This window comes from Peribacillus sp. Bi134 (assembly GCF_918698065.1).
Classification (GTDB): Bacteria; Bacillota; Bacilli; order Bacillales; family DSM-1321; genus Peribacillus.
On record NZ_CAKKLN010000015.1, the window covers coordinates 1 to 56775 of the forward strand.

A 56775-nucleotide genomic window follows, 5' to 3' on the forward strand; every position below is an offset into this window, starting at 1 on the left:
TCAAGATGAGATTTCCCATGGCGCAAGCTAGTAAGATCCCTGAAAGATGATCAGGTTGATAGGTCAGAGGTGGAAGCGTGGCGACATGTGGAGCTGACTGATACTAATAGATCGAGGACTTAACCAACGCTTTTTAAAAAATGAAATACCTTCTTATTATCTAGTTTTGAAGGAACAACGTTCCTTTTATGTTTGGTGGCGATAGCGAAGAGGTCACACCCGTTCCCATTCCGAACACGGCAGTTAAGCTCTTCAGCGCCGATGGTAGTTGGGGGTTTCCCCCTGTGAGAGTAGGACGCCGCCAAGCCATTTATTAAGATCAGCCATCCGGCTGGTCTTTTTTGATGTTCATAATTAAAAAAAGTTCTTTATTTATGGGACAGCAGGGGCTGGCCGTATTTTTGGTAAGCTGAGAATGGGGCGTATTAAAATTGTGAAACCTTAAGGAGAAGAAAAAATAGCAGGTTTTGCTTTTGTCTTTTTAGGGTATTTATGTAAGATATTTTAACTTTAATGTTCAATGGGGTATGTAACTACATATAATTTGGAGAAAATGGATATTACAGAAAGAAAGTGCGTTTAAGTTGCAAAATGCATTATTCCTTGTATAATAATAGTCAAATATAGTCAAAGTCAGAATGGAGGAGGCTGAGTGAGAAACATATCTGATGTTATCGAAACTTATTTGAAGCAAGTACTTGAAATAAGTCAAAAAGATATCTTGGAGATTAAAAGAAGTGAAATAGCAGATAAATTTCAGTGTGTTCCTTCTCAAATCAATTACGTAATCAATACCAGGTTTACCATCGAGAGAGGTTATGTTGTAGAGAGTAAGCGTGGGGGCGGAGGTTATATACGCATCATGAAGGTGGAATCACAGGATTCCGTGCAACTTATCAATCAATTATTATCGCTTATTGGTTCCAGGGTATCTCAATCGATGGCTGAAGGAGTAATTTCACGGCTGATGAATGAAGACGTCATTAATGAAAGAGAAGCAAAGATTATGATGAGCGTCATAGATAGATCGGTGATTTATATCGACCTACCTGACCGCGATGAACTTAGGGCAAGAATTTTAACTGCGATGCTTACGACTTTAAAATATAAATGAAACTGGCAGAGGTGATGAACGTTGATTTGCCAAGAATGTCATCAAAGGCCTGCTACCCTGCACTTCACCAAAATCATCAATGGAAAAAAGACTGAAGTCATGATTTGTGAGATATGTGCTCAGGAAAAAGGCGAAATATTCATGGATGCAGGTGGACCTGGTTTTTCAATAAATAATTTATTAGCAGGATTGTTGAATATCGAGTCGAATATTCAACAGACGAAGGCAAATGCATTTCCTAAAACGGAAGAGAGGCGTTGCCCGCATTGTCATCGATCTTATAAAGAATTTGTCCATATTGGTAAGTTTGGCTGTGCCGAATGTTATAAAACGTTCAATGAACAGTTAAATCCCATTTTAAAGAGGGTTCATAGCGGCAATACAGCACATATAGGGAAAATTCCAAAAAGGATCGGTGGCACCATCTATCTTCGAAAGCAAATTTCAGATTTGAAAGAAGTTTTAAAGGCCCACATTGATCAAGAGGAATTCGAGAAAGCGGCAGAGGTAAGAGATAAGGTACGTTCCCTTGAAAAAAGGTATGAAGCCCAAGAGGGAGGCGAGGAATTATGAGCTTGGAAAAGTTTGTAGAAAACGCTTTGAGTTCCTGGATGAGTGCCGAAGGGCCGGAAATCGATATTGTATTGAGTTCGCGGATTCGGCTGGCCAGGAATTTCAAAGACTTTACCTTCCCAACCTCCTTTTCTAACGAAGAAGCTAAAAAAATCATTGAATTGGTCAAAAAAAGAATTGAAGAGGAAGTGACTCCAGAGATTGGGAAACTGGAACTTTTAGAGATTGACCAATTGCAGCCACTGGAAAAGCGCGTTCTCGTTGAAAAACATTTAATCAGTCCTCATTTAGTTGAAGATTCAGCGAAAAGCGCATGTCTCCTTTCGGAAAATGAAGAAATAAGTATCATGATAAATGAAGAGGATCACCTCCGTATTCAATGTTTAATGTCGGGATTGCAGCTGAAGGAAACCTTAAAGATTGCAAATGTTCTTGACGATTGGATTGAAGAATCCATAGACTATGCATATGATGAAGAAAGAGGATACCTAACAAGTTGTCCGACTAATGTGGGAACAGGATTAAGGGCTTCAGTCATGATGCATCTTCCCGGCCTGGTCCTTACACAGCAGATGAATAATATCATACCGGCTATCAACCAATTGGGGTTGGTGGTTCGAGGGATTTATGGAGAGGGCAGTCAAGCGTTAGGGAATATTTTTCAAATCTCAAATCAAATTACTCTTGGAAAGTCGGAAAGGGATATCGTTGAAGATCTAACAAGTGTAGTGCAACAAATCATAGCCCAGGAACGGTCAGCGAGGGATGCATTAGCGAGGACTTCCCACATACAATTAGAAGATAGAATTTTCCGTTCATATGGGATTTTGTCCAATGCTCGAATCATCGAGACCAAGGAAGCAGCTACCTGTATCTCCGATGTTAGGTTAGGGATAGATCTTGGGTATATAAAAAATATTTCCAAAAGCATTCTAAATGAGTTGATGATTTTGACGCAGTCGGGATTTTTACAAAAGTACGCAGGCGGCCCTTTAAGACCCCATGAAAGGGATATTCGAAGAGCAGCACTCATCCGGGAACGCTTGAATTTCACTGAATCTTCCTCCTCATAGAGGTCATAGACCTCTTTAGGGAGTATCAAATTTCATGTAATAGATATGGAGCAAGAATAAGCTTCTGCCATTACTTAGAGAATTGCCAGCAACTTTATTCAAAACGAAAATTCTAAGGAGGAATTCCCTATGATGTTTGGTCGTTTTACTGAAAGAGCCCAGAAAGTATTAGCATTAGCCCAAGAAGAGGCAATCCGTTTAGGTCATAATAATATTGGCACGGAACATATTTTACTGGGTCTTGTCCGAGAAGGCGATGGTATTGCAGCCAAGGCGTTATTTGCTCTTGGATTGGGTCCGGATAAGATTCAGAAAGAAGTGGAAAATTTAATTGGCCGTGGACAGGATACGGCTCAAACGATACATTATACCCCAAGAGCCAAGAAAGTCATTGAACTTTCCATGGATGAGGCAAGAAAATTAGGTCACTCATATGTTGGGACAGAGCATGTTCTTCTAGGTCTTATACGAGAAGGGGAAGGTGTAGCTGCCCGCGTATTGAATAATCTTGGAGTAAGTTTAAATAAAGCCAGACAACAAGTATTACAGCTTTTGGGCAGCAATGAATCAGGTGGTCATCAAGGTTCTGCCGCTTCAAATGCGAGTACACCGACACTGGATGGCCTAGCCCGTGATTTAACGGCGATTGCCAGGGAAGGAAGCCTGGATCCCGTTATCGGAAGAAGTAAGGAAATACAGCGTGTCATTGAGGTATTAAGCCGCCGTACAAAAAATAACCCAGTATTGATCGGTGAACCTGGGGTAGGTAAAACAGCCATTGCTGAAGGGCTTGCCCAACAGATCATCAATAATGAGGTACCTGAAATTTTACGCGATAAACGCGTAATGACACTTGATATGGGTACCGTTGTGGCTGGTACTAAATACCGTGGTGAATTTGAGGACCGGTTGAAGAAAGTTATGGATGAAATACGTCAGGCGGGTAATATAATCCTATTCATCGATGAATTGCATACATTGATTGGTGCAGGTGGTGCAGAAGGTGCCATCGATGCCTCCAATATCCTTAAACCATCATTGGCACGTGGTGAATTACAATGTATCGGTGCTACAACATTGGATGAATACCGTAAGTATATTGAAAAGGATGCTGCGCTTGAACGTCGTTTCCAGCCAATCCAAGTCGATGAGCCAACTATTGAGGAATCCATCCAAATTCTCAAGGGGCTGCGTGACCGTTATGAGGCACATCACCGCGTATCGATTACTGACGAAGCGATTGATGCCGCAGTCAAATTATCCGACCGTTATATTTCCGATCGCTTTTTACCGGATAAAGCGATTGACTTGATTGATGAAGCTGGCTCCAAGGTCAGGCTGCGCTCATACACAACGCCACCTAACTTAAAGGAACTTGAAGTGAAGCTAGACGATGTTCGCAAGGAAAAGGATGCTTCCGTTCAGAGTCAGGAATTTGAAAAAGCAGCTTCGCTTCGCGATACGGAACAACGCTTAAGAGAACAATTGGAAGAAACGAAAAAAACTTGGAAAGAAAAACAAGGGCAGGAGAACAGTGAAGTCACTGTGGATGACATTGCACATGTCGTGTCCAGCTGGACGGGAGTGCCAGTCACTAAACTGGCGCAAACAGAGTCAGACAAACTGCTTAATATGGAGTCGATCCTCCATGATCGTGTAATTGGGCAGGAAGAGGCCGTCATTGCGGTTTCTAAAGCAGTACGACGTGCCAGGGCAGGTTTGAAAGATCCTAAACGTCCAATTGGTTCATTCATCTTCTTGGGACCTACAGGGGTCGGTAAAACCGAGCTTGCACGTGCTTTGGCTGAATCAATTTTTGGTGATGAAGATGCCATGATCCGCATCGATATGTCCGAATATATGGAGAAACATTCAACTTCACGTCTTGTTGGATCCCCTCCAGGATATGTTGGATACGAAGAAGGCGGTCAGTTAACGGAAAAAGTGCGGAGGAAACCATACTCTGTCGTTCTGCTTGATGAAATAGAAAAGGCGCATCCGGATGTCTTCAATATCCTTCTTCAAGTATTGGAAGACGGAAGGCTGACAGATTCCAAGGGTCGTACTGTCGATTTCAGGAATACCATTCTGATCATGACATCGAATGTAGGTGCGTCGGCATTGAAAATCGATAAGTATGTCGGCTTTAACATCCAGGATACTGGCCAGGACTATAAAAATATGAAAGGGAAAGTGATGGAAGAACTCAAACGTGCATTCCGTCCGGAATTCCTGAATCGTATTGATGAAACCATCGTGTTCCACTCATTAGAGAAGGATCATTTGAAACAAATCGTTACATTAATGTCAAATCAGCTTACTACCCGTTTGAAAGAACAGGAGATATACTTGGAGCTGACAGATGCGGCTAGAGAAAAAATTGCAACCGAAGGTTTTGATCCGGAATATGGTGCACGTCCAATCCGCAGGGCACTTCAGAAGCATGTAGAAGATTATCTATCCGAAGAGTTGCTTAAAGGCAACGTGAAAAAAGGGCAAACGGTCGTAATGGATGTCGTGAATAATGAGTTTGCAATCCGGCAAGGCGAGCCTGTAAATGTAAGTGAATAACCTGATCCTAAACTTCGAGGTACACGCAGATTCTTTTGCAGTGTACCTCTGTTTTTTATCTATAGGTAGATATGAGTATAAACGGGACAAGCAGAGTGAATATTTTTTTAAAAAAACTTAGCCTTAAGAAGGTTTAAATAAAACAGAGATATAATATCCTTAATATAGATATTTTTTCCAAAGGAAGAGGAGTAATTTATGGCTGTAAAAAAGAAAACAAAATTTATGTGTCAGTCTTGTGGATATGAATCCGCGAAATGGATGGGGAAATGCCCAGGCTGCGGTGAATGGAACAAAATGGTCGAGGAAACCGAAATCGTTAAGCCTGCTAGAAAGGGCGCGTTTACCCATTCGGAGGTTAGAGGTTCCGGGGAACGGGAGAAGGCAGCACCCATAACGACTATTCAATCAGAAAAAGAACCACGGATTAAGACGGATTTAATGGAATTGAATCGTGCTCTTGGGGGCGGGATCGTACAGGGGTCACTTGTATTGATCGGAGGGGACCCGGGTATCGGCAAGTCCACCCTGCTTTTACAGGTATCATCCCAATTGGCGCATAAACAGAAAAAAGTGCTATATATATCAGGTGAGGAATCAGTCAAGCAGACCAAATTGAGAGCAGACCGGCTTGGGACCATGTCGGAACATCTATTCGTTTATGCTGAAACCGATATGGACTATATCCAACAGGCCATTACAGAGGTAAAACCGGATTTGGTCATTATTGACTCCATTCAAACGGTATATCATTCGGAGGTTACATCTGCCCCGGGAAGCGTTTCACAAGTGAGGGAATGCACAGCTTCACTCATGCGAATAGCTAAAACGAACGGGATCGCAATTTTTATCGTCGGTCACGTTACAAAGGAAGGGGCCATTGCGGGACCGCGGCTGCTTGAGCACATGGTTGACACCGTTTTATATTTTGAAGGAGAAAGACACCATACATATCGAATTATACGTGCGGTCAAAAACCGCTTTGGTTCGACAAATGAGATGGGTATTTTTGAAATGAAAGAACATGGATTGGAAGAGGTAGCGAATCCATCGGAAATTTTCCTTGAAGAACGGTCGCAAGGAGCTTCGGGTTCCACAGTCGTCGCATCCATGGAGGGCACAAGGCCGGTGCTTGTCGAAATTCAAGCATTGATTTCACCTACGAGTTTTGGAAACCCAAGGCGAATGGCCACGGGAATTGACCACAATCGAGTTTCGCTTTTAATGGCTGTTTTGGAAAAGAGAGTGGGCTTGCTGCTCCAAAACCAGGATGCGTATTTAAAGGTTGCTGGTGGGGTCAAGCTTGATGAACCGGCAATTGACCTCGCTGTTGCAATAAGCATTGCATCAAGCTTCCGAGATAAACCAACAAACCCTGCCGATTGCATCATTGGTGAAGTGGGGCTGACTGGGGAAGTGAGAAGGGTGTCACGGATAGAACAAAGGGTGCAGGAAGCGGCGAAATTAGGGTTTGAGCGGGTTATCATACCGGCTAATAATATAGGGGGATGGACTGCGCCAAAAGGTATTAAGATCGTTGGTGTTTCATCGGTTTCGGAGGCTCTTAAACAATCGTTAGGGGGTTAAGTATGACAGATAAAAAAGGGTATGAGAAAACTAAATTGGAAATTCTGCAAATTGTAGCACCGGGTACCCCGCTTCGTGAGGGTATTGAAAATGTCCTGAGGGCAAATACAGGTGGTTTGATAGTGGTCGGATATAACGAGAAGGTGCGAACGATCGTGGATGGCGGCTTCGAAATCAACTGCAGCTGTACCCCCAGCACATTATATGAGTTGGCGAAGATGGACGGGGCCATCATTTTAAATGAAACGGCCGATAAGATCATTTTCGCAAATGCCCAATTAGTGCCGGACAATAGCACACCTTCCACTGAAACGGGAATGCGGCATAGGACAGCGGAACGTGTGGCAAGGGAGACCAAGTCGTTGGTCATCGCAATCTCACAACGTCGGAATGTCATCACTTTATATCAGGGCAATTTCCGGTATGCCCTTAAAGATATAGGAGTCATACTTGCTAAGGCTAATTTGGCCATCCAGACCCTGGAAAAATACAAGGTGGTCCTGCAGCAGAGCATATCGGTTTTAGGAGCGCTCGAGTTTGAGGAAATCGTGACCTATGCCGACCTTTTGCAGGTATTTCACCGTTATGTAATGGTGCTCAGAATCAAGGCCGAGCTACTAACGTACCTTAATGAGCTTGGTACGGAAGGAAGATTGATCCGTTTGCAAATGAATGAAATCCTGGCAGATATTGAAACGGAAGGAAAATGGCTTATCAAGGATTATACCTCCAGTAATGATGAAAATCCCGAGGAAATCATTTTTAGGCTTCAAGAGTTGGCCATGCAGGAAAAGCTGGATGAAAGCATTCTTCTGAAGGTGCTGGGCTATCATGGATACATACATCTTGATGAGTCAGTACATCCCCGTGGTTACCGTATTCTTCATAAAATCCCACGCCTGCCGGGTTTGATCATCGAAAATTTAGTGAAACAGTTCGGAAGCTTTAGTGAAGTCAATAAAGCTACGGTTGAAAACCTTGACGATGTGGAGGGTATAGGCGAAGTCCGCGCCAATAAAATCAAAGAAGGACTCCGCATTTTAAAAAATCAGCTGGTCACAAATAGAAGGATGTAAGGAGCAGCTGGCCTTTTAACATTCACCTGAACCAGCTTGAAATTGGTTGGTGTTTATTTTTGACACTCAAAACTCAGGGTGCTAGGCTAATATTACGAAAAAGAGAAGAAGTCGTATTTGTAAATCCACTAATTCCTTAAGTGAATTTAACGTATATAATGAAAACGAATTTTCGAAGGTTTCATTTTATTTTATTGGTCAATAATGAGTAGAGGGAGGTGAAAGGGATGTTAAAACGCATTATACAAGCATGCTTCTTAATAGTCGGCGGAACACTTGGTATGTTACTAATTCCTGAATTATTAATTGTTTTACATGCAGACGATATTGCTTTATTAAACAATCCTTATGTAAGTGTACTGTTGGGTGCCATTATCTTTTATCTTATAACTTTTTGGGCAGTAGATCATGTGATCTATTTTATGAAGTGGCTGGAGGAACAGCTTGTTAAGATACCGATTACGGATATAATCTTTGGCAGCGTCGGCCTTTTAGTGGGACTGCTTGCGGCGTTCTTGGTTGGCTCCGCCTTCAGTGCCATCAAGGTTCCTATTTTAAATACAGTGGTACCTATCATCCTTACGCTTTTATTTGGTTATCTTGGTTTTCAGGTGGGCTTTAAAAAACGTGATGAGCTATTGAGTTTATTCATGAAAAGCAATAAGAAAAAGAATACTGATGGTGAAGCGAACGAAGAGGATGAAGAGGGGTATAGCAAGCGGCTTAAGATTCTCGATACTAGCGTCATCATTGATGGTAGAATTGCGGATATCTGTCAGACGGGCTTTCTGGAGGGTACCATAGTCATTCCTCAATTCGTTTTAAACGAGCTGCAGCACATTGCCGATTCATCTGATGCATTGAAAAGGAATCGCGGAAGACGCGGTTTGGATATCTTGAATCGAATTCAAAAAGACCTGCCGATTAAAGTGGAGATGTACGAGGGTGATTTTGAAGACATTCAGGAAGTGGACAGTAAACTGGTGAAGCTTGCCAAAATATCGGGCGGAATGGTCGTTACCAATGATTTCAATTTAAACAAAGTATGCGAGTTTCAAAACGTGGCGGTCCTTAATATCAATGATCTGGCCAATGCCGTTAAACCTGTTGTACTTCCTGGGGAAGAGATGAATGTTCAAGTCATCAAGGATGGGAAAGAGCAGAACCAGGGCATCGCTTATTTGGATGACGGTACCATGATCGTAGTCGAGGGTGGCCGTGATCATATCGGGAAACGAATCGATGTACTTGTCACAAGTGTATTGCAGACCTCTGCAGGCCGGATGATATTCGCTAAACCGAAACTATTAGAAAAAGCATTATAAAGAAGAGTAGGAGAAACCGTTATGTTTTATGAAGTAGTGATACCTGCAGCTGGACAAGGCAAAAGAATGAAGGCGGGCAAGAATAAACTTTTTATTGAACTATCGGGTATCCCGATCATTGTTTATACACTGCGTGTCTTCGAAGAAGATCCTGACTGTCGGGGGATTATCCTTTCGATAAACCCGGCAGAAAAGGATTATTTCAATCAATTGATAGCAGCGTATGGGCTTAAAAAGGTCAAGAAACTGGTCATGGGTGGCAAGGAGCGCCAACAAAGCGTGTATAATGGACTGCAACATGCAGAAGAAGACATCATCTTGGTCCATGACGGTGCCCGCCCTTTTATCAATCTTGGGCAAATCAGTGAATTGACTGCTGCTGCCTCCCTGCATGGAGGTGCCGTAATTGCAGTGCCCGTTAAGGATACGATTAAAAAAGCGGCAAACAAAGAGGTAGTGGAAACAGTGGAACGATCAAGCTTGTGGGCGGTGCAAACTCCACAAGCTTTTCGTGTATCCATATTAAAAAGTGCGTATGAACAGGCAGAAGCTGAAGCGTTTTTAGGGACGGATGATGCAAGTTTGCTAGAGCGGATCAATGAACAGGTAGTTATTATTGAGGGCAATTATGATAATATTAAAATTACGACTCAGGAAGACCTTTATTTTGCAGAAGCGATTTTACATAAACAACAACATGGAAAAAGATGATTGGGGAGAATGATATGTTTAGAATAGGACAAGGATATGACGTTCATCAGCTTGTAGAGGGCAGACCTTTGATTATTGGCGGGATTACGATTCCGTATGAGAAAGGTTTGCTAGGGCATTCTGATGCGGATGTCCTTCTGCATACTGTTGCTGATGCCTGCTTGGGTGCAATTGGTGCAGGGGATATCGGTAAGCATTTTCCGGATACCGATCCTGAATTTAAAGATGCCGATTCGGCAAAACTGCTGCAGTATATTTGGGCAATTGTAAAAAAAGAAGGATATTCCCTGGGCAATGCGGACTGTACAATCATTGCACAAAGCCCGAAAATGGCACCGTATATTGAGGAGATGCGAGGCAGGATTGCTGAACTTTTAGATACGTCGATAGACAGAATTAATGTAAAGGCGACCACTACCGAGAAACTTGGATTTACAGGCAGGAGCGAAGGAATCGCGGCACAGGCTGTAGTCTTATTGGTTAAATCAAACTAAATTCATTTTTAGGGTGGATGCCTTTATCCCAATGTATTTAAATGATAATATATACAATAGAATAGAACGACTGGGAGGTCTATATATATCATGAGCAGTGATATTCGAGTTCGCTATGCACCGAGTCCGACTGGACATTTACATATTGGTAATGCACGGACTGCTTTATTTAATTATTTATATGCACGAAATAAAGGCGGGAAATTCATCATTCGTATTGAAGATACCGACCAAAAGAGAAATATTGAAGGCGGAGAGGATAGTCAGCTTAAATATTTAAAATGGCTTGGTATGGATTGGGATGAAGGTGTTGATGTTGGCGGTGAATACGGGCCATATCGTCAATCCGAAAGGAACGACCTTTATCAGGAATTGTATCAAGAGCTTTTAGATAAGGGTTTGGCATATAAATGCTATTGTACGGAAGAAGAGCTTGAAGCAGAGCGTGAAGGACAGGTCGAACGCAATGAAACGCCAAAATATTCAGGGAAGTGCAAGCATTTAACTGAGGAAGAGCAAGCGGAACTATTGGCTCAAGGAAGAAAACCGAGCATTCGCTTTGCCGTTCCGGCTGGGAAGGTCCTTACTTTCAAAGATATGGTCAAGGATGAGGTTTCGTTTGAAACAGATGGCTTTGGTGATTTTGTTATCGTTAAAAAAGATGGCATTCCAACCTATAACTTTGCAGTGGCCGTCGATGATCATTTGATGAAGATTTCCCATGTCCTTCGCGGTGATGATCATATCTCCAATACTCCAAAACAATTGATGATTTATGAAGCTTTCGGCTGGGAACCGCCGGTATTCGGACATATGACGCTGATTGTAAACGAAAGCAGGAAGAAACTGAGTAAACGTGATGAGTCGATCATTCAATTCATTGAGCAATATGAAGAGCTTGGTTATGTACCTGAAGCGTTATTCAATTTCATTACATTACTAGGGTGGTCTCCGGTCGGGGAGGAAGAGATTTTCACGAAGGAAGAATTCATTAATATTTTCGATGCTGACCGTCTTTCTAAGTCACCTGCACTTTTCGATAAACAAAAGCTTACATGGATGAATAACCAATATGTTAAGCAATTGGACCTCAATCGTGCAGTGGAATTGTCAATGCCTCACTTAATTAAAGCCGGGAAGGTTTCAGAGACACTGACCGCCGAAGAAGAAGAGTGGGTACATGGGCTAGTTTCCCTTTTTCAAGAGCAGATGAGCTATGGAGCGGAAATAGTCGAGCTATCTGAACTGTTCTTCAAGGATGAGGTCGTGTTCGAGGAAGAAGCTAAGGAAGTGCTGGCTGAAGAACAGGTACCGGAAGTCATGAAAGCTTTCCTTCAGGAGATTGAAGGGCTTGAAGAATTTAACGCGGATGAAATCAAGAAGTCGATTAAAGCCGTACAAAAAGGCACAGGTCATAAAGGGAAAAAATTATTCATGCCGATAAGGGCTGCCGTCACGGGTCAAACACATGGTCCTGACTTGCCTAAGGCGATTTCATTACTGGGCAAGGAAAAAATTAAACAGCGTATTCAGAGTATTTTATATTAACAATTTGTCGAAAATGTAATATAGTATTTAATAATCTTACAAAAGAACGCGTAGATGGGGAGAAGTAAGTAAACGAAGCTTTTTAGAGAGAACCATAACCTGCTGAAAGTGGTTCAAGCCTCTCGTTTTCTGAAATGCACCCTTGAGTCCTTTGCTGAACTAACTTATAGTAGGCACAGGCGGAATTTCCTCCGTTACAGGGATTAAAGTTGGGGATGAAAAAACAGGAAAAAGCTTTATCTGGTTTTTACATTCCAAACAGAGTGGAACCGCGCTTCAAGCGTCTCTGTCTATTTGGACAGAGACGCTTTTTTATATGCTTTAAAAGCTTCAAAAGGGGATGTTGGAAAAGGACGGAACATAGGGGGGAATCATTTTGTTAAAGATGTTTAAAGAGGATATCGAAGTGGTTTTTGATCAAGATCCTGCTGCGCGCAGCTATTTGGAAGTCATATTGACGTATGCGGGTTTACATGCAATTTGGAGTCATAGGATGGCTCACGCACTATTCAAGAAGAAATTCTTTTTCCTGGCAAGAAGTATATCTCAAATCAGTCGGTTTTTTACCGGAATTGAAATTCATCCAGGGGCTACGATTGGCCGTCGTTTCTTCATTGACCATGGAATGGGGATCGTCATTGGCGAAACTTGTGAAATTGGCGACAATGTATCTGTCTTTCAAGGTGTAACCCTTGGGGGAACAGGAAAGGAAAAGGGAAAACGTCATCCTACGATAAAGGATAATGTCCTGATTGCTACAGGAGCAAAAGTGCTTGGTTCCATCACTGTTGGGGAAAACTCAAAAATCGGTGCAGGATCGGTTGTTTTAAAGGAAGTGCCACCTAATTCTACAGTGGTGGGCATTCCAGGTAAAGTGGTCATTCAAGATGGTATCAAAATCAACAAAGACCTAAATCATTGTGATCTTCCTGATCCAATCGCTGATCGCTTTAAGGAATTGGATAGTGAACTCAGGGCCTTAAGAGAGAAGCTGGCTGAACAGAAGCAGGAAGAAAGGAGTCTATAATATGGCGATTAAAATATATAACACAGCAACAAGAAAAAAGGAAACCTTCGTCCCGATTGAAGAGGGAAAGGTGAAGATGTATGTATGCGGGCCCACTGTCTATAATTACATTCATATAGGTAATGCAAGACCGGCAATCGTATTTGATACCGTTCGTAGGTATTTGGATTACCGTGGATATGATGTGCAATTCGTTTCGAACTTTACGGATGTGGATGATAAGCTGATTCGCGCGGCAAAAGAATTGGGTGAAGATGTCCCGACCATCTCAGAGCGTTTCATCAAGGCTTATTTTGAAGACGTATCGGCATTGGGCTGCAAAAAAGCGGATGCTCACCCAACCGTAATGGAGAACATGGATGCAATCATTGAATTCATTTCGGCATTAATTGAGAAAGGATTCGCTTATGAATCTGAAGGGGATGTGTATTACCGCACTCGTAAGTTTGAGGGATATGGAAAGCTTTCACATCAGTCCATCGATGAGCTGCGAGTAGGAGCCCGTATTGAAATAGGGGAGAAAAAACAAGATGCCCTTGATTTTGCCCTTTGGAAAACGGCCAAGGATGATGAAATATCTTGGGAGAGCCCATGGGGTAAGGGGCGTCCTGGCTGGCATATCGAATGCTCCGCAATGGTCAAAAAGTATTTGGGCGATACGATCGATATTCATGCAGGGGGTCAAGATCTGGCTTTTCCGCATCATGAAAATGAAATTGCACAATCCGAAGCATTGACGGGTAAGACCTTTGCGAATTATTGGATGCATAATGGGTATATAAATATTGAGAATGAAAAAATGTCTAAGTCCTTAGGCAATTTCGTCCTTGTGCATGACATCATACAGAAGCATGATCCACAAGTGTTACGCTTCTTCATGTTATCTGTACATTACCGTCATCCCATCAATTATAGCGAAGAAGTGCTTGAAAATGTAAAAGCGTCCCTAGAACGCTTAAGGACATCTTATCAAAACTTAAAGCATCGCCTTCAAGTAAGTGATGGATTGACTGAGAATAATGATGTTTGGTTGGAGAAGCTTAATGAATTACATGAACAATTCATTAAGGAAATGGACGATGATTTCAACACAGCTAATGCAATATCCATGCTCTTTGAACTATCCAAACAGGCGAATTATTACTTGATGGAGAAAAACACAGACAAGGAAGTGATTAATGCTTTCCTTGATAAATTCAACATCTTATTTTCTGTCCTCGGTTTATCCCTTGAAGAAGAGGGGCTTTTGGATGAAGAAATTGAAGGGTTGATACAGCAGAGAATTCAAGCGCGGAAAGACCGCAATTTTGGGTTATCTGATGAAATTCGTGATCGCTTGAAAAACATGAATATCATATTAGAGGATACCCCTCAAGGTACAAGATGGAAAAGAGGGTAATTAATGCTTCATTACGATAGTAAGGTAGATGCAAAAATGCTGAACAGTCTTGCTTTAGCATATATAGGTGATGCCGTATACGAAACGTATATACGGCATCACCTCATTCAAAAAGGATCGGTCAAGCCAAATCTACTTCACAAAAAGGCTACATCTTTTGTAGCGGCTAAAGCACAAAATAAAGTCATCCACTTTTTCCTGGAGTCAGGTTGGTTATCGGAAGAGGAATCCGCAGTCGTTAGGCGCGGCCGAAATGCAAAATCCGGTACGGTACCGAAGAATACAGATGTGCAAACGTATCGCTACAGTACAGCCTTCGAGGCACTTATGGGATTTTTGTATTTATCCGGCCGAATAGAAAGAATGGAAGAACTCATCAAAAAATCCATTGAATACATTGAAGAAGAAAAGGGGAGTAACCCATGAGCGAAGAATATATCATTGGCAGAAACCCCGTATTGGAAGCTCTTCGCTCCGAACGGGATATTAATAAAATTTGGATAGCCGAAGGCTCGCAAAAAGGCTCGATGCAGCCACTCATCGGTCTGGCGAAGGAAAAGAAGGTATTCGTGCAAATCGTACCGAAGAAAAAAATTGACCAAATGGCTGAAGGCATCCATCAAGGCGTTATCGCACAAGTGGCTGCATATGAATATGTGGAGCTGGATGATTTATTCGCAAAAGCGGCTGAACGGGACGAAGCACCTTTTTTCATGATTCTTGATGAAGTTGAAGATCCGCATAATTTAGGGTCGATCATGAGGACGGCTGATGCTGTCGGTGCCCATGGAATCATCATTCCAAAAAGGAGAGCTGTGGGCTTGACGGCAACAGTGGCAAAAGCCTCGACGGGTGCAATTGAATATATTCCGGTAGCCCGCGTTACAAATTTGGCGAGAGCGGTGGAAGAGTTGAAAGAGCGCGGGGTATGGATAGTCGGTACCGATGCGAAAGGCAGCGATGATTACCGTAACATGGATGGAAAGATGCCTATCGGACTTGTTATCGGCAGCGAAGGAAAAGGCATGGCACGATTAATGAAGGATAAATGTGATTTTCTCATCCGTCTCCCTATGGCAGGTCAAGTAACTTCGTTAAATGCATCGGTAGCAGCCGGTTTATTGATGTATGAGGTTTATAGAAAAAGAAATCCCCTAGGGCAATGATGAAATGAATATTCTGTTGGTGGACGGTTATAACATTATTGGAGCTTGGCCGGAACTGAGAGAATTAAAGGAACGGGATCTTGCTGCTGCAAGGGACCGGTTGATAGAAATGATGGCGGAATATCAAGCATTTACCGGATACCGTGTAATTGTCGTATTTGACGCTCAATATGTTCAGGGAATTGCCCGCATATTCAAAAATCACAAAGTTGACGTAATTTTTACAAAAGAAAATGAAACTGCGGATGAAAGAATTGAAAAGATGGCCATTGAACTGAATAATGTCAAAACACAAATTCAAGTGGCAACCTCGGACTTCACGGAACAGTGGGTGATCTTCGGCCAAGGGGCCCTAAGGAAATCCGCTCGTGAACTGCTTATTGAAATGGAAGAAATTCAAGGCGAAATCAAGAAAGATGTAAGAAAAACAACGACGATAAGACCCGTGGCTAAAATTCCTTTAAGTGAAGAAGTGGCAGAAATTTTCGAAAAATGGCGCCGGGGTAAAATATGAACCATTGACGGGTAAATTTTACCTGCTGTATAATATTTCTATCTGAGTCAGGTCAGGGGGATATAATGTGGGTCTCAAATTCGGAATGAAGCTGAACGAAAAGTATCTGCAGTTTGAGGATGATGAATTGATAGGGTTGGTGCACACTGGTGACAGTGAAGCGCTGGATTATTTGATCCAAAAGTATCGTAATTTTGTAAGAGCTAAGGCAAGGACTTATTTCTTGATTGGTGCCGATAAGGAAGACATCGTGCAAGAAGGTATGATTGGTTTATATAAAGCCGTCCGTGATTTTAAAGGGGATAAGTTATCTTCTTTTAAAGCATTTGCAGAACTATGCATTACAAGGCAGATCATTACAGCTATCAAAACAGCAACACGTCAAAAACATATTCCGCTCAATTCCTATGTTTCCCTGGACAAGCCCATTTACGATGAGGAATCGGATCGAACTCTAATGGATATTATATCGGGTACGAAAGTTTTGGACCCGGAAGAACTGATCATCAACCAAGAAGAGTTTGACGATATCGAATTAAAGATGGCCGAGCTCCTGAGTGATCTTGAGAGAAAAGTGTTAGCTCTTTACCTGGATGGACAAACCTACCAAGAAATTTCGGAAGAGTTGAACCGGCATGTTAAGTCAATCGACAACGCCCTTCAGCGGGTGAAAAGAAAGCTCGAGCGCTATCTGGAAGTAAGGGAAATCAGTTTATAATCCCTCCGCTTTTTCCGCTTAATTTCATCTGTCCCTTCTCCACATGGAAGTTTATTATTCACAAAGATTTTTAATGGTTGGCAAGTAAACCGATATTCTGATTTCCGGTGTCCATAATCGTCGAAACCTGCTTTGATATTGACAATAAAAAACAGCCGTGATAAGGTTTTATGGATATAGTAGATAGGATAGGTGTATCTAATGCGAAAAAAAATAGTTCTTGCCTGCACTGATTGCGGTACAAGGAATTATAGTTATGAGAGCAAACAATCGACAAGCGGCGAACGACTGGAAATCAAGAAATTTTGCAGTACGTGCAACTCACACTCGATTCATAAAGAAACGAAATAACCGTTTTATAAATAGATTGACAGAAGCTTCTAATGCTTGGAGGTACATTCATGAAACGTTTTACCGAATTTTTCAGCGGAGTCGCTCGCGAAATGCAAAAGGTAAGCTGGCCGAAACGCAAGGAGCTTACCAAATATACAATCGTGGTGGTAACGACTGTAGTATTTATGGCTTTATTCTTTACAGTGGTGGATTTGGGCATTTCCGAATTAATTCGCTTAGTTATTGAATAAGAGATTCGAAAATAAGGTATAATAGTGATAGAATAATATGTGTCAGCAGAAAAGCCCGGAAACGGGTTTTTTAATTTGTCTTTTTTAGTAAGTTCAAAATCGAGCACTGCTGTAATATGTTCATCACAATATATTCTAGTTAAGTCGGAATGACGCCGTATGGTTTTTTGGCTAAAACGTTCAAAGATAAAGATTAATAAAGAAAATGATTGATTGCAGGGAGGGAAGGACGTTAAAGTCCTAACACATGGAAAAGAATTGGTATGTAGTTCACACCTATTCAGGTTATGAGAACAAAGTTAAGGCTAACTTGGAAAAACGTGTTGAAACTATGGGGATGGAAGACAAGATCTTTCGCGTAGTAGTTCCAGAAGAAGAAGAAACAGAAGTGAAAGATGGCAAAAAGAAAGTGACCAAAAAGAAAGTATTCCCAGGATATGTATTGGTTGAGATCATCATGACTGATGATTCATGGTATGTTGTCCGGAATACGCCTGGAGTAACAGGTTTCGTAGGTTCATCTGGAGCTGGGTCAAAACCGACTGCATTGCTGCCGGAAGAAATTGAAGTCGTTCTTAAGCGAATGGGCGTAGATGAAAGCAAAATCGAGGTTGATTTTGAAATCGGTGATACGGTTCAAGTTAAGGAAGGGCCATTTGCAACCTTTGCAGGACCTATTGAAGAACTTGATAAAGATAAAGGTAAAGTAAGGGTTCTAGTCAATATGTTCGGCCGTGATACACCGGTTGAACTTGATTTTAATCAAGTGGAAAAATTATAAACGGAAAAAAACTTGAAATTGCCTTTTGAAAGTGGTAAAATTTCAAAGGTCAGTATGTTTCAATTTTTAGGCCTCAACGATACAAGCATTCTTTATTAATATATAAAGAATTCAAGATGAGTGGGAGGGTATTACCCTATTACCACATCACGGACTTATAAGGAGGTGTGTCTCGTGGCTAAAAAAGTAATTAAAATGGTTAAATTGCAAATTCCTGCTGGTAAAGCGAATCCGGCACCGCCAGTCGGTCCTGCATTAGGTCAAGCTGGTGTAAACATCATGGGATTCTGTAAGGAGTTCAACGCTCGTACAGCAGATCAAGCTGGTCTAATTATTCCTGTTGAAATCACGGTATTTGAAGACCGTTCATTTACATTCATTACAAAAACTCCACCGGCTGCAGTATTGCTTAAGAAAGTAGCTGGTATCGAGTCTGGTTCTGGTGAACCTAACCGTAATAAAGTTGCTACAGTCAAGCGTGATCAAGTGCGCGAGATTGCTGAAACTAAAATGCCTGACCTAAACGCTGCAAGCGTTGAAGCTGCAATGCGTATGGTTGAAGGTACTGCTCGCAGCATGGGTATTGTCATCGAAGACTAATCCATGTAATTGCTATTTGTTTCTACGGGGTTGCGATTGATACTCGCAACCTTTATTCGTGGGAGGTCATTCCGTTAAAACCACAATTTAGGAGGATTTATATCATGGCTAAAAAAGGTAAAAAGTATCTTGAAGCAGCTAAGCTTGTAGAAGTATCTAAGGCTTATGCTGTAACTGAAGCAATCGAAGTTGCTAAAAAAGCAAACTTCGCAAAATTCGATGCGACTGTTGAAGTTGCTTTCCGTTTAGGCGTAGACCCTAAGAAAGCCGACCAACAAATTCGTGGAGCAGTTGTTCTTCCGAATGGTACTGGTAAAACTCAACGCGTATTAGTATTCGCAAAAGGCGAAAAAGCAAAAGAAGCGGAAGCTGCTGGTGCTGACTACGTTGGCGAATCTGACTACATCAACAAAATCCAACAAGGATGGTTCGAATTCGATGTAATCGTTGCGACTCCAGACATGATGGGTGAAGTTGGTAAACTTGGCCGTGTATTAGGACCTAAAGGTTTAATGCCTAACCCTAAAACTGGCACAGTAACTTTCGATGTAACGAAAGCTGTTAATGAAATCAAAGCTGGTAAAGTTGAGTACCGCGTAGATAAAGCTGGTAACATCCACGCTCCAATCGGTAAAGTATCTTTCGAAGATGCTAAACTAGTGGAAAACTTCACTACTATCTATGATACATTATTGAAAGTTAAACCTGCGGCTGCTAAAGGAACTTACATGAAAAACGTTTCTGTAACAACTACAATGGGCCCTGGTGTGAAAGTTGATCCTTCTTCTTTCAAATAAATAATTGACATACCAAAACTATTATTGTTATAATAAGTTTTGTTGTGAATAAATGAATACTATTTGTACCGTAGACAGTAGGTGCTCATTACGAGCTTAATTCCCTGCCGAGGTAATTCGATAATAATAGTCCTGGACTATGACTTTTGAAATTACTGCCTTCATGTCTGCAATAGAGATGAAGGCTTTTTCTTTGAAACGGTATAAATGTTTTCAAGCAAATCTACAGGAGGTGTAAGGATGAACGCAATTATTGAACAAAAGCAAAAAATCGTTGCTGAGATTTCTGATAAGTTAACTTCAAGCCAATCAACAGTAGTTGTTGACTACCGTGGATTGACTGTTGCTGAAGTAACAGAACTTCGTAAGCAACTTCGTGAAGCTGGCGTTGAGTTTAAAGTTTACAAAAACTCTATGACTCGCCGTGCTGCTGAAAGTGCTGAACTTAGCGCTTTAAACGAAGCATTAACAGGTCCAAACGCAATTGCATTCTCAACTGAAGATGTTATTGCGCCAGCAAAAATCCTTAACGATTTTGCGAAAAAACATGAAGCTTTAGAAATCAAAGCTGGAGTTATCGAAGGAAATGTTGCAACTGCTGAAGAAATTAAAGCTCTTGCAGAACTACCTTCACGCGAAGGCCTACTTTCAATGCTACTCAGCGTGCTACAAGCACCTATGCGCGGACTGGCTCTTGCTACAAAAGCTGTTGCAGAGCAAAAAGAAGAACAAGGCGCGTAAGCTGACCGCTTATTTAGCCTGCTGATTCAAAAAAAACCAACCATTTCGAGGAGGAAATAAAAATGACTAAAGATCAAATCATTGAAGCAGTTAAAAATATGACTGTTTTAGAATTAAACGACCTTGTAAAAGCAATCGAAGAAGAATTCGGCGTAACTGCTGCTGCACCTGTAGCTGTAGCTGCTGCTGGTGGCGCTGCTGCTGAAGAAAAAACTGAGTTTGATGTAATCCTTACATCTGCTGGAGATCAAAAAATCAAAGTTATCAAAGCTGTACGTGAAGTTACAGGTCTTGGACTTAAAGAAGCAAAAGAACTTGTTGACAACACTCCAAAAGCAATCAAAGAAGCTGCTTCTAAAGAAGAAGCTGAAGAAATCAAAGCTAAACTTGAAGAAGTTGGAGCTGGCGTTGAAGTTAAGTAATCTTGCATAAACAAAAAGCTCGCTATCACTGGCGGGCTTTTTTTCTTCATTTTTAAAGAAATGACGGAAATTAGCCGTTAATGGTTTGATAACGAGGACTTCGTTATTCCGACATTCCGGCATGCAAGCATCCATTCTTCAATTCTCTTCTCTCATTAAATCTTCAATATTCCTTTCTGATAGGGGGAGATGACTCTGACAGAGCATTACTACTCACAAAAACCGGATGTCGTAAGCAATCCGAAATTTTGGGATTTCACATTAAAGGGACGTACATTTCGCTTCAAAAGTGATAATGGTGTTTTTTCGAAAAAGGAAGTTGATTTCGGATCGCGTCTTTTGGTTGAGAGTTTTAACCTTAATGAGGCTGTGGAAGGAAATATTCTCGATGTTGGTTGCGGTTATGGACCAATTGGAATATCGATTGCGGCAGCTTATCCCGATAGAGCGATAGAAATGATTGATATAAATAGCCGGGCAGTTGAATTGTCAAAAGAGAATGCTGCATCTAATGGGATCGCAAACGTGAAGATTTACGAAAGTGATCGTTTTGACAAAGTTGCCTCCAATCAATTCGCAGCGATTCTTACGAACCCTCCCATTCGCGCAGGTAAAAGTGTAGTCCACGAAATTTTAGAAGAAAGCTATCGCAGTTTGGTAGCTGGTGGAGAATTATGGGTTGTCATTCAAAAAAAACAAGGAGCTCCATCCGCAATGGATAAAATGGAGCAATTATTTGGAAATGTTGAAGTGCCCGTTAAGAAAAAGGGATACTATATACTATTATCCAAAAAGGTTTGACTCTAAATTTTCGCTATGTTAGTATTATAAAATGCATATATATAATTCCGTAACTATGCAATTTTTATACCATTGGTGTATAATCAATGGATAATATGGGAAAAATATATAAATAATAGTTCGTTTTATGAGAAATAGTGGTTTTTAAAATAAAAACCATTTTCTTTTTGTCTATGGAAATGATTCCTTTTCCGAGGCAAATGGATCCTTATAACGCTTGATTTAAGGGGTGAATCAGTTGACAGGTCAACTTGTTCAGTATGGACGACACCGCCAACGTAGAAGTTATGCAAGAATCAGTGAGGTTTTGGACCTTCCGAATCTGATTGAAATTCAAACAGCTTCTTATCAATGGTTTCTAGATGTAGGTTTAAAGGAAATGTTCCAGGATATTTCTCCTATTGAGGATTTTACAGGTAATTTATCGTTAGAATTCATCGATTACAGCTTAGCTGAGCCGAAGTATTCTGTGGAAGAAACAAAAGAACGCGATGTTACGTATTCTGCACCACTTCGTGTGAAAGTGCGCCTTGTTAACAAAGAAACAGGGGAAGTGAAAGACCAGGATGTATTTATGGGTGACTTCCCGCTGATGACTGAAACAGGTACATTCGTCATCAATGGTGCTGAACGGGTAATTGTATCCCAATTAGTGCGCTCACCGAGTGTTTACTACAATGGGAAAATGGATAAAAATGGTAAGCTTGGATTCTCTGCGACCGTTATTCCTAACCGTGGCGCATGGCTCGAATATGAAACAGACGCCAAGGATGTTGTGTATGTTCGAATCGACCGCACCAGGAAATTACCGATCACGGTATTGATGCGTGCCCTTGGATTCGGAACAGATCAAGAAATCATCGATTTGATCGGAGACAACGAATACCTTCGCAACACTCTTGAAAAGGATAACACCGAGAGTGTGGAAAAAGCATTACTGGAAATCTATGAGCGTCTACGCCCAGGTGAACCGCCTACTGTCGAAAACGCGAAAAGTCTTTTAGTATCACGCTTTTTTGATCCAAAACGTTATGATTTAGCTAATGTAGGCCGTTATAAAATAAACAAAAAACTGCATATCAAGAACCGTTTATTCGGACAACGTATTGCAGAGACTTTGATTGATCCTGAAACAGGTGAAATCATCGTTGAAAAAGGTACAATGCTTGATCGTCGGACCCTTGATAGGATTCTGCCTCATATCGAAGCTGGAATCGGCTTCAAGACATTCCATCCATCAGGTGGTGTAGTGGAGGAGGAAACTCTTCTTCAACCTATTAAAGTGTTTGCACCAAACGATGCTGAAGGCGAAAAAGTGATCAATATCATCGGTAATGCCTATGTGACCGATCAGGTCAAAAACATTACACCGGCTGATATCATTTCTTCCATAAGTTATTTCTTTAACTTATTGCATGGTGTGGGAATCACGGATGACATTGACCATTTAGGTAACCGTCGTCTGCGTTCCGTTGGTGAATTGCTGCAAAACCAATTTAGAATTGGTTTATCCCGTATGGAGCGTGTTGTTCGTGAAAGAATGTCCATTCAGGATACGAATACAATCACTCCGCAGCAACTAATTAACATTCGTCCAGTTATTGCATCTATTAAAGAATTCTTTGGAAGCTCGCAGCTTTCCCAATTCATGGATCAAACGAACCCTTTGGCTGAATTGACGCATAAACGTCGTCTATCTGCATTGGGACCTGGTGGTCTGACACGTGAGCGTGCTGGCTTTGAAGTACGTGACGTTCATTATTCCCACTATGGCCGCATGTGTCCGATTGAAACGCCTGAGGGACCGAATATTGGATTGATTAACTCGTTATCCAGTTTTGCAAAGGTTAACCCATACGGCTTCATTGAAACACCATACCGTCGTGTGGACCCTGAAACAGGTAAAATTACAAGCCAAATCGATTACTTAACAGCTGATGAGGAAGATAATTATGTAGTTGCCCAAGCGAATGTACGACTGTCAGATGACGGCTCATTCCTTGATAATGATGTTGTTGCACGTTTTCGCGGTGAAAACACCGTTGTTCCGCGTGACCGCGTAGATTACATGGATGTATCTCCTAAACAAGTTGTATCAGCTGCGACTGCATGTATTCCTTTCTTGGAAAACGATGACTCCAACCGTGCCCTTATGGGAGCGAACATGCAACGTCAAGCAGTTCCTTTGCTTCAACCGGAAGCCCCTCGAGTCGGAACGGGTATGGAGTATGTTTCAGCGAAAGACTCCGGTGCTGCTGTAATCTGTAAACACCCTGGTATCGTAGAGCACGTTGAATCACGTGAAGTATGGGTACGTAGGGTAAGTGAAGTAGATGGACAGCAAGTAAAAGGAAATCTTGATAAATATCGTCTATTAAAATTCATTCGTTCCAACCAAGGAACGTGCTATAATCAACGCCCTATCGTCAGTGTTGGCGACAACGTCGTAAAAGGTGAAATTCTTGCTGATGGTCCTTCAATGGAAAAAGGTGAGTTGGCACTTGGACGTAACGTATTGGTTGCCTTCATGACATGGGATGGATATAACTATGAAGATGCCATCATCATGAGTGAACGTTTGGTTAAAGATGATGTGTACACTTCCATTCATATTGAAGAATATGAATCTGAATCACGCGATACAAAATTAGGGCCTGAAGAAATCACCCGCGATATCCCTAACGTAGGGGAAGATGCGCTTCGTAATCTTGATGAGCGCGGAATTATCCGTGTGGGTGCTGAAGTGAAAGACGGAGACCTCCTCGTTGGTAAAGTAACGCCTAAAGGTGTAACGGAACTGACTGCCGAGGAACGTCTATTACATGCAATCTTCGGTGAAAAAGCACGTGAAGTAAGGGATACATCACTTCGTGTACCTCACGGCGGCGGAGGAATCGTTCTTGATGTTAAAGTATTCAACAGAGAAGACGGCGATGAACTGCCTCCTGGTGTAAACCAACTCGCGCGTGTATATATCGTTCAAAAACGTAAAATCCATGAAGGCGATAAAATGGCTGGACGACATGGTAATAAAGGGGTAATCTCCAGGATTCTTCCTGAAGAAGATATGCCTTATTTACCGGATGGCACTCCAGTCGACATCATGTTAAACCCATTGGGTGTACCTTCACGTATGAACATCGGTCAGGTGCTGGAGCTTCACTTAGGTATGGCTGCACGCGCACTTGGCATCCATGTGGCATCTCCTGTATTCGATGGCGCTACTGAGGAAGATGTTTGGGGTACGATTGAAGAAGCCGGGATGTCCCGTGATGCAAAAACCGTCCTTTATGATGGCCGTTCAGGTGAAGCATTCGATAACCGTGTATCAGTTGGTGTCATGTATATGATCAAACTGGCACATATGGTCGATGATAAACTTCATGCACGTTCAACTGGTCCTTACTCCCTTGTTACGCAGCAACCACTTGGTGGTAAAGCGCAATTTGGTGGTCAGCGTTTCGGTGAGATGGAAGTATGGGCACTTGAAGCTTATGGTGCTGCTTATACATTACAAGAAATCCTAACCGTTAAATCAGATGATGTCGTGGGTCGTGTGAAAACGTACGAAGCGATTGTCAAAGGTGAAAATGTCCCTGAACCAGGCGTTCCTGAGTCCTTCAAAGTATTGATTAAGGAGCTTCAAAGTTTAGGATTGGATGTTAAAATCCTCAATGCCGAAGATCGTGAAATCGAAATGCGTGATTTGGAAGATGAAGATGAAGCCAACCAAGCAGACAAATTAAGCCTTGATTCAGAAACTAAAGATATGGTTGCTTCCGAAGTAGGGGCACCTGTCAAAGAATAAAATTAAATATAAACATATCTAGTTATATATCACCCGCTCTGACTGGCAGCAAGATGTTCATTTGAAGATCATGCTGCCTTGTTAGAGCCTTATTGATTCAATCAACCATCATCCGGTGTAAGATTGCCTGATATTTGACGGCAATCAAGGGTTAAACCTGGAGATTAAAAGGGAGGTAGGCCCCTTGTTAGACGTTAATAATTTTGAGTATATGAAAATTGGTCTTGCTTCACCAGACAAGATTCGTTCTTGGTCACATGGAGAAGTTAAAAAACCAGAAACAATCAACTATCGTACGCTAAAGCCAGAAAAAGACGGTTTATTCTGTGAGAGAATTTTTGGACCTCAAAAGGACTGGGAATGTCATTGCGGAAAATATAAACGTGTTCGTTATAAAGGCGTAGTCTGTGACCGTTGTGGCGTTGAAGTCACTCGTGCTAAGGTGCGTCGTGAGCGTATGGGTCATATTGAGCTGGCAGCTCCAGTTTCACACATATGGTATTTTAAAGGAATTCCTAGCCGTATGGGACTTGTACTTGACATGTCTCCACGGGCATTGGAAGAAGTTATTTACTTTGCATCTTACGTCGTAACTGAAACGGGCGATACAACTTTAGAAAAGAAACAGCTTCTTTCTGAAAAAGAATATCGTACATACCGTGAAAAATACGGTAAGAAATTCCAAGCTGCCATGGGTGCGGAAGCTATTAAAAAACTTTTACAAGATATTGATACGGAAAAGGAAGTAGAGTCGTTGAAAGAGGAGCTTAAAACAGCTCAAGGACAACGCAGAACCCGTGCAATCAAACGCTTGGAAGTGCTTGAAGCATTCCGTAACTCCGGAAATGAGCCTTCATGGATGATCCTTGACGTGCTTCCGGTCATTCCACCGGAACTTCGTCCTATGGTTCAACTTGATGGAGGACGTTTTGCCACATCTGATCTAAATGATTTATATCGCCGTGTTATCAACCGTAATAATCGTTTGAAAAGATTACTGGATCTTGGAGCACCAAGCATTATCGTTCAAAATGAGAAGCGTATGCTGCAAGAAGCTGTCGATGCTCTTATCGATAATGGCCGTCGCGGCCGTCCGGTAACTGGACCTGGTAACCGTCCGTTAAAATCTTTATCTCACATGTTAAAAGGTAAACAAGGTCGTTTCCGTCAAAACCTTCTTGGTAAACGTGTTGATTACTCTGGCCGTTCCGTTATCGTAGTAGGACCAAACTTAAAGATGTACCAATGTGGTCTTCCTAAAGAAATGGCGATTGAATTATTCAAACCATTCGTTATGAAGGAGCTTGTTCAAAGAGGCCTAGCGCATAACATCAAATCCGCTAAGCGCAAAATTGAACGTTTATCTCCTGAAATATGGGATGTGCTTGAAGAAGTTATTAGAGAACACCCAGTACTATTGAACCGTGCACCGACTCTTCATAGACTTGGTATCCAGGCGTTTGAACCAACGTTGGTTGAAGGTCGCGCAATTCGTTTGCATCCGCTCGTATGTACAGCTTACAACGCTGACTTTGACGGTGACCAAATGGCGGTCCACGTTCCTCTATCTTCTGAAGCCCAAGCCGAAGCACGCATGCTTATGCTTGCAGCACAGAACATTTTGAACCCTAAAGATGGTAAACCTGTCGTTACACCTTCTCAAGATATGGTATTAGGTAACTATTACTTAACATTGGAAAGAGAAGGCGCTATCGGCGAAGGTATGATCTTTAAAGATACAAGTGAAGCATTGCTTGCATACCAAAACGGATATGTACACTTACATTCCCGTTGTGCCGTACATGCATCATCACTGAATAATGAAACGTTCACTGAAGAACAAAACCGCCAGCTGCTTATTACCACTGTCGGTAAATTGATCTTCAATGAAATTTTACCAAAATCATTCCCGTATATTAACGAGCCGACACGATATAATTTGGAAACCAAAACTCCAGAGAAATATTTTGTGGAAAAAGGCGCTAATATCCCTGAATTGATTAAGGCTCAACCTGCTATCGATCCTTTCAAGAAAAAAATTCTTGGAAATATCATCGCAGAAGTCTTTAAACGCTTTAAAATTACCGAAACATCCAAAATGCTTGACCGGATGAAAGATCTTGGATTCAAATATTCGACAAAAGCCGGTATTACCGTTGGTGTGGCTGATATTGTCGTTTTAAAAGAAAAACAAGAAATCATTACTGAGGCTCAAACCAAAGTGGATAACGTCTTGAAACAGTTCAGACGTGGTCTAATTACAGAGGATGAGCGTTATGATCGCGTCATTTCCATCTGGAGTGCTGCCAAGGATACCATCCAGTCCAAACTTATGGACTCACTGGACCGACGCAACCCGATCTTCATGATGAGTGACTCCGGTGCCCGTGGTAATGCTTCCAACTTTACGCAGCTTGCGGGTATGCGTGGTTTGATGGCCAACCCGGCTGGACGAATCATTGAATTACCGATCAAATCAAGTTTCCGTGAAGGTTTAACAGTGTTGGAGTACTTCATCTCTACACATGGTGCGCGTAAAGGTCTTGCCGATACAGCCCTTAAAACAGCCGATTCCGGTTACCTTACGCGTCGACTTGTTGACGTTGCCCAAGATGTCATCATCCGTGATGACGATTGTGGTACGGACCGCGGCTTGAAAATTTCTGCCTTAAGAGAAGGTACTGAAATAATCGAGCATCTTGAAGAGCGCCTAGTGGGCCGTTATGCAAGAAAAGCGATCAAACATCCAGAAACAAATGAAGTAATCGTGGCTGAAAACGATCTTATTACTGAAGATCTTGCTAATTATATTGAATCACTTGGAATTGAAACAGCATGGATCCGTTCTGCCTTTACATGTAACACCAGCCATGGTGTATGTAAAAAATGTTATGGACGCAACTTGGCTACCGGTCAAGAAGTTGAAGTGGGCGAAGCAGTCGGTATTATTGCCGCTCAATCCATCGGAGAACCTGGTACACAGTTGACGATGCGTACATTCCATACAGGTGGGGTTGCCGGGGACGATATCACTCAAGGTCTTCCTCGTATCCAAGAAATATTTGAAGCGAGAAATCCTAAAGGTCAAGCTGTCATTTCTGAAATTGAAGGAACGATTGTTTCGATCAATGAAATTCGCGATAAACAACAGGAAATCGTCGTTCAGGGTGCTGTTGAATCACGCACGTATACTGCGCCGTACACAGCTCGTCTAAGAGTAACTGTTGATACACCTGTCCGTCGTGGTGAAGAGTTGACAGAGGGTTCCATCGATCCGAAAGAATTGCTGAAGGTTACAGACGTGCTTACTGTTCAGGAATACCTGCTTCATGAAGTTCAAAAAGTATACCGGATGCAAGGTGTTGAAATCGGAGATAAACATATCGAAGTAATGGTTAGACAAATGATGCGTAAAGTCCGTGTGCTTGATGCAGGAGAAACTGAAGTGCTTCCAGGAACATTATTGGATGTTAACCAGTTCACTACTGCAAACACTGATGCATTGCTGACCAATAAATTACCAGCAACAGGCCGCCCTGTATTGCTAGGTATCACAAAAGCATCTCTAGAAACGGATTCCTTCTTGTCCGCCGCGTCATTCCAAGAAACAACTAGGGTCTTGACTGATGCAGCAATAAAAGGAAAACGTGATGAATTGCTTGGACTTAAAGAAAATGTCATCATCGGTAAACTTGTCCCTGCAGGAACGGGAATGCTTAGATACAGAAAAGCAAACCCTGTCGTTGTTGGAGACGAAAATGCTGATGCAGTAACAGTGGATTAAAGGGAAAAGGACCAGCTCAATAATTTAAACTGAAAACCGCGCTCCTGTTTCCTATAGGAGCTGATGGATCAGAAGGTTATTGAGCTGGTCTATCTTATTACTCATGACCGGCTGAAAGGCACTATGAGAATTTGATATATTCCGTTTAGGCAAATTGATAATCTTAATAGAATTTTGTAAGGAAAACCTTTTGCTTGAATTATTTTTTTGAAAGAAGTTGACAGTATCCGACTAATAATGATACTATAGCAAAGGTGCTCCTATGTTACCCTGTAACTTTGGAGGATATGGACCATGTCTTATGAAAAAGTAATACAGGCAAAGTCAGTGATTATAGGGACGAAGCAAGCAGTTAGAGCTCTTAAAAACAATTTAATTCAAGAAGTTATCATCGCTGATGATGCAGATATATACTTGACTGGGCGTGTCGTTGAGACTGCCAAAGAATTGGATGTTCCTATCACATATGTTGATTCGATGAGAATGCTTGGCAAAGCATGTGGTATTGATGTCGGAGCAGCAACTGTTGCCATCAAAAAGTAAAGATGTTTTTGCAAATGTATTTGCAAAGACTTTGTTTTTACCCATTTATGAACCACCTGGATGTGTGGTACTAGAAATGAAAACGTGAAGGGAGGAAAAATGTAATGCCTACTATTAATCAATTAGTGCGTAAAGGACGCGAGTCTAAAGAGGTTAATTCAAAATCTCCAGCACTTAACAAAGGCTACAACAGCTTTAAAAAAGCACAAACTAACGTATCATCTCCGCAAAAACGTGGTGTTTGCACTCGTGTGGGTACTATGACACCGAAAAAACCAAACTCCGCGTTACGTAAATATGCGCGTGTACGTTTAACAAACGGTATCGAGGTAACAGCTTATATCCCAGGTATCGGTCACAACCTACAAGAACACAGCGTGGTTCTTATCCGTGGCGGTCGTGTAAAAGATTTACCAGGGGTACGTTACCATATCGTACGTGGTGCTCTTGATACAGCTGGAGTTAACAATCGTATGCAAGGCCGTTCTAAATACGGTACTAAGCGTCCGAAAGCAGCAAAAAAATAATCTTAAACAAAAATTGAACTTTCTTGAAAGGAGGAAATACAATGCCTCGTAAAGGACCTGTAACGAAAAGAGACGTATTACCAGATCCAATATATAATTCAAAACTTGTGACTCGCTTAATCAACAAATTAATGGTTGATGGACAAAGAGGTAAATCACAAAAAATTCTTTACTCTGCATTTGATTTAATCAAAGAACGTACTGGCAATGAGCCGATCGAAGTTTTCGATCAAGCACTTAAAAACATCATGCCTGTACTAGAAGTAAAAGCACGCCGTGTGGGTGGAGCTAACTACCAAGTACCAGTTGAGGTGCGTCCAGATCGCAAATCGACTCTAGGACTTCGTTGGTTAGTAAACTACTCTCGCCTTCGTGGAGAAAAAACGATGGAAGAGCGTTTAGCTTATGAAATCATGGATGCTGCAAACAATACTGGAGCAGCAGTTAAGAAACGTGAAGATACACACAAAATGGCTGAAGCCAACAAAGCTTTCGCACATTATCGCTGGTAAGATTAATCACTATAAAATCCTTATAGAAGGAAGGAGAAAGACAAATGGCAAGAGAGTTCTCCTTAGCAAACACTCGTAATATCGGTATCATGGCTCACATCGATGCTGGTAAAACGACAACAACAGAACGTGTTCTATATTACACTGGTAAAATCCATAAAATTGGTGAAACGCACGAAGGTGCATCTCAAATGGACTGGATGGAACAGGAACAAGAACGCGGAATCACGATCACTTCCGCTGCAACAACTGCACAGTGGAAAGGTCACCGTGTAAACATCATCGATACACCAGGACACGTAGACTTCACAGTTGAAGTTGAACGTTCTTTGCGCGTACTTGATGGAGCTGTAGCTGTACTTGATGCCCAATCAGGTGTTGAGCCTCAAACTGAAACAGTTTGGCGCCAAGCTACAACTTACGGTGTACCACGTGTCGTATTCGTAAACAAAATGGACAAAATCGGTGCAGATTTCTTGTATTCAGTTGGAACAATCCACGATCGTTTACAAGCTAACGCTCACCCAGTTCAGTTACCAATCGGAGCAGAGGATCAATTCTCTGCAATCATTGACCTTATTGAAATGAAAACTCATTTCTATGGTAATGACCTAGGAACTGACATCACTATCGGTGAAATTCCTGAAGAACACCGGGAATTAGCTGAAGAATACCGTGAAAAGCTAATTGAAGCAGTAGCGGAAGTTAATGAAGACTTAATGGAAAAATACCTTGGCGGCGAAGAAATCAGCATTGCTGAATTAAAAGCAGCTATTCGTACAGCAACCGTTAATGTTGAATTCTTCCCTGTTATTTGCGGATCAGCTTTCAAAAACAAAGGTGTTCAATTAATGCTTGATAACGTTATCGACTTCCTTCCATCTCCATTGGATGTACCAGCTATCAAAGGTACATTACCGGATTCAGAAGAAGAAGTGGAACGTCATTCAGACGATTCTGAACCGTTCTCTGCTTTAGCGTTTAAAGTTATGACTGACCCTTACGTTGGTAAACTTACATTCTTCCGTGTGTACTCAGGTACATTAGAATCAGGATCATATGTAATCAACTCAACTAAAGGAAAACGTGAACGTATTGGACGTATCCTTCAAATGCACGCAAACAGCCGTGAAGAAATCTCAACTGTATATGCAGGAGATATCGCAGCTGCTGTTGGATTGAAAGATACTACAACTGGAGATACTCTATGTGATGACAAGAATCAAGTAATTCTTGAGTCCATGGTATTCCCAGAGCCAGTTATCTCACTATCAGTTGAACCGAAATCAAAAGCAGACCAAGACAAAATGTCTCAAGCTTTACAAAAGCTTCAAGATGAAGATCCAACATTCCGTGCGCATACTGACCAAGAAACTGGTCAAACAATCATCGCTGGTATGGGTGAACTTCACTTGGACATCCTTGTTGACCGTATGCGTCGCGAATTCAAAGTGGAAGCAAACGTTGGTGCTCCTCAAGTAGCATACCGTGAAACTTTCCGTGGTTCAGCTAAAGTTGAAGGTAAATTCGTTCGCCAATCTGGTGGTCGTGGACAATTCGGACACGTATGGATCGAATTCGGTCCAAACGAAGAAGGTAAAGGATTCGAATTTGAAAATGCTATCGTCGGTGGTGTAGTACCACGTGAATATATCCCTGCTGTACAAGCTGGATTAGTTGATTCACTTGACCGTGGTGTACTTGCTGGTTACCCGCTAGTCGACATCAAAGCAAAATTATTTGACGGATCTTACCATGACGTTGACTCCAATGAAATGGCATTTAAAATCGCTGCATCTATGGCACTTAAAAATGCAGCATCTAAATGTAGTCCTGTCATCCTTGAACCTATCATGAAAGTAGAAGTAGTTATTCCAGAAGATTACCTAGGCGACATCATGGGAGATATCACATCTCGTCGTGGTCGTGTAGAAGGTATGGAAGCTCGCGGTAACACGCAAATGGTTAAAGCGATGGTTCCTCTATCTGAAATGTTCGGATATGCTACATCTTTACGTTCTAACACTCAAGGACGCGGAACATTCTCTATGCACTTCGATCATTATGAAGAAGTACCTAAGAGCATTTCTGAAGAAATCATCAAAAAAAATAAAGGTGAATAATTGATTTTCATCTCTTATTAAAGTATAACTATCTTATGTAAGCTGTGATGGAAGAATTAGTCTTCTTTCACAGCCCCTATATACTTAATCTTTTATTTATAATTTTAAGGAGGAATTCCTAATGGGAAAAGCTAAATTTGATCGTTCAAAACCGCACGTTAACGTTGGAACAATTGGTCACGTTGACCATGGTAAAACAACTCTAACTGCTGCAATCACAACTGTACTTGCTAAATCTGGTGGCGCAGAAGCTCGCGCTTATGACCAAATCGATGGTGCTCCAGAAGAAAGAGAACGTGGTATCACAATCTCTACTGCACACGTTGAGTATGAAACAGCTACTCGTCACTATGCACACGTTGACTGCCCAGGACATGCTGACTATGTTAAAAACATGATCACTGGTGCTGCACAAATGGACGGCGGAATCCTAGTAGTATCTGCTGCTGATGGCCCAATGCCACAAACTCGTGAGCACATCCTTCTTTCTCGTCAAGTTGGTGTACCATACCTAGTAGTATTCATGAACAAATGCGACATGGTAGATGACGAAGAACTTCTTGAATTAGTAGAAATGGAAATCCGTGATCTTTTATCTGAATACGAATTCCCTGGCGATGACATTCCAGTTATCAAAGGATCTGCTTTAAAAGCTCTTCAAGGAGAAGCTGCTTGGGAAGAAAAAATCCATGAATTAATGACAGCTGTTGACGAGTACATCCCAGAACCAACTCGTGACACTGACAAACCATTCATGATGCCAGTTGAGGATGTATTCTCAATCACTGGTCGTGGAACAGTTGCTACTGGTCGTGTTGAGCGTGGACAAGTTAAAGTCGGTGACGTTGTTGACATCATCGGTTTCAACGAAGAGTCTAAACCAACAACTGTAACTGGTGTTGAAATGTTCCGTAAACTTCTTGACTATGCTGAAGCTGGTGACAACATCGGTGCACTTCTTCGTGGTGTATCCCGTGAAGATATCCAACGTGGACAAGTTCTTGCTAAACCAAGCACAATCACTCCACACACAAAGTTCAAAGCTGAAGTTTATGTTCTTTCTAAAGAAGAAGGTGGACGTCACACTCCATTCTTTACAAACTACCGTCCTCAGTTCTACTTCCGTACAACTGACGTAACTGGTATTTGTAACCTTCCTGAAGGCGTAGAAATGGTTATGCCTGGAGACAACATCGAAATGACTGTAGAACTTATCGCTCCAATCGCTATCGAAGAAGGTACTAAATTCTCTATCCGTGAGGGTGGACGTACTGTAGGCGCTGGCGTAGTTGCTACAATCCAAGAATAATTGATTGATAAAACAATATTGGAAGGGACGCCTTCCGGGAGAAGCAGATGGGACGCCATCTGCTTCTTTTTTTTTTCTTATTAATATTGAATCTTTCTTCTATAATACCTGTAAATAATGAAGTGTATTTAATGGGTATCATGAAGATTATTGAATTGAAGAAAATGGATATGAAAGACCTCATAGAATGTACTTGTAAATACTTGTGATAGTATGTATAATAATAAAAGTGTGCTGCACAAGAAATATTCAAGTTTAACTTGCATCTAACTTGTGTTTTATGTATAATAGACAATGTTGGTCTTTGACTGCGATGATATGGAAGGTTGCTGACACACCCGGCCGCTTTGCCATGGCGAGTGTGTGGGAAATTTCCATTGAGAAGGTCTATTTCAAAATAGGCGAAAAGGAGGGAAAATTATGGCAAAACAAAAAATTCGTATCCGTTTAAAAGCATATGATCACAGAATTCTTGATCAATCTGCTGAGAAAATTGTTGAAACTGCAAAACGTTCTGGTGCGGCTGTATCTGGTCCAATTCCATTACCTACTGAAAGATCGGTATATACGATCCTACGTGCGGTTCATAAATACAAAGATTCTCGTGAACAATTCGAAATGCGTACGCATAAACGTCTAATCGACATCGTTAATCCAACTCCACAAACAGTTGATTCATTGATGCGTTTAGATTTACCATCAGGCGTTGACATTGAAATCAAATTATAATTCATATAAATATGAACAATTACTCTAGGAGGTGTGACTTATGACCAAAGGAATCTTAGGAAGAAAAATCGGTATGACTCAAGTTTTTGCTGAAAACGGTGAACTTATTCCGGTAACAGTTATCGAAGCTGCTAATAACGTGGTTCTTCAAAAGAAAACTGTTGAAACTGATGGCTATGAAGCAGTTCAAGTTGGTTTTGAAAACAAACGTGAAAAGCTTTCTAACAAACCTGAAAAGGGCCATGTTGAAAAAGCAAATACTACTCCTAAGCGCTTCATTCGCGAATTCCGCGGAACGGATCTTACTGAATATGAGATCGGTCAAGAAGTCAATGTAAGTATTTTCGCTGAAGGCGATTTAGTAGATGTATCAGGAATTTCAAAAGGTAAAGGATTCCAAGGCTCTATCAAGCGTCATGGACAATCTCGCGGACCTATGTCTCATGGTTCTCGTTACCACCGTCGCCCAGGTTCAATGGGTCCTGTAGCTCCAAACCGCGTATTCAAAGGTAAACTTTTACCAGGACGTATGGGTGGAGAGCAAATCACTGTTCAAAACTTAGCTATCGTTAAAGTTGATGTTGAACGTAACCTACTATTGATCAAAGGTAATGTACCTGGTGCTAGAAAAGCATTGATCAAAGTTAAAACTGCTGTTAAAGCAAAGTAATTTCTGAGAAAGGAGGAGCAATAGAATGCCAAAAGTTACATTGTTCAACCAAACAGGTTCACAAGTTGGCGACATCGAACTAAATGAATCCATCTTTGGTATCGAACCTAATAATCACGTATTATTTGAAGCAATCATCATGCAACGAGCTTCCTTACGTCAAGGAACTCATAAAGTTAAAAACCGTTCTGAAGTTGCAGGCGGTGGACGTAAACCTTGGAAACAAAAAGGAACTGGACGTGCGCGTCAAGGTTCTATCCGTTCTCCACAATGGCGTGGCGGTGGCGTTGTTTTTGGACCAACTCCAAGATCTTACGCTTACAAGCTACCTAAAAAGGTACGTCGTTTAGCTATTAAATCTGCATTGTCTGCAAAGGCATTGGAAGAGAACATTTTGGTACTTGAAAGCTTGTCTTTCGAAGCTCCAAAAACAAAAGAGTTTGTAGCTGTACTTAAAAACCTTTCTGTTGATACTAAAACGTTGGTAGTTACTGACGGTTTAGATGAGAAAGTTGCTCTTTCTGCACGTAACATCCCTGGTGTTACTGTAGTTGAAGCTGATGGTCTTAATGTTCTTGATGTTGTTTCACACAACAAATTGATCTTGACTAAATCAGCTGTCGAAAAAGTAGAGGAGGTGCTTGCATAATGGATGCACGCGATATCATTAAGCGCCCCGTAATCACTGAACGCTCTTCAGACATAATGGCTGAAAAGAAATATACTTTTGAAGTTGATGTTAGAGCTAATAAAACTCAAGTTAAAGATGCTGTTCAAGAAATTTTCGGCGTTAAAGTTGAGAAAGTAAACATCATGAACTACAAAGGTAAATTCAAACGCATGGGCAAACATGCAGGCTATACTAACAAGCGCCGTAAAGCTATTGTTAAATTAACTGCTGACAGCAAAGAAATCGAGCTATTCGAGGCTTAATTCATTAGAGAAGGAGGGAAATACAAATGGCGATTAAGAAGTATAAACCTACCTCTAACGGTCGACGTAATATGACAACTTCCGATTTTGCTGAGATCACTACAGACAAACCGGAAAAATCATTACTTGCTCCTTTACACAGCAAAGGCGGCCGTAATAACCAAGGTAAGTTAACAGTTCGTCATCAAGGTGGCGGCCACAAGCGTCAATACCGTATCATCGATTTCAAACGGAATAAAGATGGTATACCAGGACGCGTTGCTACTATTGAGTACGATCCAAATCGTTCTGCAAACATTGCATTAATTAATTACGTTGATGGAGAAAAACGTTATATCCTAGCTCCGAAAAACCTAGAAGTAGGTTTGGAAGTTATGTCAGGTCCAGAAGCTGACATCAAAGTGGGTAACGCACTTCCTCTTATTAACATCCCAGTTGGTACAGTAATTCATAACATCGAACTTAAACCAGGAAAAGGTGGACAATTAGTCCGTTCAGCAGGAACATCTGCTCAAGTACTTGGTAAAGAAGGTCGTTATGTACTTGTACGTTTAAACTCAGGTGAGGTTCGTATGATTCTTGCTACTTGCCGTGCTTCAATCGGTCAAGTTGGTAATGAACAACATGAACTTATCAACATTGGTAAAGCTGGCCGTAACCGTTGGTTAGGTAAACGCCCAACAGTTCGTGGATCTGTAATGAACCCGAATGATCACCCACACGGTGGTGGTGAAGGTAAAGCGCCAATCGGACGTAAATCACCAATGTCTCCATGGGGTAAACCTACTCTTGGATTCAAAACTCGTAAGAAGAAAAACAAATCCGATAAATTTATCGTACGTCGTCGTAAAAAATAACGGGATTGAGCTACGGTTCATATATAGAACCGTAGAACAGTCACGAAGGGAGGTACTCGCATGGGTCGTAGCTTAAAAAAAGGGCCTTTTGTTGATGATCATTTATTGGTAAAAGTTGAAAAATTAAATGAAGCTGACAAGAAACAGGTAGTAAAAACTTGGTCTCGTCGCTCAACAATCTTCCCGCAATTCATCGGACACACAATCGCCGTTTATGACGGTCGTAAGCATGTGCCGGTTTATGTAACAGAAGATATGGTAGGTCACAAACTAGGCGAATTCGCGCCTACACGCACTTATAAAGGTCACGCAAGTGATGACAAGAAAACAAGACGTTAATGAGAGGAGGGCATCTCATGCAAGCTAAAGCTGTCGCTAAAACAGTTCGTATTGCTCCTCGTAAAGTGCGTTTAGTCGCAGATTTAATTCGAGGAAAACAAGTAGGTGAAGCAGTAGCGATTCTTCGCTTAACACCAAAATCTGCTTCTCCAGTCGTAGAAAAAATTCTGAAATCTGCTATCGCAAATGCAGAACATAACTACGAAATGGATATTAATAACCTAGTCGTTTCAGAGGCATACGTTAACGAAGGACCAACATTAAAACGTTTCCGTCCTCGCGCTCAAGGTCGTGCGAGTGCAATTAACAAACGTACTAGTCATATTACAATCGTTGTATCAGAAAAGAAGGAGGGGTAATCTGTGGGTCAAAAGGTAAATCCAATCGGTATGCGTATCGGGATAATCCGTGACTGGGAATCCAAATGGTACGCTGATAAAGACTACGCAGTTCTTTTGCATGAAGACATCAAAGTTCGTGAATATATCGCGAAACGTCTAAATGATGCTTCTGTTTCAAAAGTTGAAATCGAGCGTGCAGCTAACCGTATCAATGTATCTGTCCACACTGCTAAACCAGGAATGGTTATCGGTAAAGGCGGTACTGAGGTCGAAGCACTTCGTAAAGCTTTGAACCAGTTGACTGGCAAAAGAGTTCATATCAATATCATCGAAATTAAAAGAGCAGATCTTGATGCAAAATTAGTTGCAGAAAACATCGCTCGTCAATTAGAAAACCGTGTTTCATTCCGTCGCGCTCAAAAGCAAGCTATCCAACGTACTATGCGTTCTGGAGCAAAAGGAATCAAAACACAAGTTTCTGGTCGTCTTGGCGGTGCTGATATTGCTCGTGCTGAACATTACAGCGAAGGAACAGTTCCACTTCACACACTTCGTGCAGACATAGATTATGCTCATGCTGAAGCAGATACTACTTACGGTAAGCTAGGCGTGAAAGTTTGGATCTACCGTGGAGAAGTTCTTCCTACTAAGAAGAAATCTGAGGAAGGAGGAAAATAATATGTTATTGCCAAAACGCGTAAAATACCGTCGTGAACACCGCGGTAAGATGAGAGGGATGGCTAAAGGCGGCACTGAAGTTCATTTCGGAGAATTTGGACTTCAAGCTCAAGAAGCTTCCTGGATCACGAACCGTCAAATCGAAGCAGCTCGTATTGCGATGACTCGTTATATGAAACGTGGAGGGAAAGTTTGGATCAAAATCTTCCCAAGCAAACCTTACACAGCTAAGCCGCTTGAAGTACGGATGGGTTCCGGTAAAGGTGCTCCTGAAGGTTGGGTAGCAGTAGTTAAACCGGGCAAAGTTATGTTTGAAATCTCTGGTGTATCTGAAGAGGTGGCAAGAGAAGCATTGCGCCTTGCAGCACACAAACTTCCAATCAAATGCAAGTTTGTAAAAAGAGAGGAAATTGGTGGTGAAACAAATGAAAGCTAATGAAATCAAAGATCTAACCACTGCTGAAATTGAACAAAAACTAAAATCTCTTAAAGAAGAACTATTTAATCTTCGTTTCCAGTTAGCTACTGGACAACTTGAAAATACAGCTCGCATCCGTGAAGTTCGCAAATCGATTGCTCGTATGAAAACAGTTGTTCGTCAAAGAGAGATCGGTGTCACTAATCGATAATGAATGGAGGTTTGCAGAATGAGCGAACGCAACCAACGCAAAATCTACACTGGACGCGTAGTATCCGACAAAATGGATAAAACAGTTACAGTTGTTGTAGAAACCTATAAAAAGCATTCTTTATACGGTAAACGCGTGAAATACTCTAAAAAGTTTAAAGCTCATGACGAGCTAAACGAAGCTAAAGCAGGCGACGTAGTACGTATCATGGAAACTCGTCCACTTTCAGCTACAAAACGCTTCCGTCTTGTAGAAGTAGTAGAAAAAGCAGTAATCATTTAATATAGTTCGGATTAAGCTAATTCCGAAGGGAGGTACCGTACATGATTCAACAAGAATCTCGTTTAAAAGTCGCTGACAATTCTGGTGCTCGTGAAGTGCTAACAATTAAAGTCCTAGGTGGTTCTGGCCGTAAAACTGCAAACATCGGTGATATCATCGTTTGTACAGTCAAACAGGCAACACCAGGAGGCGTTGTTAAAAAAGGTGAAGTCGTTAAGGCTGTTGTTGTCCGTACAAAACGTGGTATGCGTCGTCCTGACGGTTCTTACATTCGTTTCGATGAAAACGCATGTGTAATTATCCGTGACGATAAGAGCCCACGTGGAACGCGTATTTTTGGACCTGTTGCTCGTGAATTACGTGACAATAGTTTCATGAAAATCGTTTCTCTTGCTCCAGAAGTTCTATAATATGTAAAATTTGTATAAAGCCTTTCAAGGAGGTGCCAAGCTAATGCATGTTAAAAAAGGTGACAAAGTCGTAGTCATCTCTGGTAAGGACAAAGGCAAACAAGGAACAATTCTTTCTGCATATCCGAAACAAAATCGTGTGCTTGTTGAAGGAATTAACATCGTGAAAAAGCATTCCAAGCCATCTCAACTTAATCCACAAGGTGGAATTATAAGCAAAGAAGCTGCTATTCACGTATCCAATGTAATGCCACTTGATCCTAAATCAGGTAAACCGACTCGTGTTGGATATAAGATCGAAAATGGTAAAAAAGTACGCGTAGCTAAAATATCAGGTGAATCTTTAGATAAATAAGTCATAAATGAAGGGAGGTACACTAAGCAATGAGCCGCCTTAAAGAAAAATTCAGAAGTGAAATTACACCGTCATTGATGGGTAAATTCAACTATCAATCAGTAATGCAAGTACCAAACATTGAGAAAATCGTTATTAACATGGGTGTGGGTGACGCAGTTTCTAACTCGAAAGCTTTAGATACAGCTGTTGAAGAACTTACATTGATCACTGGTCAAAAACCAGTTATAACAAAAGCAAAAAAATCAATCGCAGGTTTCCGTTTGCGTGAAGGTATGCCTATCGGAGCGAAAGTTACATTACGTGGAGAGCGTATGTATCAATTCCTTGATAAGCTAGTATCTGTATCTTTACCGCGTGTACGTGATTTCCGCGGCGTTTCAAAGAAATCCTTTGACGGACGTGGGAACTATACATTAGGCGTTAAAGAACAACTTATCTTCCCTGAGATTGATTACGATAAAGTGAGCAAAGTTCGTGGTATGGACATCGTTATCGTAACGACTGCCAACACTGACGAAGAAGCTCGTGAACTACTTACTCAAGTTGGAATGCCGTTCCAAAAGTAATCTCTAAATAAAGGGAGGCGAAATCGTGGCTAAAAAGTCTATGATCGTAAAGCAAAAACGCGAACAGAAGTTTAAAGTACAAGAATATACACGTTGCGAACGTTGCGGACGTCCACATTCAGTACTACGTAAATTTAAACTTTGTCGTATTTGTTTCCGCGAACTTGCATATAAAGGACAAATTCCTGGCGTTAAAAAAGCTAGCTGGTAAAACCCGAGTTTGGGAAGGAGGTAAAATATAATGGTCATGACAGATCCTATTGCAGATATGCTTACTCGCATCCGTAATGCGAATATGGTTCGTCACGAAAAACTGGAAGTTCCTGCTTCAAAGATCAAAAAGGAAATTGCTGAGATCTTAAAAAGTGAAGGCTTCGTACGTGACTTTGAATTAATCGAAGACAACAAACAAGGTATCATCCGTATCTTCTTAAAATACGGTGCAAACAACGAACGTGTTATCACTGGTCTAAAACGTATCAGCAAACCTGGTTTGCGTGTATATGCAAAAACTGGAGAGGTACCACGCGTTCTTAACGGTTTAGGTATCGCAATTGTTTCTACTTCTCACGGAGTTTTAACAGACAAGGAAGCTCGCTCTAAACAAGTTGGCGGAGAAGTTTTAGCATACGTTTGGTAATACATTTTCACAAGAATGGAGGTGCACATTATGTCTCGTATAGGTAAAAAACCTATTGAAATCCCTGCAGGCGTAACAGTTACTGTTACTGGAAGTGAAGTAACTGTTAAAGGTCCTAAAGGTGAATTAACTAGATCATTCAGTCCTGACCTTTCAATCGTTGTTGAAGAGAACGTGTTAACTGTTACACGTCCGTCTGATGAGAAGACTCACCGTTCTTTACACGGTACTACTCGCGCACTTATCTCTAACATGGTTGAAGGTGTATCAACAGGTTTCGTAAAATCACTTGAACTTATTGGGGTTGGGTACCGTGCACAAAAGCAAGGTAACAAGCTTATCCTTAACGTAGGATATTCCCACCCTGTAGAAATAGAGCCAGAAGCTGGCGTTGAAGTCGAAGTTCCTTCTAATACAAAAGTAATCGTAAAAGGTGCAAGCAAAGAACGTGTAGGAGCTCTAGCAGCTAATATCCGTGATGTTCGCCCTCCTGAACCGTATAAAGGTAAAGGTATCCGTTACGAAGGCGAATTCGTTCGTCGTAAAGAAGGTAAAACTGGTAAGTAATGCCGCATAAGTAAACGAAAGGAGTGACGTAAATGATTACGAAGCTTGATAAAAATGCTACTCGTCAGAAAAGACATGCGCGTGTACGTGCTAAGCTTTCTGGAACAGAAGCTCGTCCTCGTTTAAATGTGTTTCGTTCAAACAAACACATTTACGCACAATTAATTGACGATGCAAAAGGCGTAACATTGGCAAGTGCTTCAACTCTTGATAAAGAGATCAATATCGAAGCAGGTAGCAATGCTGAAGCAGCTCAAAAAGTTGGCGAACTTATTGCGAAACGTGCTGTTGAAAAAGGTTTCAAAGCTGTGGTATTTGACCGCGGTGGTTACCTCTTCCATGGTCGTGTAAAAGCATTGGCTGACGCTGCTCGTGAAAACGGCTTAGAATTTTAATGGATAAGGAGGGACATAACAGATGCGTAGCATTGATCCTAATAAATTAGAACTTGAAGAACGCGTAGTTACAGTTAATCGTGTAGCTAAAGTTGTTAAAGGCGGACGTCGTTTCCGTTTCACTGCACTAGTTGTAGTTGGTGATAAAAATGGTCATGTTGGATTTGGTACTGGTAAAGCTCAAGAAGTTCCGGATGCTATCCGTAAAGCTATTGAGGATGCTAAGAAAAATCTAATTACTGTACCGATGGTTGGTACTACTATTCCTCACCTTGTGAACGGTCGCTATGGCGCAGGTCACATTCTATTGAAACCAGCTTCTGAAGGTACAGGAGTAATTGCTGGTGGTCCTGTTCGTGCGGTACTTGAATTAGGCGGAGTTAGCGATATCTTGTCTAAATCACTAGGTACTAATACACCTATTAATATGGTTCGCGCAACAATTGAAGGATTGAAGCAATTGAAACGTGCTGAAGACGTAGCTAAGTTACGTGGAAAATCAGTACAAGAACTGTTAGGATAAGGAGGGAAATCGAATTATGGCTAATAAATTAGAAATCACCCTCACTCGCAGCTTGATTGGTCGTCCTGAAGATCAACGTGTTACAGTTAACACTTTGGGTTTACGCAAAATGCATCAAACGGTTGTTCAAGAAGATAACCCTGCGATTCGCGGTATGATTACCAAAGTTGCTCATCTTGTTACTGTAAAAGAACAATAAAATAATTTTTAACTTAACAAGGAGGTGCCAACATGAAACTTCATGAGTTAAAAGCTGCAGAAGGTTCTCGTAAAGAACGTAAACGTAAAGGTCGCGGTATTGGATCTGGTAACGGTAAAACAGCAGGTAAAGGACACAAAGGACAAAACGCTCGCTCCGGCGGCGGTGTGCGTCTTGGATTTGAAGGGGGTCAAACTCCTCTATTCAGACGTTTACCTAAACGTGGATTTACCAACATCAACCGTAAAGACTATGCTATCGTGAATCTTGATACGTTAAATCTTTTCGAAGACGGTACTGAAGTAACACCAGCTCTTTTACTTGAGACTGGGGTTGTAAGTAAAGAAAAAGCAGGAATCAAAATTCTTGCCAAAGGAAGCATTGAGAAAAAGCTTACTGTTAAAGCTCACAAATTCTCGTCTACTGCTAAAGAAGCTATCGAAGCTGCTGGCGGTAATACAGAGGTGATCTAATGTTTCGCACGATCTCCAATTTTATGCGCGTGGGTGAAATAAGGAATAAGATTATTTTTACCCTTCTAATGTTAATCGTCTATCGCATCGGTACATTTATACCTGTACCGCATGTGAATGCCGATTTTCTCGCTGAACAGGACCAGCTGAGCGTCATCGGTCTTTTAAATACCTTTGGCGGCGGAGCACTGCAAAACTTTTCGATTTTAGCGATGGGTATCATGCCTTACATCACGGCATCCATCATCGTTCAGCTGTTACAGATGGATGTTGTTCCTAAGTTCACTGAATGGTCTAAACAAGGGGAAGCAGGGCGCCGTAAATTAGCACAATTCACTCGTTACTTCACTATTATCCTAGGATTTATCCAAGCAGTTGGTATGTCTTATGGGTTCAATAATATGTCAGGTGGACAGTTGATTGAAAATCCTGGAATTGCAACATACTTGCTTATTGCGACTGTCTTAACGGCAGGAACAGCTTTTCTTCTGTGGTTAGGGGAGCTGATCACTGCTAAGGGTGTGGGTAATGGGATCTCCATCATTATCTTTGCTGGTATCGTAGCTAGTTTGCCAACTACGGCAAATCAGATTTACGCCCAACAATTTGAAAATGCCGGTGATCAATTATTCTTACGAATCATAACGATTATCCTCATTGTTTTAGCAGTATTAGCAATCGTGGTTGCTGTTATCTTCATTCAGCAGGCATTACGTAAAATTCCTATTCAGTATGCGAAACGTGCTGCGGTAGGTCGTACACAAATGGGTGGCCAGTCTACTCATTTACCATTGAAAGTAAATGCTGCGGGGGTTATTCCGGTAATCTTTGCAATGGCATTTATCATTACTCCCACTACAATCGCTTCTTTCTTTGGAAAGAACAGCGTGACTAGTTGGATATCAACAAATCTTGATTACACCAAGCCAATTGGTATGATCATATATGTTGCTCTTATCATTGCTTTTGCGTATTTTTATGCATTCATTCAGGTTAACCCTGAACAAATGGCTGAGAATTTGAAAAAGCAAGGTGGCTATGTGCCGGGGATTCGTCCAGGTAAGAGTACACAAGAATATTTAACACGTGTTTTATACCGTCTGACGTTTGTAGGCTCTATATTTTTAGCCATCATTGCCGTTTTACCGGTATTTTTCATTAAGCTTGCTGATCTTCCTCAATCTGCACAGATTGGTGGAACCAGTTTGCTGATCGTAGTGGGGGTTGCCCTTGATACGATGAAGCAGCTGGAATCACAACTTGTGAAGAGACACTATAAAGGCTTTATAAAGTAATGAGTTTTGGGAACGGCTTGTTCCCTTTACCCATTATAGAGTTTGAGGGGGAAGAAAATTGAATCTAGTGTTAATGGGTCTGCCGGGTGCTGGTAAGGGCACTCAAGCTGAACAAATCGTAGAAAAATATAATATCCCTCATATCTCTACTGGAGATATGTTCCGAACAGCTATCAAAGATGGAACAGAATTAGGTCTAAAGGCGAAATCATTCATGGACAAAGGCGAATTGGTACCTGATGAAGTTACCATTGGCATCGTACGCGAACGGTTAAGCAAGGAAGACTGTCTCAAAGGATTTTTGCTTGATGGATTTCCACGTACTGTGGCACAGGCAGAAGCACTTGAGGGCATTCTTACTGATTTAGATCGCAAAATGAATTTTGTCATTAATATCGATGTTGATAAAAGCATCTTAATGGAAAGATTGACAGGACGTCGTATTTGCAAATCTTGTGGTTCGACATACCATCTTGTATTCAATCCTCCTGCTAAAGATGATGTATGCGACCGTTGCGGCGGAGAATTATATCAACGTGCCGACGATAATGCAGAAACGGTTCAAAATCGCTTAGATGTGAATTTGAAACAAACCAAGCCACTTCTTGATTTCTACGGAGATAAAGGATACTTGGTGAACATTAACGGACAGCAAGATATTAATAAGGTATTTGAAGATATCGATGTGTTGCTTGGTGCTTTACAAAATTAATCATTCGTATTGATTTATGAAATTCATACCATTTTTCTAACTTACTAGTTAAACTTGGTGCATTCCTATAATACAAAGGGTATAATGGATTTCGCGAGAGCATTCGCACATTTATTAATCAGGTTCTTGTACTTGGTATTCCCTGAATTGGGCGATTACTTTTTAAGTGATCTTCATGGACATATCCGGTCGGCAAAATTGATGAAGAAATGCAGTGACTCTATTGGGATTCCTAAAGAGTCGTGATATAGAGGGTTGAAAGAAGCTATGTCAGGCGTGCGCCTTTCAAACATCTCCCATGCTATTCAAACCTATGTCGAGACTAATTGCTTCTCTATTTCGAGAGTATGTCGGTCACGGAATCGGTCAAGACTTACATGAGGACCCATAAAATCCTCATTTCGGTCCAACTGATAAAGGTCCTCAGTTAAAGCCTGGTTCTACAAAATGGTGAATACTTGATGCAGAATTGTAAGACTTATGAGGATGATTGGACTGTAGTAATGTTGACGGAAAGATGTGTACCTTTAATAGGTTCACGCATAGAGAAGGGAGAATCACTTTAATGGCGAAAGATGATGTAATTGAAGTAGAAGGCACAGTACAAGAGACTTTGCCAAATGCAATGTTTAAGGTAGAATTAGAAAATGGTCATACTGTTTTAGCTCATGTATCCGGTAAAATTCGTATGCACTTTATTCGCATTTTGCCTGGAGATAAAGTTACGGTTGAGCTTTCCCCGTATGATCTAACTCGCGGCAGAATCACATACCGGTTCAAATAATCCGGTTTCGCTCCGATCTGTATAAGGAGGTTAGATAGCAATGAAAGTCAGACCATCAGTCAAACCAATCTGCGAAAAGTGTAAAGTTATCCGCAGAAAAGGTAAAGTTATGGTTATTTGCGAAAACCCTAAACATAAACAAAAACAAGGCTAAATAGAAGGAGGTGCACTCAAGCATGGCACGTATTGCTGGAGTAGATATTCCCCGTGACAAACGTATTGTTATCTCATTAACATATATATATGGTATTGGAAAACAAACAGCGATCAAGATTCTTGCAGAAGCAGGCGTTTCTGAAGAAACTCGCGTTCGTGACTTAACGGAAGACGAATTGAACAAAATTCGTGATATCATTGACAAGCTTAAAGTAGAAGGCGACCTTCGTCGTGAAATCTCCCTAAACATCAAACGTTTAATGGAAATCGGTTCTTACCGTGGTTTACGTCACCGTCGTGGTCTTCCTGTCCGCGGTCAAAATACAAAAAACAATGCTCGTACGCGTAAAGGACCTCGTCGTACTGTAGCTAACAAGAAAAAATAATTAGTAAAGGAGGTTACTTTTCATGGCACGTAAAACTAATACACGTAAACGTCGTGTGAAAAAGAATATAGAAACTGGTATTGCACATATTCGTTCAACATTCAATAACACTATCGTTACGATCACTGACTCTCATGGTAATGCTATTTCTTGGTCAAGTGCTGGAGCTCTAGGATTCCGTGGATCTCGTAAATCCACTCCGTTCGCTGCACAAATGGCTGCTGAAACAGCTGCTAAAACATCAATTGAACATGGTATGAAAACTCTTGAAGTTACAGTTAAAGGACCTGGTGCTGGACGTGAGGCTGCTATTCGTGCACTTCAAGCTGCTGGCCTAGAAGTAACTGCAATTAAAGATGTAACTCCAGTTCCACATAACGGATGCCGTCCACCAAAACGTCGCCGTGTTTAATTTTTCTGTATAGATTTTGTATTCCTGTCAATAATGGGATATAATACTGAGTTTGCGTTCTTACAGAGGATTAATTTTCAGTTGTTGCGCACAGCGGGAACGTATACATGGGGAATTTCGGTTTAAGTGAATTCGTTTACTTGCCGGGGTTTTGACGTTTTGAAGGAGGGTTTATTGATGATCGAAATAGAAAAACCAAAAATCGAAACGGTTGAAATCAACGACGATACCAAATACGGTAAATTCGTCGTAGAGCCACTAGAGCGTGGGTATGGTACTACATTGGGTAACTCCTTACGTCGTATCCTTTTATCCTCACTCCCAGGTGCTGCTGTCACAGCTATACAAATTGATGGAGTGCTACATGAGTTCTCAACAATTGAAGGCGTCGTGGAAGATGTAACATCTATCATTCTTAATGTGAAAAAACTAGCTCTTAAGATTTACTCTGATGAAGAGAAGACGCTGGAAATTGACGTTCAAGGTGACGGAGTCATCACGGCTGCTGATATCACTCATGATAGTGATGTAGAAATTCTTAATCCGGATTTATATATTGCTACAATTGGTAAAAACGGTCATATGCGTATGCGTTTATCTGCACGTCGCGGCCGCGGCTACACTCCTGCTGTTCAAAACAAGAGAGAAGACCAGCCAATTGGTGTAATTCCAATCGATGCTCTTTACACTCCAGTTTCACGCGTATCTTTCCAAGTTGAAAATACACGTGTTGGACAGTTGTCTAACTTTGACAAGTTAACGTTCGATGTTTGGACTGATGGCAGTACTGGTCCGCAAGAAGCGGTAGCACTTGGAGCTAAGATTTTAACAGAGCATTTAAATATCTTTGTTGGTTTAACCGATGAAGCTCAAAATGCTGAAATCATGGTTGAAAAAGAAGAAGATCAAAAAGAAAAAGTTCTTGAGATGACGATCGAAGAATTAGACCTTTCTGTTCGTTCTTACAACTGCTTGAAACGTGCTGGAATCAATACCGTTCAAGAGCTAGCTCATAAAACGGAAGAAGATATGATGAAAGTACGTAATCTAGGACGTAAATCACTTGAAGAAGTGAAAGCGAAACTAGAAGAATTAGGCTTAGGTCTTCGTAAAGACGACTGATAACATGGCGGAATCAATCCATTATGTTGTGAGCCTTGTTATAGACACACAATATAGAACTTCAACAAAGGAGGGAATCTCTAATGGGTTACAGAAAGTTAGGACGCACTAGCGCACAACGTAAAGCATTACTTCGTGATTTAGCTACGGATCTTATTATCCATGAGCGCATTGAAACTACTGAAGCACGTGCAAAGGAATTACGTTCTGTAGTAGATAAAATGATCACTCTTGGTAAACGTGGTGACTTGCATGCACGCCGTCAAGCTGCATCTTTCATCCGTAACGAAATCGCTGACGCTGAGAATGGCACAGATGCCCTTCAAAAACTATTCAGTGACGTGGCTCCACGTTATGAAGAACGTCAAGGTGGATACACTCGTATCATGAAAGTTGGTCCACGCCGCGGTGACGGTGCACCAGTCGTGGTTATTGAATTAGTTTAATAACAACGATGAAAGAGGGCGGGACAAATGAATATACTCACTTGTTCTATGCCCTTTTTCTTTTTTTTAAATAGAAATTCTGTACTTTAGAAATTCGCATTGAGTGTTACGATGGCTGGCGGAACCTGTATCATGCAGGGAGCCTTCACGTCTAGCTCAAGCATCCCTTCCCGCTTTTGATAAGCGATTATAAGATAACCTGTTTTTCGTAACAGGCCCGCTATTAGCTGCTCTTAATTTACCGAAAATTCTTTCGGTGGAAGGGGTGCAGCGTTTTTTTATATTTTCAGAAGGAAAATTACTATATTTATATTGAGTGAGCAGAGTTTAGTTTAGACGAGTGCAGTCGAGAATGAGGAGGGCCACATGGTGAAGAAGCTGGTTTCTTTAAATAATATTGTTTTTAAATATGAGGGTCAGTCTCGAAACGCCTTGGATGATGTTTCTTTTGATATTCATCAGGGGGAGTGGCTTGCGATTGTCGGACATAATGGCTCTGGCAAGTCGACATTAGCGAAGTTACTGAATGGTCTTCAGTTCGCTAACTCAGGTACCATTACGATTAATGATCAACTTTTGACAGAAGAATCAGTTTGGGATGTACGCCAGAAAATTGGCATGGTTTTTCAAAACCCAGATAATCAATTTGTAGGCACTACAGTTCAGGATGATGTGGCTTTTGGTTTAGAAAACGCCGGTGTTTCTCAGCAGGTTATGGTGGAGCGTGTTCATGGTGCGTTAAATAAGGTTAAAATGAATGCCTTTCTTAATCAAGAGCCGCACCATCTATCCGGCGGTCAAAAGCAAAGAGTGGCAATAGCAGGTGTAATAGCCCTGCAGCCAGACATAATCATCTTAGATGAAGCAACCTCCATGCTTGACCCAAGAGGCCGTGAAGAAGTGCTTGAAACAGTTAGGGAATTAAAGCAGGAAAACGATATTACTGTCATATCAATAACCCATGATCTTGAGGAAGCTGCGAAAGCTGATCGAATGATAGTCATGAACCAAGGTCGGCTATATCGTGAAGGATCGCCTCAGGATATTTTTGAATTAGAGGAAGAATTGATTGCTCTTGGTCTGGATATTCCCTTTTCAGTGAAACTAACCAAGGAGTTACAAAAAAATGGTGTTCGTGTAGTTGATGGGCATTTGACAGAGGAAGAGTTGGTGAAGGATTTATGCGAATTACACTCGATGATGTAGAATACCGCTATCAGGTGAATACTCCTTTTGAACATCTAGCCCTGCATGATGTCAATATTTCAATGGAGCCGGGAACCTATACCGCAATCATCGGGCATACAGGGTCCGGGAAATCCACGCTACTGCAGCATTTAAATGCTCTTTTAAAACCGACGAAGGGTCGGGTTTTCATTGGGGATCGGACGATTGAAGCCGGAAGAAAAGAAAAGGCTTTGCGGCCAATAAGACAAAAGGTCGGAATTGTTTTTCAGTTTCCGGAACATCAGTTATTTGATGAAACTGTTGAAAAGGATATATGTTTCGGTCCTATGAACTTTGGTGTTTCTGAAATTGATGCGAAGAAACTGGCCAGGAAAGCCATCGCGCAAGTCGGTTTGAATGAGGAAGTTCTTGAAAAATCTCCATTCGACTTATCCGGCGGACAAATGCGACGGGTGGCCATCGCTGGGGTCCTTGCCATGGAGCCGGAAGTATTGGTGCTTGACGAGCCTACAGCGGGTCTGGATCCGCGAGGACGCAAAGAAATCATGGATATGTTTTATGATCTGCATAAAGCAAGAGGCATTTCAACGATTCTGGTGACTCATAGCATGGAGGATGCAGCCAAGTACGCGGATGACATCATTATCATGCATAAGGGTACGGTGTTCAAAAAAGGAACCCCCCAGGAAATTTTCTCAGAGCCGGAACAATTAATGGAGCTTGGCCTGGATGTTCCTGATACGGTCCGTTTTCAACTAAAGCTCCAGAAGGAACTTGGTGTTCGATTTGATCACCCATGTCTTAATATCGGTGATTTAGCGATAGAAATAGATAAAGCCATGAAACGGGGGAACCGCTGATGCTGGATAAAATGATTATCGGGCGTTATGTCCCTGCAAATTCACTGATTCACAAGATGGATCCAAGGGCTAAATTGCTCCTCGTGTTCCTGTTTGTTTGTGTCGTCTTTTTGGCGAATAATGTCGTTTCTTACGGTTTGCTTGCTGTATTCACCATCCTATTGATCATTCTTTCCAAAATACCGCTTCGTTATCTTTACAATGGGTTAAAACCAATCTTTTTCTTGATCGTATTTACATTCCTTCTCCATATATTTTTTACGAAAGAAGGGGATTTGCTTTTTGAATACGGTTGGTTTGAAATCTATGAAGGCGGTCTGATTCAAGGTTTTTTCATATCAGTAAGATTTACTTTATTAATCCTTGTTACGTCACTTTTAACTTTGACGACATCCCCGATATCCATTACAGATGGGATGGAAGAGCTGTTGGGGCCCTTGAAAAAGTGGAAGATGCCTGTACATGAACTGGCATTGATGATGTCCATTGCCCTTCGTTTCATTCCAACGCTAATGGAGGAAACGGAAAAAATCATGAAGGCTCAAACTGCAAGGGGCGTTGACTTTTCATCTGGCCCGATAAAGGACAGGGTTAAATCGATTGTACCGCTGCTTGTTCCTTTATTTGTTAGTTCGTTCAAACGGGCTGAGGAATTGGCAACTGCCATGGAATCAAGAGGATACCGTGGCGGGGAAGGCCGCACGAAATATCGCCAATTGAACTGGAAGATGAGTGATAGTCTTTTGATGGTCTCAATCGGTGTTCTTACGGTCATGTTATTTTTATTACGTTCATAATAAGGAAGAGAACTATGCCAAAATATAAATGTGTGATCGCTTATGACGGCACGGATTTTGCTGGTTATCAGGTGCAGCCTGAGAAGCGCACCATACAAAGTGAATTCGAGGCAGTCTTGGCCCAAATGCATAAAGGCACAATTATAAAAGTGACTGCTTCTGGCAGGACAGATTCAGGGGTCCATGCAAAGGGGCAGGTACTTCACTTTGAATCGCCCCTTACATTCCCTACGGAAAATTGGGTAAAGGCGTTCAGCGCCCTTCTTCCGACCGATATCATCGTACTGGAAGTCGACATCGTGCCTGACGATTTTCATGCAAGGTTCCATACGACTGGGAAAGAGTACCGTTATATCATAGCCCGCTCTAAACTGCGGGATCCGTTCCAGCGAAATTACGCTTATCATTATCCCTACCCATTAGATGGGGAGGCGATGAGGGAAGCAATCTCCTACTTGATCGGGACACATGACTTTACAAGTTTTTGTTCGGCTAAAACGGAAGTGGTCGATAAAGTTCGAACGATACAAGTGATGGATTTTGAAGAGAGCGATGGTTACATGGTTTTCCGCTTCGTTGGCGAAGGTTTTTTGTATAACATGGTGCGTATCTTGGTTGGGACGCTCCTGGATGTCGGCAGCGGCAAGATGTCACCCCATGATATGAGCGGGATTTTGGCCAAAAAGGACCGCAGTTTTGCAGGGAAAACGGCACCAGCCCAAGGCTTATATTTATGGAAAGTTTTTTACAAATAAAATTATTTTCGAAGTGATACCAGTTTTTTTACAACTGGGAAACGAGATGAACTCAGTAATGGAGCGGTTTGACGCTACACTGACCTTTTTATGGAGTTGCAGAGAGTGTTTTATAGACAACTTATCCTAGTGTAACATTCCCTTGACAATGAATCTGGGAGAAGTTAATATAATATGGTATGTATTTTAATCCCACGATAAGCCCCGGAAGTTTATTGTGATTGAAAATAAATATAAAAAATTAAAAAGTTTTTTAGGAGGTTAACCATGCGTACGACATTTATGGCGAAAGCTAATGAAGTAGAACGTAAATGGTATGTGATTGACGCTGAAGGCAAAACTTTGGGTCGCCTTTCTACTGAAGTAGCATCCATCTTACGTGGTAAACATAAACCAACTTTTACACCGAACATTGACACTGGTGATCATGTAATTCTAATCAATGTTGAAAAAATCCACTTGACTGGTAAAAAATTGACTGACAAAATTTATTACCGTCACACTATGCATCCAGGCGGTCTTAAAACTAGAACTGCTCTTGAAATGCGTACAAACTACCCTGAGAGAATGCTTGAACTTGCTATCAAAGGTATGCTTCCAAAGAATTCTCTTGGTCGTCAAATCTACAAAAAATTACACGTATACGCTGGAGCTGAGCACCCACACGCTGCTCAACAACCAGAAGTATACGAATTACGCGGATAATTACTAAGGAGGTTACTATCTTGGCACAAGTTCAATATTATGGTACTGGTCGCCGTAAGAGCTCAGTAGCTCGTGTACGTTTAGTACCAGGCGAAGGTCGCATCGTTATTAACGGTCGTGACATCAATGAATATATTCCTTTCGCAGCATTACGTGAAGTTGTAAACCAACCACTAGTTGCAACAGAAACTACTGGAAATTACGACGTTCTAGTAAACGTTAGCGGTGGTGGATACACTGGTCAAGCTGGAGCAATCCGTCACGGTATCGCTCGTGCATTGCTTCAAGTTGATCCAGAATACCGTCCATCTCTTAAAACTGCTGGTTTACTAACTCGTGACCCACGTATGAAAGAGCGTAAAAAATACGGTCTTAAAGGCGCACGTCGTGCACCTCAGTTCTCAAAACGTTAATTCTATTACCGTTTCAAAGACTCTCAACCATTTCGGTTGGGAGTCTTTTTTTATGCCCGGAAAAGTGTGTGACTGGAAATATTAAAAAGCATATCTGGGATCTCCCGGATATGCTTTATTTTAAATACTCCATTTAATAATTTTAGTTATGAGATTCACCTTGGCTTTTTTTGATTACGGCCTTTCCCGGCATGAAGCATGCAAAAATAAATGCCACAAAAGATAAGATTAACATGAAAACATAGGCATCACTTGAGCCAAAGATGGAAGCTAATGCCTTTAGTTGAATAGCTGAAATATTTTCATTTTTCATTGATAGCTCTGAGGCATGCGAAGTTGCCTGCATTGTATACACTGTGATGACAACTGCCGTTCCAATAGCACCTGACAATTGGCGAATGGTATTATTTACAGCTGAACCATGGGAACCCAATTCTCTTGGTAAAGCATTCAACCCTGCTGTATTTAATGGCATGGTAATAAAGCTCAAGCCAATTCGTAATATAATGGTACGAACCATTAAATAGCTATAGGTTGTGGATTCGTTTATATCTATGACTCCCCACATCGAAACAATGATAAATACCAAACCTGTAATGAAGAGCGGTTTAGCACCATATTTATCATACATTTTACCTGTGACAGGGGATAAGAAGGCATTAATCACAGCTCCAGGTAATAACAGTAAACCTGCTTCAAATGCTGTAAAGCCTCTTCCGTTTTGCAAGTAAATGGGTAAAAGAATTAAATCAGCATACATGATCATCGTAATTAGTACATTGATGAAAGATGTGAGAGTGAAAATTTTATAATTGAATACAGATAAATTTAATAATGGATCGCTGGATTTCATTTGTCGTATACAGAATAGAGTCGACACGATCATTCCGACGAGTATTGCAGTAATGACAACGGGATCATCCCATCCCTTGCTTCCTGCGCTACTAAATCCAAATAATACACAGCCAAAACCAATCGTCGATAAAGTGACACTTATGATATCCAATTTTGCTTTTGTTGTCTCGGCAACATTCATTAAATATTTGAACGCTAGAACTATGACGATTAATATAAATGGCATTAACCCAATAAATAGCCATCTCCATGAAACATATTCAATGATAAAACCAGATAATGTAGGGGCTATGGCTGGAGCGAAAATCATCGCAAAGCCAATTGTCCCCATAATGCTTCCACGCTTTTCGCTAGGATATAAATATAAAATAACTGTCATCATTAGAGGCATAATAATCCCGGCACCAATTGCCTGAATCATTCTTCCCGTTAACAGCACACCAAAATTCCCTGCACATGCACAAAGTAAAGATCCGATGAGCAAAAAGAACATCGAGCTAATAAATAGCTGCCTTGTTGTAAACCGTTTCATTAAAAAGGCAGTAATCGGCACTAACACACCATTCACTAGCATAAATCCTGTTGATAGCCATTGTACAGTTGCGGCCGTTACATGAAATACATCCATTAAACCACTCAATGCAACATTTAATAGTGTCTGATTTAATGTTGATAAAAAACACCCAGCGATCAATACAATTAATAAAACTTTTTTATTTCCTTCCGTTATGTCCACTTCTGTCGACAACCCCTTCATTTTCGACTTGCATTCTCAACACCGTGTCGATAAAATCGATGGTAACAAAAAAATATGTTGCTTACCATGAACAGTTTTTTTGAAAATGTTCACTAATCGACATAGAAATATATGCTGTTGAGAAAGTCAGGGAAAAATCTATAAAGGAGTTAAAAATGTCTATACCAAAAAAAGAAGATCCTCGTACAATTCGGTCAAGGGAAATGTTTAAGGACGCTGTCATTGCTCTCTTACGCGAGGACCCCATAATTTCAAATTTAACGGTTCAGAAAATCGCAGACAAAGCAGGATTAAATCGGACAACATTTTACCTGCATTATCAGGATATTCAAGATTTACTAACGCAAATCACCGATGAGATTTTAAATGAGCTTTCAGATAAAATTTTTGCTTTAATACATGCAAAAGATTTATCTGAAAAACAACAGCTAACACAATTGCTTGATTATTTATATATTCATCGGGATTATTTACTTATTTTATTTAAAACGAATCAGTTTGAGGACCAGTTGTTTTCATTGTTAAAGCAATTAGTAGAAATTAGAAGGAAGAATACCAAAAAGGATCTACCTGCTGAATATGTTGACATTGACATTAAAACAGCCTCATTGGTAGGCATTATAATATGGTGGTTAAGAAAGGGGCTTCATTTTAGTTCAGATTATATTGCCAATCAAATATATTTAATGTACAAGGTGCAATGATGTTGGGGGTGTTCTTTGTCCGGAAAAAGATTTGTCCCATTTTCAGCATCAGATCCAAGTAAAAGGCCGCGGCTGCGTTGGTGACGGGTGTGTTCCATTTGTTTACACTTGAGTTTATTTATGTAATACAGAATTTTTTGTAAAATCCATATTTATTAAGTTCCTGTTTAGGAGTATGATAATACTTAAAAAAGAAAGAGGACTTCATATGAATTCAACATACTCACCAATTGAAACAACTAAAACAAAAGCCTTGGTCATCAATGCGCTATTCATTGCATTAACTCTTGTAGCGACAATGTTCATCAACATCAAGCTTCCAATAATGGGTAACGGCGGCCTGATCCATCTTGGTAACGTTCCCCTTTTTATAGCAGCCTTGGTATATGGCAAAAAAACAGGAGCGATAGCAGGCGCCTTCGGTATGGCCTTCTTCGACCTTTTCTCTGGTTGGGCAGCGTGGGCACCGTTTACATTCGTCATCGTAGGTACAATGGGCTTTCTAGCCGGCCTTATATCCGAAAAGGTACCGGGCAAAAGAGAATGGGTATACACTATGGCAGTTGCCGTTGCATTGGTTATAAAAATCGTCGGCTACTATTTTGTCGAGG

General features: G+C 41.3%; 69 protein-coding genes, 2 rRNA genes, 1 pseudogene and 2 other annotated features (1 of these 74 only partly in view). Of the genes and pseudogenes, 71 read left to right on the forward strand and 1 reads right to left on the reverse strand.

Annotation, left to right across the window (positions count from 1 at the left end; all coding sequences use genetic code 11):
- The 69 genes and pseudogenes from LQ188_RS24850 to rpsI all read left to right on the forward strand — a co-directional run.
- Positions 1-127, forward strand: a 23S ribosomal RNA gene (locus LQ188_RS24850); the annotation flags it as partial.
- A 64-nt stretch (positions 128-191) separates the two neighbouring features.
- Positions 192-307, forward strand: a 5S ribosomal RNA gene (rrf, locus tag LQ188_RS24855).
- 345 nt (positions 308-652) lie between these two features.
- A complete protein-coding gene (locus tag LQ188_RS24860) occupies positions 653-1114 on the forward strand; it encodes a CtsR family transcriptional regulator (protein ID WP_101225855.1) in 462 nt (153 codons plus the stop codon).
- A 21-nt stretch (positions 1115-1135) separates the two neighbouring features.
- Positions 1136-1687 (forward strand): UvrB/UvrC motif-containing protein, encoded by a 552-nt coding sequence (locus LQ188_RS24865; protein ID WP_101225856.1) that lies wholly within the window; start codon positions 1136-1138, stop codon positions 1685-1687.
- Positions 1684-2760, forward strand: coding sequence for a protein arginine kinase (locus tag LQ188_RS24870; RefSeq protein ID WP_101225857.1), 1077 nt, complete (start codon positions 1684-1686; stop codon positions 2758-2760). The genes LQ188_RS24865 and LQ188_RS24870 overlap by 4 nt, the downstream gene beginning before the upstream one ends.
- A gap of 129 nt (positions 2761-2889) precedes the next feature.
- A complete protein-coding gene (gene clpC / locus LQ188_RS24875; RefSeq protein ID WP_101225858.1) occupies positions 2890-5331 on the forward strand; it encodes an ATP-dependent protease ATP-binding subunit ClpC in 2442 nt (813 codons plus the stop codon).
- Between the two features lie 198 nt (positions 5332-5529).
- On the forward strand, positions 5530-6918 hold the full coding sequence (gene radA, locus LQ188_RS24880) for a DNA repair protein RadA (protein ID WP_101225859.1): 1389 nt from the start codon (positions 5530-5532) through the stop codon (positions 6916-6918).
- A 2-nt stretch (positions 6919-6920) separates the two neighbouring features.
- The gene (disA, locus tag LQ188_RS24885) at positions 6921-7994 is read left to right on the forward strand and encodes a DNA integrity scanning diadenylate cyclase DisA (RefSeq protein WP_063595517.1); all 1074 of its coding nucleotides are present in this window, start codon (positions 6921-6923) and stop codon (positions 7992-7994) included.
- 227 nt (positions 7995-8221) lie between these two features.
- A complete protein-coding gene (locus LQ188_RS24890) occupies positions 8222-9319 on the forward strand; it encodes a PIN/TRAM domain-containing protein (RefSeq protein WP_101225860.1) in 1098 nt (365 codons plus the stop codon).
- 21 nt (positions 9320-9340) lie between these two features.
- Positions 9341-10030 (forward strand): 2-C-methyl-D-erythritol 4-phosphate cytidylyltransferase, encoded by a 690-nt coding sequence (gene ispD / locus LQ188_RS24895; protein WP_101225861.1) that lies wholly within the window; start codon positions 9341-9343, stop codon positions 10028-10030.
- Between the two features lie 14 nt (positions 10031-10044).
- Positions 10045-10524: a 2-C-methyl-D-erythritol 2,4-cyclodiphosphate synthase gene (gene ispF / locus LQ188_RS24900; RefSeq protein ID WP_101225862.1), complete on the forward strand. Its 480-nt coding sequence runs from the start codon at positions 10045-10047 to the stop codon at positions 10522-10524.
- Positions 10525-10614: 90 nt separating this feature from the next.
- A complete protein-coding gene (gene gltX / locus LQ188_RS24905; RefSeq protein WP_230178744.1) occupies positions 10615-12072 on the forward strand; it encodes a glutamate--tRNA ligase in 1458 nt (485 codons plus the stop codon).
- Between the two features lie 42 nt (positions 12073-12114).
- Positions 12115-12363, forward strand: a binding site (T-box leader).
- A gap of 85 nt (positions 12364-12448) precedes the next feature.
- Entirely contained in the window at positions 12449-13099 is a 651-nt protein-coding gene (cysE, locus tag LQ188_RS24910) for a serine O-acetyltransferase (RefSeq protein ID WP_101225864.1), read from the forward strand.
- Position 13100: 1 nt separating this feature from the next.
- Entirely contained in the window at positions 13101-14498 is a 1398-nt protein-coding gene (cysS, locus tag LQ188_RS24915; protein ID WP_101225865.1) for a cysteine--tRNA ligase, read from the forward strand.
- A 3-nt stretch (positions 14499-14501) separates the two neighbouring features.
- Positions 14502-14924 (forward strand): Mini-ribonuclease 3, encoded by a 423-nt coding sequence (locus LQ188_RS24920; protein WP_101225866.1) that lies wholly within the window; start codon positions 14502-14504, stop codon positions 14922-14924.
- A complete protein-coding gene (gene rlmB / locus LQ188_RS24925; RefSeq protein ID WP_063235788.1) occupies positions 14921-15664 on the forward strand; it encodes a 23S rRNA (guanosine(2251)-2'-O)-methyltransferase RlmB in 744 nt (247 codons plus the stop codon). Before LQ188_RS24920 ends, rlmB begins: the two co-directional genes overlap by 4 nt.
- Positions 15665-15668: 4 nt before the next feature.
- Positions 15669-16178, forward strand: a complete 510-nt coding sequence (locus tag LQ188_RS24930) for an NYN domain-containing protein (RefSeq protein ID WP_034305067.1) — start codon at positions 15669-15671, stop codon at positions 16176-16178.
- An 85-nt stretch (positions 16179-16263) separates the two neighbouring features.
- Positions 16264-16896 carry an RNA polymerase sporulation sigma factor SigH gene (sigH, locus tag LQ188_RS24935; RefSeq protein ID WP_094246690.1) on the forward strand — a complete coding sequence of 211 codons (633 nt, stop codon included), beginning with the start codon at positions 16264-16266 and terminating at the stop codon, positions 16894-16896.
- Between the two features lie 201 nt (positions 16897-17097).
- On the forward strand, positions 17098-17247 hold the full coding sequence (gene rpmG, locus LQ188_RS24940) for a 50S ribosomal protein L33 (protein ID WP_101225867.1): 150 nt from the start codon (positions 17098-17100) through the stop codon (positions 17245-17247).
- Positions 17248-17297: 50 nt separating this feature from the next.
- Entirely contained in the window at positions 17298-17480 is a 183-nt protein-coding gene (secE, locus tag LQ188_RS24945; RefSeq protein ID WP_034305062.1) for a preprotein translocase subunit SecE, read from the forward strand.
- Positions 17481-17727: 247 nt separating this feature from the next.
- Complete coding sequence (gene nusG / locus LQ188_RS24950) at positions 17728-18261, forward strand: transcription termination/antitermination protein NusG (protein WP_048677866.1); 534 nt, start codon at positions 17728-17730, stop codon at positions 18259-18261.
- Between the two features lie 174 nt (positions 18262-18435).
- Entirely contained in the window at positions 18436-18861 is a 426-nt protein-coding gene (rplK, locus tag LQ188_RS24955) for a 50S ribosomal protein L11 (protein ID WP_034305057.1), read from the forward strand.
- Between the two features lie 104 nt (positions 18862-18965).
- Positions 18966-19658 (forward strand): 50S ribosomal protein L1, encoded by a 693-nt coding sequence (rplA, locus tag LQ188_RS24960; RefSeq protein ID WP_048677868.1) that lies wholly within the window; start codon positions 18966-18968, stop codon positions 19656-19658.
- 50 nt (positions 19659-19708) lie between these two features.
- Positions 19709-19859, forward strand: a sequence feature (ribosomal protein L10 leader region).
- Between the two features lie 39 nt (positions 19860-19898).
- A complete protein-coding gene (gene rplJ / locus LQ188_RS24965) occupies positions 19899-20399 on the forward strand; it encodes a 50S ribosomal protein L10 (protein WP_101225868.1) in 501 nt (166 codons plus the stop codon).
- A gap of 62 nt (positions 20400-20461) precedes the next feature.
- Entirely contained in the window at positions 20462-20821 is a 360-nt protein-coding gene (gene rplL / locus LQ188_RS24970) for a 50S ribosomal protein L7/L12 (protein ID WP_034305050.1), read from the forward strand.
- 195 nt (positions 20822-21016) lie between these two features.
- Positions 21017-21622 (forward strand): class I SAM-dependent methyltransferase, encoded by a 606-nt coding sequence (locus LQ188_RS24975; protein WP_101225889.1) that lies wholly within the window; start codon positions 21017-21019, stop codon positions 21620-21622.
- A 238-nt stretch (positions 21623-21860) separates the two neighbouring features.
- The gene (rpoB, locus tag LQ188_RS24980) at positions 21861-25430 is read left to right on the forward strand and encodes a DNA-directed RNA polymerase subunit beta (protein ID WP_230178745.1); all 3570 of its coding nucleotides are present in this window, start codon (positions 21861-21863) and stop codon (positions 25428-25430) included.
- Positions 25431-25614: 184 nt separating this feature from the next.
- Complete coding sequence (gene rpoC, locus LQ188_RS24985) at positions 25615-29214, forward strand: DNA-directed RNA polymerase subunit beta' (protein ID WP_230178746.1); 3600 nt, start codon at positions 25615-25617, stop codon at positions 29212-29214.
- Between the two features lie 294 nt (positions 29215-29508).
- Positions 29509-29757: a 50S ribosomal protein L7ae-like protein gene (locus LQ188_RS24990; RefSeq protein WP_034305040.1), complete on the forward strand. Its 249-nt coding sequence runs from the start codon at positions 29509-29511 to the stop codon at positions 29755-29757.
- A gap of 104 nt (positions 29758-29861) precedes the next feature.
- Positions 29862-30284: a 30S ribosomal protein S12 gene (rpsL, locus tag LQ188_RS24995; protein WP_034305038.1), complete on the forward strand. Its 423-nt coding sequence runs from the start codon at positions 29862-29864 to the stop codon at positions 30282-30284.
- Positions 30285-30325: 41 nt separating this feature from the next.
- Positions 30326-30796, forward strand: coding sequence for a 30S ribosomal protein S7 (gene rpsG / locus LQ188_RS25000; RefSeq protein ID WP_048677878.1), 471 nt, complete (start codon positions 30326-30328; stop codon positions 30794-30796).
- Positions 30797-30840: 44 nt separating this feature from the next.
- On the forward strand, positions 30841-32919 hold the full coding sequence (gene fusA, locus LQ188_RS25005) for an elongation factor G (RefSeq protein WP_101225871.1): 2079 nt from the start codon (positions 30841-30843) through the stop codon (positions 32917-32919).
- A gap of 121 nt (positions 32920-33040) precedes the next feature.
- The gene (gene tuf, locus LQ188_RS25010) at positions 33041-34228 is read left to right on the forward strand and encodes an elongation factor Tu (RefSeq protein ID WP_054398381.1); all 1188 of its coding nucleotides are present in this window, start codon (positions 33041-33043) and stop codon (positions 34226-34228) included.
- A 420-nt stretch (positions 34229-34648) separates the two neighbouring features.
- On the forward strand, positions 34649-34957 hold the full coding sequence (rpsJ, locus tag LQ188_RS25015; protein WP_019244375.1) for a 30S ribosomal protein S10: 309 nt from the start codon (positions 34649-34651) through the stop codon (positions 34955-34957).
- Positions 34958-34997: 40 nt separating this feature from the next.
- Positions 34998-35627 carry a 50S ribosomal protein L3 gene (gene rplC, locus LQ188_RS25020; RefSeq protein WP_034305028.1) on the forward strand — a complete coding sequence of 210 codons (630 nt, stop codon included), beginning with the start codon at positions 34998-35000 and terminating at the stop codon, positions 35625-35627.
- Positions 35628-35652: 25 nt separating this feature from the next.
- Positions 35653-36276: a 50S ribosomal protein L4 gene (gene rplD, locus LQ188_RS25025; RefSeq protein ID WP_034305025.1), complete on the forward strand. Its 624-nt coding sequence runs from the start codon at positions 35653-35655 to the stop codon at positions 36274-36276.
- Positions 36276-36560, forward strand: coding sequence for a 50S ribosomal protein L23 (rplW, locus tag LQ188_RS25030; protein WP_034305023.1), 285 nt, complete (start codon positions 36276-36278; stop codon positions 36558-36560). Before rplD ends, rplW begins: the two co-directional genes overlap by 1 nt.
- Before the next feature lie 26 nt (positions 36561-36586).
- Positions 36587-37417, forward strand: coding sequence for a 50S ribosomal protein L2 (rplB, locus tag LQ188_RS25035; RefSeq protein WP_034305021.1), 831 nt, complete (start codon positions 36587-36589; stop codon positions 37415-37417).
- Between the two features lie 60 nt (positions 37418-37477).
- Positions 37478-37756, forward strand: a complete 279-nt coding sequence (rpsS, locus tag LQ188_RS25040) for a 30S ribosomal protein S19 (RefSeq protein WP_034305018.1) — start codon at positions 37478-37480, stop codon at positions 37754-37756.
- Between the two features lie 17 nt (positions 37757-37773).
- Positions 37774-38115: a 50S ribosomal protein L22 gene (gene rplV / locus LQ188_RS25045; protein ID WP_034305017.1), complete on the forward strand. Its 342-nt coding sequence runs from the start codon at positions 37774-37776 to the stop codon at positions 38113-38115.
- Positions 38116-38118: 3 nt separating this feature from the next.
- Positions 38119-38775: a 30S ribosomal protein S3 gene (gene rpsC, locus LQ188_RS25050; protein WP_034305014.1), complete on the forward strand. Its 657-nt coding sequence runs from the start codon at positions 38119-38121 to the stop codon at positions 38773-38775.
- Between the two features lies 1 nt (position 38776).
- Positions 38777-39211 (forward strand): 50S ribosomal protein L16, encoded by a 435-nt coding sequence (rplP, locus tag LQ188_RS25055; RefSeq protein WP_034305012.1) that lies wholly within the window; start codon positions 38777-38779, stop codon positions 39209-39211.
- The gene (gene rpmC, locus LQ188_RS25060) at positions 39201-39404 is read left to right on the forward strand and encodes a 50S ribosomal protein L29 (RefSeq protein WP_034305010.1); all 204 of its coding nucleotides are present in this window, start codon (positions 39201-39203) and stop codon (positions 39402-39404) included. The genes rplP and rpmC overlap by 11 nt, the downstream gene beginning before the upstream one ends.
- A gap of 18 nt (positions 39405-39422) precedes the next feature.
- On the forward strand, positions 39423-39686 hold the full coding sequence (rpsQ, locus tag LQ188_RS25065) for a 30S ribosomal protein S17 (protein WP_048677887.1): 264 nt from the start codon (positions 39423-39425) through the stop codon (positions 39684-39686).
- 41 nt (positions 39687-39727) lie between these two features.
- Positions 39728-40096 carry a 50S ribosomal protein L14 gene (gene rplN / locus LQ188_RS25070; RefSeq protein WP_034305005.1) on the forward strand — a complete coding sequence of 123 codons (369 nt, stop codon included), beginning with the start codon at positions 39728-39730 and terminating at the stop codon, positions 40094-40096.
- A 43-nt stretch (positions 40097-40139) separates the two neighbouring features.
- Entirely contained in the window at positions 40140-40451 is a 312-nt protein-coding gene (rplX, locus tag LQ188_RS25075; protein WP_034305002.1) for a 50S ribosomal protein L24, read from the forward strand.
- Positions 40452-40480: 29 nt separating this feature from the next.
- On the forward strand, positions 40481-41020 hold the full coding sequence (gene rplE / locus LQ188_RS25080) for a 50S ribosomal protein L5 (protein ID WP_034305000.1): 540 nt from the start codon (positions 40481-40483) through the stop codon (positions 41018-41020).
- 25 nt (positions 41021-41045) lie between these two features.
- A complete protein-coding gene (locus tag LQ188_RS25085; RefSeq protein ID WP_034304998.1) occupies positions 41046-41231 on the forward strand; it encodes a type Z 30S ribosomal protein S14 in 186 nt (61 codons plus the stop codon).
- Between the two features lie 30 nt (positions 41232-41261).
- Positions 41262-41660, forward strand: a complete 399-nt coding sequence (rpsH, locus tag LQ188_RS25090; RefSeq protein ID WP_034304995.1) for a 30S ribosomal protein S8 — start codon at positions 41262-41264, stop codon at positions 41658-41660.
- Between the two features lie 30 nt (positions 41661-41690).
- Positions 41691-42227 carry a 50S ribosomal protein L6 gene (rplF, locus tag LQ188_RS25095; protein WP_101225872.1) on the forward strand — a complete coding sequence of 179 codons (537 nt, stop codon included), beginning with the start codon at positions 41691-41693 and terminating at the stop codon, positions 42225-42227.
- Between the two features lie 32 nt (positions 42228-42259).
- Entirely contained in the window at positions 42260-42622 is a 363-nt protein-coding gene (gene rplR / locus LQ188_RS25100; protein WP_101225873.1) for a 50S ribosomal protein L18, read from the forward strand.
- Positions 42623-42644: 22 nt separating this feature from the next.
- Positions 42645-43145 (forward strand): 30S ribosomal protein S5, encoded by a 501-nt coding sequence (gene rpsE / locus LQ188_RS25105; RefSeq protein ID WP_034304987.1) that lies wholly within the window; start codon positions 42645-42647, stop codon positions 43143-43145.
- Between the two features lie 16 nt (positions 43146-43161).
- Positions 43162-43344 carry a 50S ribosomal protein L30 gene (gene rpmD / locus LQ188_RS25110; RefSeq protein ID WP_034304984.1) on the forward strand — a complete coding sequence of 61 codons (183 nt, stop codon included), beginning with the start codon at positions 43162-43164 and terminating at the stop codon, positions 43342-43344.
- 32 nt (positions 43345-43376) lie between these two features.
- Complete coding sequence (gene rplO, locus LQ188_RS25115; RefSeq protein WP_034304982.1) at positions 43377-43817, forward strand: 50S ribosomal protein L15; 441 nt, start codon at positions 43377-43379, stop codon at positions 43815-43817.
- Positions 43817-45112, forward strand: a complete 1296-nt coding sequence (gene secY, locus LQ188_RS25120) for a preprotein translocase subunit SecY (protein ID WP_034304981.1) — start codon at positions 43817-43819, stop codon at positions 45110-45112. Before rplO ends, secY begins: the two co-directional genes overlap by 1 nt.
- 58 nt (positions 45113-45170) lie before the next feature.
- Positions 45171-45824 (forward strand): adenylate kinase, encoded by a 654-nt coding sequence (locus tag LQ188_RS25125; protein WP_101225874.1) that lies wholly within the window; start codon positions 45171-45173, stop codon positions 45822-45824.
- A gap of 71 nt (positions 45825-45895) precedes the next feature.
- Positions 45896-46347 (forward strand): annotated as a pseudogene (locus tag LQ188_RS25130) (M24 family metallopeptidase); the annotation flags it as partial.
- 42 nt (positions 46348-46389) lie between these two features.
- The gene (gene infA, locus LQ188_RS25135; RefSeq protein ID WP_028390440.1) at positions 46390-46608 is read left to right on the forward strand and encodes a translation initiation factor IF-1; all 219 of its coding nucleotides are present in this window, start codon (positions 46390-46392) and stop codon (positions 46606-46608) included.
- A gap of 40 nt (positions 46609-46648) precedes the next feature.
- Positions 46649-46762, forward strand: coding sequence for a 50S ribosomal protein L36 (rpmJ, locus tag LQ188_RS25140; protein WP_003156543.1), 114 nt, complete (start codon positions 46649-46651; stop codon positions 46760-46762).
- A 22-nt stretch (positions 46763-46784) separates the two neighbouring features.
- Positions 46785-47150, forward strand: coding sequence for a 30S ribosomal protein S13 (rpsM, locus tag LQ188_RS25145; RefSeq protein ID WP_034304978.1), 366 nt, complete (start codon positions 46785-46787; stop codon positions 47148-47150).
- A 22-nt stretch (positions 47151-47172) separates the two neighbouring features.
- A complete protein-coding gene (rpsK, locus tag LQ188_RS25150; protein WP_028390438.1) occupies positions 47173-47562 on the forward strand; it encodes a 30S ribosomal protein S11 in 390 nt (129 codons plus the stop codon).
- 177 nt (positions 47563-47739) lie between these two features.
- Positions 47740-48684: a DNA-directed RNA polymerase subunit alpha gene (locus LQ188_RS25155; RefSeq protein ID WP_034304976.1), complete on the forward strand. Its 945-nt coding sequence runs from the start codon at positions 47740-47742 to the stop codon at positions 48682-48684.
- A gap of 83 nt (positions 48685-48767) precedes the next feature.
- Positions 48768-49130, forward strand: a complete 363-nt coding sequence (gene rplQ / locus LQ188_RS25160) for a 50S ribosomal protein L17 (protein ID WP_034304973.1) — start codon at positions 48768-48770, stop codon at positions 49128-49130.
- A gap of 366 nt (positions 49131-49496) precedes the next feature.
- Positions 49497-50336, forward strand: coding sequence for an energy-coupling factor ABC transporter ATP-binding protein (locus LQ188_RS25165; protein WP_101225875.1), 840 nt, complete (start codon positions 49497-49499; stop codon positions 50334-50336).
- Positions 50312-51178 (forward strand): energy-coupling factor ABC transporter ATP-binding protein, encoded by an 867-nt coding sequence (locus LQ188_RS25170; RefSeq protein WP_053537046.1) that lies wholly within the window; start codon positions 50312-50314, stop codon positions 51176-51178. Before LQ188_RS25165 ends, LQ188_RS25170 begins: the two co-directional genes overlap by 25 nt.
- On the forward strand, positions 51178-51975 hold the full coding sequence (locus LQ188_RS25175) for an energy-coupling factor transporter transmembrane protein EcfT (protein ID WP_101225877.1): 798 nt from the start codon (positions 51178-51180) through the stop codon (positions 51973-51975). Before LQ188_RS25170 ends, LQ188_RS25175 begins: the two co-directional genes overlap by 1 nt.
- A gap of 14 nt (positions 51976-51989) precedes the next feature.
- Positions 51990-52730, forward strand: coding sequence for a tRNA pseudouridine(38-40) synthase TruA (gene truA, locus LQ188_RS25180; protein ID WP_230178747.1), 741 nt, complete (start codon positions 51990-51992; stop codon positions 52728-52730).
- A gap of 267 nt (positions 52731-52997) precedes the next feature.
- Positions 52998-53435: a 50S ribosomal protein L13 gene (rplM, locus tag LQ188_RS25185; RefSeq protein WP_034304960.1), complete on the forward strand. Its 438-nt coding sequence runs from the start codon at positions 52998-53000 to the stop codon at positions 53433-53435.
- Between the two features lie 20 nt (positions 53436-53455).
- On the forward strand, positions 53456-53848 hold the full coding sequence (gene rpsI / locus LQ188_RS25190) for a 30S ribosomal protein S9 (protein WP_034304957.1): 393 nt from the start codon (positions 53456-53458) through the stop codon (positions 53846-53848).
- Between the two features lie 142 nt (positions 53849-53990).
- Here the strand turns inward: rpsI and LQ188_RS25195 are convergent, their stop codons facing one another.
- The gene (locus LQ188_RS25195) at positions 53991-55439 is read right to left on the reverse strand and encodes a DHA2 family efflux MFS transporter permease subunit (protein ID WP_230178749.1); all 1449 of its coding nucleotides are present in this window, start codon (positions 55437-55439) and stop codon (positions 53991-53993) included.
- A gap of 176 nt (positions 55440-55615) precedes the next feature.
- Here LQ188_RS25195 and LQ188_RS25200 point away from each other — a divergent pair, with 176 nt between their 5' ends.
- Together LQ188_RS25200 and LQ188_RS25205 are read left to right on the forward strand one after the other, a co-directional pair.
- The gene (locus LQ188_RS25200; protein WP_101225880.1) at positions 55616-56164 is read left to right on the forward strand and encodes a TetR/AcrR family transcriptional regulator; all 549 of its coding nucleotides are present in this window, start codon (positions 55616-55618) and stop codon (positions 56162-56164) included.
- A gap of 208 nt (positions 56165-56372) precedes the next feature.
- Positions 56373-56775, forward strand: partial view of an ECF transporter S component gene (locus LQ188_RS25205; protein ID WP_101225881.1) — the 5' portion only. Its footprint extends 128 nt past the window's final position; the window shows 403 of its 531 coding nt (coding positions 1-403); the start codon lies at positions 56373-56375; its stop codon lies off the right edge, out of view.

Excerpts from the sequence above, each read along its gene's own strand:
- LQ188_RS24870 (WP_101225857.1), top strand. The coding sequence starts at position 1,684 with ATGAGCTTGGAAAAGTTTGTAGAAAACGCTTTGAGTTCCTGGATGAGT.
- clpC (WP_101225858.1), top strand. The coding sequence starts at position 2,890 with ATGATGTTTGGTCGTTTTACTGAAAGAGCCCAGAAAGTATTAGCATTA.
- radA (WP_101225859.1), top strand. The coding sequence starts at position 5,530 with ATGGCTGTAAAAAAGAAAACAAAATTTATGTGTCAGTCTTGTGGATAT.
- disA (WP_063595517.1), top strand. The coding sequence starts at position 6,921 with ATGACAGATAAAAAAGGGTATGAGAAAACTAAATTGGAAATTCTGCAA.
- LQ188_RS24890 (WP_101225860.1), top strand. The coding sequence starts at position 8,222 with ATGTTAAAACGCATTATACAAGCATGCTTCTTAATAGTCGGCGGAACA.
- ispD (WP_101225861.1), top strand. The coding sequence starts at position 9,341 with ATGTTTTATGAAGTAGTGATACCTGCAGCTGGACAAGGCAAAAGAATG.
- ispF (WP_101225862.1), top strand. The coding sequence starts at position 10,045 with ATGTTTAGAATAGGACAAGGATATGACGTTCATCAGCTTGTAGAGGGC.
- gltX (WP_230178744.1), top strand. The coding sequence starts at position 10,615 with ATGAGCAGTGATATTCGAGTTCGCTATGCACCGAGTCCGACTGGACAT.
- cysS (WP_101225865.1), top strand. The coding sequence starts at position 13,101 with ATGGCGATTAAAATATATAACACAGCAACAAGAAAAAAGGAAACCTTC.
- LQ188_RS24920 (WP_101225866.1), top strand. The coding sequence starts at position 14,502 with ATGCTTCATTACGATAGTAAGGTAGATGCAAAAATGCTGAACAGTCTT.
- rlmB (WP_063235788.1), top strand. The coding sequence starts at position 14,921 with ATGAGCGAAGAATATATCATTGGCAGAAACCCCGTATTGGAAGCTCTT.
- LQ188_RS24930 (WP_034305067.1), top strand. The coding sequence starts at position 15,669 with ATGAATATTCTGTTGGTGGACGGTTATAACATTATTGGAGCTTGGCCG.
- sigH (WP_094246690.1), top strand. The coding sequence starts at position 16,264 with ATGAAGCTGAACGAAAAGTATCTGCAGTTTGAGGATGATGAATTGATA.
- rpmG (WP_101225867.1), top strand. The coding sequence starts at position 17,098 with ATGCGAAAAAAAATAGTTCTTGCCTGCACTGATTGCGGTACAAGGAAT.
- secE (WP_034305062.1), top strand. The coding sequence starts at position 17,298 with ATGAAACGTTTTACCGAATTTTTCAGCGGAGTCGCTCGCGAAATGCAA.
- nusG (WP_048677866.1), top strand. The coding sequence starts at position 17,728 with ATGGAAAAGAATTGGTATGTAGTTCACACCTATTCAGGTTATGAGAAC.
- rplA (WP_048677868.1), top strand. The coding sequence starts at position 18,966 with ATGGCTAAAAAAGGTAAAAAGTATCTTGAAGCAGCTAAGCTTGTAGAA.
- rplJ (WP_101225868.1), top strand. The coding sequence starts at position 19,899 with ATGAACGCAATTATTGAACAAAAGCAAAAAATCGTTGCTGAGATTTCT.
- rplL (WP_034305050.1), top strand. The coding sequence starts at position 20,462 with ATGACTAAAGATCAAATCATTGAAGCAGTTAAAAATATGACTGTTTTA.
- LQ188_RS24990 (WP_034305040.1), top strand. The coding sequence starts at position 29,509 with ATGTCTTATGAAAAAGTAATACAGGCAAAGTCAGTGATTATAGGGACG.
- rpsL (WP_034305038.1), top strand. The coding sequence starts at position 29,862 with ATGCCTACTATTAATCAATTAGTGCGTAAAGGACGCGAGTCTAAAGAG.
- rpsG (WP_048677878.1), top strand. The coding sequence starts at position 30,326 with ATGCCTCGTAAAGGACCTGTAACGAAAAGAGACGTATTACCAGATCCA.
- fusA (WP_101225871.1), top strand. The coding sequence starts at position 30,841 with ATGGCAAGAGAGTTCTCCTTAGCAAACACTCGTAATATCGGTATCATG.
- tuf (WP_054398381.1), top strand. The coding sequence starts at position 33,041 with ATGGGAAAAGCTAAATTTGATCGTTCAAAACCGCACGTTAACGTTGGA.
- rpsJ (WP_019244375.1), top strand. The coding sequence starts at position 34,649 with ATGGCAAAACAAAAAATTCGTATCCGTTTAAAAGCATATGATCACAGA.
- rplC (WP_034305028.1), top strand. The coding sequence starts at position 34,998 with ATGACCAAAGGAATCTTAGGAAGAAAAATCGGTATGACTCAAGTTTTT.
- rplD (WP_034305025.1), top strand. The coding sequence starts at position 35,653 with ATGCCAAAAGTTACATTGTTCAACCAAACAGGTTCACAAGTTGGCGAC.
- rplW (WP_034305023.1), top strand. The coding sequence starts at position 36,276 with ATGGATGCACGCGATATCATTAAGCGCCCCGTAATCACTGAACGCTCT.
- rplB (WP_034305021.1), top strand. The coding sequence starts at position 36,587 with ATGGCGATTAAGAAGTATAAACCTACCTCTAACGGTCGACGTAATATG.
- rpsS (WP_034305018.1), top strand. The coding sequence starts at position 37,478 with ATGGGTCGTAGCTTAAAAAAAGGGCCTTTTGTTGATGATCATTTATTG.
- rplV (WP_034305017.1), top strand. The coding sequence starts at position 37,774 with ATGCAAGCTAAAGCTGTCGCTAAAACAGTTCGTATTGCTCCTCGTAAA.
- rplP (WP_034305012.1), top strand. The coding sequence starts at position 38,777 with ATGTTATTGCCAAAACGCGTAAAATACCGTCGTGAACACCGCGGTAAG.
- rpmC (WP_034305010.1), top strand. The coding sequence starts at position 39,201 with ATGAAAGCTAATGAAATCAAAGATCTAACCACTGCTGAAATTGAACAA.
- rpsQ (WP_048677887.1), top strand. The coding sequence starts at position 39,423 with ATGAGCGAACGCAACCAACGCAAAATCTACACTGGACGCGTAGTATCC.
- rplN (WP_034305005.1), top strand. The coding sequence starts at position 39,728 with ATGATTCAACAAGAATCTCGTTTAAAAGTCGCTGACAATTCTGGTGCT.
- rplX (WP_034305002.1), top strand. The coding sequence starts at position 40,140 with ATGCATGTTAAAAAAGGTGACAAAGTCGTAGTCATCTCTGGTAAGGAC.
- rplE (WP_034305000.1), top strand. The coding sequence starts at position 40,481 with ATGAGCCGCCTTAAAGAAAAATTCAGAAGTGAAATTACACCGTCATTG.
- rpsH (WP_034304995.1), top strand. The coding sequence starts at position 41,262 with ATGGTCATGACAGATCCTATTGCAGATATGCTTACTCGCATCCGTAAT.
- rplF (WP_101225872.1), top strand. The coding sequence starts at position 41,691 with ATGTCTCGTATAGGTAAAAAACCTATTGAAATCCCTGCAGGCGTAACA.
- rplR (WP_101225873.1), top strand. The coding sequence starts at position 42,260 with ATGATTACGAAGCTTGATAAAAATGCTACTCGTCAGAAAAGACATGCG.
- rpsE (WP_034304987.1), top strand. The coding sequence starts at position 42,645 with ATGCGTAGCATTGATCCTAATAAATTAGAACTTGAAGAACGCGTAGTT.
- rpmD (WP_034304984.1), top strand. The coding sequence starts at position 43,162 with ATGGCTAATAAATTAGAAATCACCCTCACTCGCAGCTTGATTGGTCGT.
- rplO (WP_034304982.1), top strand. The coding sequence starts at position 43,377 with ATGAAACTTCATGAGTTAAAAGCTGCAGAAGGTTCTCGTAAAGAACGT.
- secY (WP_034304981.1), top strand. The coding sequence starts at position 43,817 with ATGTTTCGCACGATCTCCAATTTTATGCGCGTGGGTGAAATAAGGAAT.
- infA (WP_028390440.1), top strand. The coding sequence starts at position 46,390 with ATGGCGAAAGATGATGTAATTGAAGTAGAAGGCACAGTACAAGAGACT.
- rpmJ (WP_003156543.1), top strand. The coding sequence starts at position 46,649 with ATGAAAGTCAGACCATCAGTCAAACCAATCTGCGAAAAGTGTAAAGTT.
- rpsM (WP_034304978.1), top strand. The coding sequence starts at position 46,785 with ATGGCACGTATTGCTGGAGTAGATATTCCCCGTGACAAACGTATTGTT.
- rpsK (WP_028390438.1), top strand. The coding sequence starts at position 47,173 with ATGGCACGTAAAACTAATACACGTAAACGTCGTGTGAAAAAGAATATA.
- LQ188_RS25155 (WP_034304976.1), top strand. The coding sequence starts at position 47,740 with ATGATCGAAATAGAAAAACCAAAAATCGAAACGGTTGAAATCAACGAC.
- rplQ (WP_034304973.1), top strand. The coding sequence starts at position 48,768 with ATGGGTTACAGAAAGTTAGGACGCACTAGCGCACAACGTAAAGCATTA.
- LQ188_RS25165 (WP_101225875.1), top strand. The coding sequence starts at position 49,497 with ATGGTGAAGAAGCTGGTTTCTTTAAATAATATTGTTTTTAAATATGAG.
- LQ188_RS25170 (WP_053537046.1), top strand. The coding sequence starts at position 50,312 with ATGCGAATTACACTCGATGATGTAGAATACCGCTATCAGGTGAATACT.
- LQ188_RS25175 (WP_101225877.1), top strand. The coding sequence starts at position 51,178 with ATGCTGGATAAAATGATTATCGGGCGTTATGTCCCTGCAAATTCACTG.
- truA (WP_230178747.1), top strand. The coding sequence starts at position 51,990 with ATGCCAAAATATAAATGTGTGATCGCTTATGACGGCACGGATTTTGCT.
- rplM (WP_034304960.1), top strand. The coding sequence starts at position 52,998 with ATGCGTACGACATTTATGGCGAAAGCTAATGAAGTAGAACGTAAATGG.
- LQ188_RS25200 (WP_101225880.1), top strand. The coding sequence starts at position 55,616 with ATGTCTATACCAAAAAAAGAAGATCCTCGTACAATTCGGTCAAGGGAA.